The organism is Halomonas sp. MCCC 1A11062 (assembly GCF_021404355.1).
GTDB classification, from domain to species: domain Bacteria; phylum Pseudomonadota; class Gammaproteobacteria; order Pseudomonadales; family Halomonadaceae; genus Halomonas; species Halomonas aerodenitrificans.
Genome location: NZ_JABFTW010000026.1, coordinates 1 through 55,388, shown reverse-complemented (window position 1 = coordinate 55,388; position 55,388 = coordinate 1). Strand labels below are relative to the sequence as shown.

At 63.8% G+C, this 55,388-nt stretch carries 48 protein-coding genes and 1 tRNA gene; 24 read left to right on the top strand and 25 right to left on the bottom strand.

The window, feature by feature from the left end; all coding sequences use genetic code 11:
• Positions 1-441: 441 nt before the first annotated feature.
• The 7 genes from HOP58_RS19865 (at position 442) to dusA (ending at position 5,777) form a co-directional block, all read left to right on the top strand.
• Positions 442-515, top strand: a tRNA-Gly gene (locus HOP58_RS19865).
• A 951-nt stretch (positions 516-1,466) separates the two neighbouring features.
• Complete coding sequence (gene umuD, locus HOP58_RS19860) at positions 1,467-1,907, top strand: translesion error-prone DNA polymerase V autoproteolytic subunit (RefSeq protein WP_010629306.1); 441 nt, start codon at positions 1,467-1,469, stop codon at positions 1,905-1,907.
• A complete protein-coding gene (locus tag HOP58_RS19855) occupies positions 1,904-3,190 on the top strand; it encodes a Y-family DNA polymerase (protein WP_010629307.1) in 1,287 nt (428 codons plus the stop codon). The genes umuD and HOP58_RS19855 overlap by 4 nt, the downstream gene beginning before the upstream one ends.
• A gap of 312 nt (positions 3,191-3,502) precedes the next feature.
• Positions 3,503-3,700 carry a hypothetical protein gene (locus HOP58_RS19850; protein WP_026038227.1) on the top strand — a complete coding sequence of 66 codons (198 nt, stop codon included), beginning with the start codon at positions 3,503-3,505 and terminating at the stop codon, positions 3,698-3,700.
• Between the two features lie 105 nt (positions 3,701-3,805).
• Positions 3,806-4,147 (top strand): type II toxin-antitoxin system RelE/ParE family toxin, encoded by a 342-nt coding sequence (locus tag HOP58_RS19845; protein WP_010629309.1) that lies wholly within the window; start codon positions 3,806-3,808, stop codon positions 4,145-4,147.
• Between the two features lie 10 nt (positions 4,148-4,157).
• Positions 4,158-4,460 (top strand): helix-turn-helix domain-containing protein, encoded by a 303-nt coding sequence (locus HOP58_RS19840; RefSeq protein WP_010629310.1) that lies wholly within the window; start codon positions 4,158-4,160, stop codon positions 4,458-4,460.
• A 273-nt stretch (positions 4,461-4,733) separates the two neighbouring features.
• On the top strand, positions 4,734-5,777 hold the full coding sequence (dusA, locus tag HOP58_RS19835; protein ID WP_026038228.1) for a tRNA dihydrouridine(20/20a) synthase DusA: 1,044 nt from the start codon (positions 4,734-4,736) through the stop codon (positions 5,775-5,777).
• A 6-nt stretch (positions 5,778-5,783) separates the two neighbouring features.
• Here dusA and HOP58_RS19830 read toward each other — a convergent pair whose 3' ends face one another.
• On the bottom strand, positions 5,784-6,815 hold the full coding sequence (locus HOP58_RS19830; RefSeq protein WP_010629312.1) for a succinylglutamate desuccinylase/aspartoacylase family protein: 1,032 nt from the start codon (positions 6,813-6,815) through the stop codon (positions 5,784-5,786).
• A 157-nt stretch (positions 6,816-6,972) separates the two neighbouring features.
• Here HOP58_RS19830 and HOP58_RS19825 point away from each other — a divergent pair, with 157 nt between their 5' ends.
• Positions 6,973-7,599, top strand: a complete 627-nt coding sequence (locus HOP58_RS19825) for a TetR family transcriptional regulator (RefSeq protein WP_010629313.1) — start codon at positions 6,973-6,975, stop codon at positions 7,597-7,599.
• 21 nt (positions 7,600-7,620) lie between these two features.
• Here HOP58_RS19825 and HOP58_RS19820 read toward each other — a convergent pair whose 3' ends face one another.
• The 4 genes from HOP58_RS19820 to HOP58_RS19805 all read right to left on the bottom strand — a co-directional run bounded on the left by HOP58_RS19820 (position 7,621) and on the right by HOP58_RS19805 (position 14,609).
• Entirely contained in the window at positions 7,621-10,761 is a 3,141-nt protein-coding gene (locus HOP58_RS19820) for a multidrug efflux RND transporter permease subunit (protein WP_234261315.1), read from the bottom strand.
• A complete protein-coding gene (locus HOP58_RS19815; protein ID WP_234261314.1) occupies positions 10,761-11,990 on the bottom strand; it encodes an efflux RND transporter periplasmic adaptor subunit in 1,230 nt (409 codons plus the stop codon). Before HOP58_RS19815 ends, HOP58_RS19820 begins: the two co-directional genes overlap by 1 nt.
• A gap of 147 nt (positions 11,991-12,137) precedes the next feature.
• Positions 12,138-12,545: a hypothetical protein gene (locus HOP58_RS19810; RefSeq protein WP_234261313.1), complete on the bottom strand. Its 408-nt coding sequence runs from the start codon at positions 12,543-12,545 to the stop codon at positions 12,138-12,140.
• A gap of 129 nt (positions 12,546-12,674) precedes the next feature.
• Entirely contained in the window at positions 12,675-14,609 is a 1,935-nt protein-coding gene (locus tag HOP58_RS19805; RefSeq protein WP_234261312.1) for a sigma 54-interacting transcriptional regulator, read from the bottom strand.
• Between the two features lie 289 nt (positions 14,610-14,898).
• On the opposite strand from HOP58_RS19805, the gene HOP58_RS19800 reads away from it, so the two are divergent.
• From HOP58_RS19800 to cynS, 4 genes are read left to right on the top strand one after another with little or no spacing between them, the layout of a single operon-like run.
• Entirely contained in the window at positions 14,899-16,281 is a 1,383-nt protein-coding gene (locus HOP58_RS19800) for a CmpA/NrtA family ABC transporter substrate-binding protein (protein WP_234261311.1), read from the top strand.
• Between the two features lies 1 nt (position 16,282).
• Positions 16,283-17,140, top strand: coding sequence for a nitrate ABC transporter permease (gene ntrB / locus HOP58_RS19795; RefSeq protein ID WP_234261310.1), 858 nt, complete (start codon positions 16,283-16,285; stop codon positions 17,138-17,140).
• 5 nt (positions 17,141-17,145) lie between these two features.
• Positions 17,146-18,093, top strand: a complete 948-nt coding sequence (locus HOP58_RS19790) for an ABC transporter ATP-binding protein (protein ID WP_234261309.1) — start codon at positions 17,146-17,148, stop codon at positions 18,091-18,093.
• Positions 18,086-18,526, top strand: a complete 441-nt coding sequence (gene cynS, locus HOP58_RS19785) for a cyanase (RefSeq protein WP_010629321.1) — start codon at positions 18,086-18,088, stop codon at positions 18,524-18,526. The genes HOP58_RS19790 and cynS overlap by 8 nt, the downstream gene beginning before the upstream one ends.
• 60 nt (positions 18,527-18,586) lie before the next feature.
• On the opposite strand, the gene HOP58_RS19780 is transcribed toward cynS, so the two are convergent.
• Positions 18,587-19,579: a lipid A deacylase LpxR family protein gene (locus HOP58_RS19780; RefSeq protein WP_010629322.1), complete on the bottom strand. Its 993-nt coding sequence runs from the start codon at positions 19,577-19,579 to the stop codon at positions 18,587-18,589.
• Between the two features lie 102 nt (positions 19,580-19,681).
• A complete protein-coding gene (locus HOP58_RS19775; RefSeq protein ID WP_010629323.1) occupies positions 19,682-20,521 on the bottom strand; it encodes a fructosamine kinase family protein in 840 nt (279 codons plus the stop codon).
• Positions 20,522-20,631: 110 nt separating this feature from the next.
• On the opposite strand from HOP58_RS19775, the gene HOP58_RS19770 reads away from it, so the two are divergent.
• The gene (locus HOP58_RS19770) at positions 20,632-23,463 is read left to right on the top strand and encodes an AMP-binding protein (protein ID WP_234261308.1); all 2,832 of its coding nucleotides are present in this window, start codon (positions 20,632-20,634) and stop codon (positions 23,461-23,463) included.
• A 67-nt stretch (positions 23,464-23,530) separates the two neighbouring features.
• Here the strand turns inward: HOP58_RS19770 and HOP58_RS19765 are convergent, their stop codons facing one another.
• Positions 23,531-24,037: a fasciclin domain-containing protein gene (locus tag HOP58_RS19765; protein ID WP_010629325.1), complete on the bottom strand. Its 507-nt coding sequence runs from the start codon at positions 24,035-24,037 to the stop codon at positions 23,531-23,533.
• 205 nt (positions 24,038-24,242) lie between these two features.
• Here HOP58_RS19765 and HOP58_RS19760 point away from each other — a divergent pair, with 205 nt between their 5' ends.
• From HOP58_RS19760 to HOP58_RS19750, 3 genes are all read left to right on the top strand, one after another.
• Entirely contained in the window at positions 24,243-24,554 is a 312-nt protein-coding gene (locus tag HOP58_RS19760) for a YqfO family protein (RefSeq protein WP_010629326.1), read from the top strand.
• Between the two features lie 288 nt (positions 24,555-24,842).
• The gene (locus tag HOP58_RS19755) at positions 24,843-27,752 is read left to right on the top strand and encodes an EAL domain-containing protein (RefSeq protein WP_234261307.1); all 2,910 of its coding nucleotides are present in this window, start codon (positions 24,843-24,845) and stop codon (positions 27,750-27,752) included.
• On the top strand, positions 27,749-29,038 hold the full coding sequence (locus HOP58_RS19750) for an ABC transporter substrate-binding protein (protein ID WP_010629328.1): 1,290 nt from the start codon (positions 27,749-27,751) through the stop codon (positions 29,036-29,038). The genes HOP58_RS19755 and HOP58_RS19750 overlap by 4 nt, the downstream gene beginning before the upstream one ends.
• 21 nt (positions 29,039-29,059) lie before the next feature.
• On the opposite strand, the gene xylB is transcribed toward HOP58_RS19750, so the two are convergent.
• From xylB to HOP58_RS19695, 11 genes are all read right to left on the bottom strand, one after another.
• Complete coding sequence (xylB, locus tag HOP58_RS19745; protein ID WP_234261306.1) at positions 29,060-30,544, bottom strand: xylulokinase; 1,485 nt, start codon at positions 30,542-30,544, stop codon at positions 29,060-29,062.
• An 11-nt stretch (positions 30,545-30,555) separates the two neighbouring features.
• A complete protein-coding gene (locus tag HOP58_RS19740) occupies positions 30,556-32,031 on the bottom strand; it encodes a mannitol dehydrogenase family protein (protein ID WP_234261305.1) in 1,476 nt (491 codons plus the stop codon).
• Positions 32,032-32,096: 65 nt separating this feature from the next.
• Entirely contained in the window at positions 32,097-32,720 is a 624-nt protein-coding gene (locus tag HOP58_RS19735; protein ID WP_234261304.1) for a nucleoside triphosphate hydrolase, read from the bottom strand.
• Between the two features lie 79 nt (positions 32,721-32,799).
• The gene (locus HOP58_RS19730) at positions 32,800-33,582 is read right to left on the bottom strand and encodes an L-iditol 2-dehydrogenase (RefSeq protein ID WP_234261303.1); all 783 of its coding nucleotides are present in this window, start codon (positions 33,580-33,582) and stop codon (positions 32,800-32,802) included.
• Positions 33,579-34,298, bottom strand: a complete 720-nt coding sequence (locus HOP58_RS19725; RefSeq protein WP_234261302.1) for an HAD-IA family hydrolase — start codon at positions 34,296-34,298, stop codon at positions 33,579-33,581. Before HOP58_RS19725 ends, HOP58_RS19730 begins: the two co-directional genes overlap by 4 nt.
• Positions 34,299-34,309: 11 nt before the next feature.
• Positions 34,310-35,452 (bottom strand): sn-glycerol-3-phosphate ABC transporter ATP-binding protein UgpC, encoded by a 1,143-nt coding sequence (ugpC, locus tag HOP58_RS19720; protein WP_234261301.1) that lies wholly within the window; start codon positions 35,450-35,452, stop codon positions 34,310-34,312.
• 12 nt (positions 35,453-35,464) lie between these two features.
• Positions 35,465-36,283 carry a carbohydrate ABC transporter permease gene (locus HOP58_RS19715; RefSeq protein ID WP_051004670.1) on the bottom strand — a complete coding sequence of 273 codons (819 nt, stop codon included), beginning with the start codon at positions 36,281-36,283 and terminating at the stop codon, positions 35,465-35,467.
• Positions 36,284-36,385: 102 nt separating this feature from the next.
• On the bottom strand, positions 36,386-37,276 hold the full coding sequence (locus HOP58_RS19710; RefSeq protein ID WP_010629336.1) for a sugar ABC transporter permease: 891 nt from the start codon (positions 37,274-37,276) through the stop codon (positions 36,386-36,388).
• Positions 37,277-37,345: 69 nt separating this feature from the next.
• Positions 37,346-38,650, bottom strand: a complete 1,305-nt coding sequence (locus HOP58_RS19705; protein WP_010629337.1) for a sugar ABC transporter substrate-binding protein — start codon at positions 38,648-38,650, stop codon at positions 37,346-37,348.
• 200 nt (positions 38,651-38,850) lie between these two features.
• Positions 38,851-39,810, bottom strand: a complete 960-nt coding sequence (locus HOP58_RS19700; protein WP_010629338.1) for a sugar-binding transcriptional regulator — start codon at positions 39,808-39,810, stop codon at positions 38,851-38,853.
• A gap of 70 nt (positions 39,811-39,880) precedes the next feature.
• A complete protein-coding gene (locus tag HOP58_RS19695; RefSeq protein ID WP_010629339.1) occupies positions 39,881-40,438 on the bottom strand; it encodes an NUDIX hydrolase in 558 nt (185 codons plus the stop codon).
• A 70-nt stretch (positions 40,439-40,508) separates the two neighbouring features.
• On the opposite strand from HOP58_RS19695, the gene HOP58_RS19690 reads away from it, so the two are divergent.
• From HOP58_RS19690 to HOP58_RS23290, 4 genes are read left to right on the top strand one after another with little or no spacing between them, the layout of a single operon-like run.
• Positions 40,509-41,153 (top strand): CoA pyrophosphatase, encoded by a 645-nt coding sequence (locus HOP58_RS19690; protein ID WP_010629340.1) that lies wholly within the window; start codon positions 40,509-40,511, stop codon positions 41,151-41,153.
• Between the two features lie 41 nt (positions 41,154-41,194).
• A complete protein-coding gene (locus tag HOP58_RS19685) occupies positions 41,195-41,854 on the top strand; it encodes a 2OG-Fe(II) oxygenase (protein ID WP_234261300.1) in 660 nt (219 codons plus the stop codon).
• On the top strand, positions 41,854-43,455 hold the full coding sequence (locus tag HOP58_RS19680) for an ATP-binding protein (protein WP_234261299.1): 1,602 nt from the start codon (positions 41,854-41,856) through the stop codon (positions 43,453-43,455). The genes HOP58_RS19685 and HOP58_RS19680 overlap by 1 nt, the downstream gene beginning before the upstream one ends.
• Entirely contained in the window at positions 43,452-44,084 is a 633-nt protein-coding gene (locus HOP58_RS23290; RefSeq protein ID WP_234261298.1) for a response regulator, read from the top strand. The genes HOP58_RS19680 and HOP58_RS23290 overlap by 4 nt, the downstream gene beginning before the upstream one ends.
• A 77-nt stretch (positions 44,085-44,161) precedes the next feature.
• Here the strand turns inward: HOP58_RS23290 and HOP58_RS19670 are convergent, their stop codons facing one another.
• The 5 genes from HOP58_RS19670 to HOP58_RS19650 all read right to left on the bottom strand — a co-directional run bounded on the left by HOP58_RS19670 (position 44,162) and on the right by HOP58_RS19650 (position 50,945).
• Complete coding sequence (locus HOP58_RS19670) at positions 44,162-44,527, bottom strand: copper-binding protein (protein ID WP_086511137.1); 366 nt, start codon at positions 44,525-44,527, stop codon at positions 44,162-44,164.
• Between the two features lies 1 nt (position 44,528).
• Complete coding sequence (locus tag HOP58_RS19665) at positions 44,529-47,675, bottom strand: CusA/CzcA family heavy metal efflux RND transporter (RefSeq protein WP_103970128.1); 3,147 nt, start codon at positions 47,673-47,675, stop codon at positions 44,529-44,531.
• An 11-nt stretch (positions 47,676-47,686) separates the two neighbouring features.
• Complete coding sequence (locus HOP58_RS19660) at positions 47,687-49,147, bottom strand: efflux RND transporter periplasmic adaptor subunit (RefSeq protein ID WP_234261297.1); 1,461 nt, start codon at positions 49,145-49,147, stop codon at positions 47,687-47,689.
• Positions 49,144-50,364 (bottom strand): TolC family protein, encoded by a 1,221-nt coding sequence (locus HOP58_RS19655; protein ID WP_234245967.1) that lies wholly within the window; start codon positions 50,362-50,364, stop codon positions 49,144-49,146. The genes HOP58_RS19660 and HOP58_RS19655 overlap by 4 nt, the downstream gene beginning before the upstream one ends.
• Before the next feature lie 167 nt (positions 50,365-50,531).
• Entirely contained in the window at positions 50,532-50,945 is a 414-nt protein-coding gene (locus HOP58_RS19650; RefSeq protein ID WP_234261296.1) for a hypothetical protein, read from the bottom strand.
• A 215-nt stretch (positions 50,946-51,160) separates the two neighbouring features.
• On the opposite strand from HOP58_RS19650, the gene HOP58_RS19645 reads away from it, so the two are divergent.
• Together HOP58_RS19645 and HOP58_RS19640 are read left to right on the top strand one after the other, a co-directional pair.
• Complete coding sequence (locus HOP58_RS19645; RefSeq protein ID WP_086511142.1) at positions 51,161-51,838, top strand: heavy metal response regulator transcription factor; 678 nt, start codon at positions 51,161-51,163, stop codon at positions 51,836-51,838.
• On the top strand, positions 51,838-53,262 hold the full coding sequence (locus HOP58_RS19640; RefSeq protein WP_086511143.1) for a heavy metal sensor histidine kinase: 1,425 nt from the start codon (positions 51,838-51,840) through the stop codon (positions 53,260-53,262). The genes HOP58_RS19645 and HOP58_RS19640 overlap by 1 nt, the downstream gene beginning before the upstream one ends.
• A 22-nt stretch (positions 53,263-53,284) precedes the next feature.
• Here the strand turns inward: HOP58_RS19640 and HOP58_RS19635 are convergent, their stop codons facing one another.
• Positions 53,285-53,722, bottom strand: a complete 438-nt coding sequence (locus tag HOP58_RS19635) for a hypothetical protein (RefSeq protein WP_200825324.1) — start codon at positions 53,720-53,722, stop codon at positions 53,285-53,287.
• A gap of 362 nt (positions 53,723-54,084) precedes the next feature.
• Here HOP58_RS19635 and HOP58_RS19630 point away from each other — a divergent pair, with 362 nt between their 5' ends.
• Positions 54,085-54,543: an ATPase gene (locus tag HOP58_RS19630; protein ID WP_234261295.1), complete on the top strand. Its 459-nt coding sequence runs from the start codon at positions 54,085-54,087 to the stop codon at positions 54,541-54,543.
• Positions 54,544-54,675: 132 nt separating this feature from the next.
• Positions 54,676-55,284, top strand: a complete 609-nt coding sequence (locus tag HOP58_RS19625; protein WP_234261294.1) for a hypothetical protein — start codon at positions 54,676-54,678, stop codon at positions 55,282-55,284.
• Positions 55,285-55,388 lie beyond the last annotated feature (104 nt).

The following is a 55,388-nucleotide window of genomic DNA, read 5'->3' as shown; positions in this document are numbered from 1 at the left end:
TGTTCGGCTAACGGTTCCCGCTATCAGGGTCCGTAGGGGACTTTCACCCCCAAGTCATTCCGAGGCACCACCCTCGGAAACAGCGCCCGTCGGGCGCTGCGCGCCATGCCTGGCGCACCAAAAAAAACCGCCCATGGGGTCATGGGCGGCAAGATCGAAACTGCGAGCCAGAGCAACAGTGTTAGCGACTGCCATCGCGCTGTTGCCTGTATCAGATATGACAGCAGCAAGCAAAAAAGTTCGCCACTGTTCGATAATTTTTTTGTCCGTTTGTCACCACGATCTCTGGCGCGCGCCGCCCAAGACGCGCACAACCGCACCGTGCCGCCTATCACGACACGAAAAAGCTCAGTAAAAACAGTGGCATGAAAAAAAGCAGCAACTAGTCGACAGGATGGCTTGCAATGCTCAAGCCCTTGGTTTTACTATCGAAACCCCTCTGCGGGTGTAGCTCAATGGTAGAGCAGAAGCTTCCCAAGCTTAAGACGAGGGTTCGATTCCCTTCACCCGCTCCAGCGTCTCCCCAATCCATTGATTTCTCCAGCCTCCCTTCCTCAGCAAGGGTTGATGGCTACATGTGTGGCTATACCAATGGCTACGGTAACGGCAAGCTGGCGGCGCGGAACCCTGGACCGTGAATGCGAAAGCCCAGAACGCGAAAGCCCGGCCATGAGGCCGGGCTGGGTCTTCGCTTCCTTTCCACTTCCTCAAGCCTCCTGCTTGAGCCTCCTTGGTTCCTGAGTCTCCCTTGACGTGTCCTTCCCTGCAGGGCCTCCGTGCCCGATGCGCCTACTATGCCAGCCAAGACGTGCGCCATGTATTAGCTTTGACTTCAATTGTTGTAAGAGATTGCCGACTCGAGCTGTCAGCTTTGGCCCCTCACGATCAGGTACTGAGTCGTGAACCCGCTGTAGCTAGGTGAAAAAACGCCAATAAAAGAGCCCCGGCGGTGGCCAGGGCAGGCTCGATGAGACGCGATATTTTGGCGAACCCGTAAGAACGCGAAACCATAGCGTCTCTCGCATGGGAGACGGATACCGGGAACAGCTGACGAAGGAAGCCGTGTCGCCTGGCTGGTGTGCCAACAAAAAAAAGCCCGACCGCACGGGCCGGGCTTCTATCGATGCGTCCCTATCCAACCAAACCTTGGGCATCCTGCCCAAGCCTCCTTGGGGTAAGAGCATTCCGTCGCTCGGCCTTCCCTGTAGGGCTTTCCCTAGCCCGTTACCCACAGGGTAGTAGCTTCGCGCCAGCAGTGGTTTAACTCAGGATATCGAAAGGCGTAAGAAATTTGCTTCGTGTTTGTAGGCTATCTCCTACAAAGGAGTCTGATTACGCCGCCCTTCGCTCACCTTCGCCAGGCCGACACGCTCCCCAAGCTAACTTCCATTAGCACTTACCTGTTGCCTGACAGTGCCAGTGTCGCAAATACTGTACAAAAACACAGAAAACACCAAGGGACTCACATGACACTGGCAAACCTCATCCCAGCTCACCCCGAGCCACCACCGCTTGCGCTGCCTCACCCGCTGGCCCTGGGCCGCGCCGGCCTCAGCGGCTTTCCCAGCCCGGCGCAGGACTACGAAGGCCGTACGCTCGACCTCAACGAGCGCCTGGTCAAACGCCCCTCGTCGACGTTCTTCATGAGCGTGACCGGCGACAGCATGGAGCGCCTGGGGATCCACGAAGGCGATCTGCTGCTGGTCGATCGCTCACTCGAGCCCCGCCCCGGCCATATCCTGGTAGCTTTGGTCGAGGGTGAGATCACCGTCAAGCGATACGAGCTGCGCGGCAAGGTGCCGTGCCTCTGCTCGGGCAATCCACGCTATGCGCCGATCCCGCTCGTCGACATCGAGTGTCAGGTGTGGGGCGTGGTGCGTGCGGTCATCCACGAGTACCCGGTATGAGCATGATCGGTCTGGTCGATTGCAACAGCTTCTATGTCAGCTGCGAGCGCGTCTTCCAGCCCCGGCTGTGCGGTTTACCTGTTGGGGTAATGTCGAATAACGACGGCTGCGTCATCTCGCTCTCCGACGAGCTGAAGGCCCTCGGCATCAAGTTGGGAATGCCATCCTTCAAGCTTCAGCCTCTGGTACGCAGCGGGCAGATCCACCTGCTCTCCTCCAACTACGAGCTCTATGGCGACATGAGCCAGCGGGTGCAGGCAGTGCTTGAGGAGTTCAGTCCAGCCGTAGAGCCCTACTCCATCGATGAGATGTTCGTTCGCTTCGACGGCTTCGCCCACGAGCCACTGCTCGAACACGCCCGGCAGCTGCGCCGGAAGGTGCGCCAGTTCACCGGCATTCCGGTATGCGTAGGCGTGGCCCCCACGCGCACCCTGGCCAAGCTGGCGAACCGTGCCGCCAAGAAGATTCCGGCCTGCCAGGGCGTCTGCATACTTCACGCCGGCAGCGCGGAAACCCGCGACCTGCTGCAGAACACCCCCCTGGGCGATGTATGGGGCGTGGGCCGGCGGCTCGTCGAGCGTCTGGCCCTGATGGGCATCAAGAGCGCCTGGGACCTCGCCCAAGCCAACCCGAAGGAGATCCGGCGCCACTTCTCGGTCACCCTCGAACGCACCGCCCAGGAGCTGCGCGGTGTGTCCTGTATCGAAATGAGCGACCTCGATGAAGCCCGCCAGCACATCATGACCAGCCGCTCGTTCGGCAGGCTCACCGACAGCCTGGACGAGATTCGCGAGGCGATTCGACAGTACGGCCAACGTAGCGCCGAGAGACTGCGCCGCCAGAACGGTCTCGCCAAGGCGGTGCTGGTGTTCCTCAAGACCAACCCGCACCGGCAGGACCTGCTGCCACACTCACCGAGCCTGGTACTCGAACTGCCCCGCCCCACCGCCGACAGCCGCGAGATCCTGCATGCCGCCGGCCACGCCCTGGAGCGGATCTACCGCAAGGGCCACCTGTACCAGAAAGGCGGCGTGATGCTGCTCGACCTGATCGACGCCGACCGCCAGCAGCTCTCTTTACTGGATACGCCCCAGAGCGATGCCGAGCGGCAGCGCAGCCAGAAGCTGATGGACGTGCTGGATACCCTGAACCGCAGGATGGGGCGCGATACGGTGAAGCTAGGCATGCCCACCCCCGGGGCGGCGTGGCATTTGCGCTGCGCCCATCGCTCGGATAGGAGCACGACACGCTGGGATGAGCTGCCCAAGGCCAGGGCGCTATAACGCGAAACCCGGCCGTGAGGCCGGGCTGAATCTTCGCTTCCTTTCCACCTTCTCAAGCATCCTGCTCGAGCATCCTTGGTACCGAACAATCCTTTGCTCTGTCTTCCCTGAGGGGCTCTCCGTTGCCCCGTTATCCATAAGGTAGCCGCTCCAAGCGGAACGTGGTTTAACGCACGATATGAAGCGACGTAAGACATTGCCGCTTCGCTTTGTAGGAAATATCTTACAAACACTTCGAAATGGCGGCCCGCTGGGCCCTCATCCCGTCTCTGCACTACCCTTCACAGTGAACGGCGCGACATGGAGGACGACATGGACAAGGCCGTCATCGACGTGATCCGCGAGAAGGAGCAACTGCCCGACAGCATGAGCGACAGCGAAATCGCCCGGGAGTACAAGGGGACCTATACCGCCGCACGCGCTGCGGTGAGCCTGGAGCACAAACCGCTCGACCAGGTGCTCGCGGATGCCATGGCCAAGGTGCTCCCGTTCATGAGGAAGAAGAAGTAGCCCGTGGCGTACGCCCCCTGCCCGATCTCGACGACATGTGGAATCCGACTTGATTATAGGAAAAAACCTATATAGCCTTCTCCCTATAGGCGAAGGATGATTCCCATGTGGCAAATAGAGCAGACCAGGACGTTTGAGGAGTGGTACTTTTCGTTGGACGAGACCGACCGAGAGAACGTGCTGGCAGCGCTCTTGATGCTGAAGGAAAGGGGACCGATGTTGCCACGGCCCCACGCGGACACCGTGAACGGCTCACAGTATCGCAACATGAAAGAGCTGAGGATCCAGAGCCAGGGGCGACCGCTAAGGGCCTTCTTCGCCTTCGACCCTCGGCGAGCAGGTATCGTGCTGTGCGCTGGTGACAAGACCGGCAACAAACGTTTCTATGATGACATGATCCCAGTGGCAGACCGGGAATACGCGGCTCACCTGGAATCACTGAAGTGAGGTGTAAACCATGGCCCGCACACTAGACCAACTCATTGCCAACGAAAGCCCCGAGGTCGTCAACCGCGCCAAGGAAAAGGCCGATGCGATGCTGCTGGAGCTACGCCTTGCGGAAATTCGCCACTTGGTTGAAATGACTCAGGCCGAAATGGCTGAGGCTCTCGGAGTCAAGCAGCCGACCATCGCCGGCATGGAGAAAAGCGGCCAGGATCTTCGCTTGAGTTCTCTCAAGCGCTATGTTGAAGCTATTGGTGGGAAGGTTCGCCTGGATATCGAGTTGCCGGATGGTACCCATCACGGGTTTCCCGTGTGACCGGTACGCATTATCGTGTCCAGCTCTACGCAGGTAGACGTGAGAGTAAGCTTGCCCAATCCCTAGCCTCCCATGAACACTGCCTAGATTGTGGTCTGCTTACGCGCGATGCGTACGCACACGAGGTATGAGAAACTACTGCCCTGTTTCCGACGCTTCCTGATCGTCGCCACGCGCATCCACCGATGTGCCAAATCGCCAGTGCCCCGTGTGCCAAAAAAGTACCAACGCGTCGTGAAAAACGCAGCACAATCACTGTAAATATGAACAGTTATGACTGAGAAGGCAACCGCCACAACCCGCATGAATACTGGCACGACGCGCCCTGCGCTGGATAGAACGTTCTCCGTCGCGCCGATGATGGACTGGACGACCCGTGATTACCGGGCTTTCGCTCGCACCCTGACTCGCCAGGCGCTGCTGTATACCGAGATGGTGACCACCGGTGCCATTCTGCACGGCAGCCCGCGGGAACGTTTTCTCGGCTACGACGAGGTGGAGCACCCCATTGCGCTGCAGCTGGGCGGCAGCGACCCGGGCGAGCTGGCGGAGTGCGCGGCGATTGCCGAGGAATGGGGCTACGACGAGGTGAACCTCAACGTCGGCTGCCCCAGCGACCGGGTGCAGAACAACATGATCGGCGCCTGCCTGATGGGTCACCCGGATAAGGTGGCGGCAGCGGTGCGCGCCATGCGCGAGGCGGTGAAGATCCCGGTCACGGTGAAGTGCCGTATCGGTATCGACGACCAGGACGAGGATGCCGATCTGGAGCGCTTCATCGCTCAGGTGGCGGACGCCGGCTGCGAAGTGTTCATCGTGCATGCGCGCAAGGCGTGGCTGCAGGGTCTCTCGCCCAAGGAGAACCGCGACATCCCGCCGCTCAACTACTCCCGCGTACACCGCCTGAAGGCCAGCCGGCCGGAGCTGCACATCGGCATCAACGGCGGCATCAAGACGCTGGACGAGTGCCGTGAGCAGCTCGATAGCGTCGACAGCGTGATGGTGGGCCGCGAGGCCTATCAGAACCCCTGGCTGCTGGCCGGGGTGGATCGGGCCATCTACGGCGTCGAGGGGCCGGCCGAGAGCCGCCACGCCGCAGCCAGGGCGTTCCGCCCCTACATCGCCCGCCGGCTCGAGGAAGGTGCCAAGCTCAATCACGTGACCCGCCACCTGCTGGGCCTGTTCCAGGGCCAGCCGGGCGGGCGTCGTTTCCGTCGTCATCTCTCCGAAAACGGCCACCTGGACGGCGCCTGCCTGCGGGTGTTCGACGATGCGCTGAGCCTGGTACCGGAGCGGGAGACTGCCGAAACGGCCTGAGCGGCCTCAATAGAGCGGGTCGGGGGGCGGCTCGAGGCTGGAGTGGAAGGTCTCGATGGCGCTTTCGGCCTCTTCGATGGCGTCGAAGCGGGCAATGTGGAACAGCGCCTCGCCTTCGTTGGCCAGCGGTAGGCGGCTCACGCCGATCACGATGCCGTCGGCCATGGCCTTCACGCAGGCTTCGGCGTTGCCGAAGGGGTCCGCCACCTTGCCCAGCACGTCGCCCTTGCTCACCCGCGCGCCGAGACGCACCTTGGGCCGCAGGATGCCGTCGATGGGCGCCCGGGCCCAGCTCGAGCCATTGGCCAGTTCGGCAGCAGGGGGTGGCCGACGCCGATGTTCGCCCGCCAGCATGCCCAGCCGCCGCATGACCCTCAGTACACCCCGCACCCCAGGGGTAATCGCCCACTCGTCGAAACGCAGCGCTTCGCCGGCCTCGTAGGTGAGCACCGGGATGCCTCGATTCTGGGCGTAATGGCGCAAGCTGCCTTCGCGCAGTTCCGCATTGAGGATCACCGGCGCGCCGAAGGCGTTGGCCATGCGCTCGGTCTCACTGCCCGGGCTCAACTGGGCGCGGATCTGCGGCAGGTTGGTGCGGTGAATGGCCCCGGTGTGAAGGTCGATGATGTGGGTGGCGTGATCGACGATCTGCTCGCGAAAGAGAGCGGCCACCCGCGCCCCCAGCGAGCCCGTCTCGCTGCCGGGAAAGCAGCGGTTGAGGTCGCGCCGGTCGGGCAGGTAGCGGCTGTGCTGCATGAAGCCGAACACGTTGACGATGGGCACGGCGATCAAGGTGCCGTGCAGGCCCTGGATCTGCTTGGAGCGCATCAGCCGGCGCACGATCTCGACGCTGTTGATCTCGTCGCCATGAATGCCGCCGCACACCAGCATGACCGGCCCCTGGCGTCGGCCATGCACCACTTCCACAGGGATGTGCAGCGGAGCGTGGGTATAGAGCCGCGCCACCGGAACGTCGACTTGAAGGCGACTGCCGGGCTTGATGGTGACACCGGCAAGCACGAAGGGTGCGCGGGGCATGGCCTTGATTCCAATACGAACAGTGTTCGCTCTGTTATACCCTGCCCCACCGTGGAATACGAGCATAGCGGGGCAAGACCATACACAGGTGAAGGTAAGACGCGCGACGCTACGATAGAATGGCGCAAAAGCGAGGCCTGAGGAGACACCACACACCATGGCGCGACGTACCAAGGCGGAAGCCGCCGCCACCCGCGAAGCTCTGCTCGATGCTGCGGAAGAGGTGTTTCTCGAGCGCGGAGTGGCACGTACCTCGCTGGAGCAGATCGCCCGCGAGGCCGGCGTGACCCGCGGCGCCGTCTATTGGCACTTCAAGAACAAGGCCGACCTGTTCCGGGCCATGCTGCTGCGGGTGCGTATGCCGTTCGAGGAGTTGGTCGAGGAGATCGGCGATCCGGGACTGGCCGAGCGCCCGCTGGAAGCCATTCGTCAGGCCTGCCACCGCGGTTTCGCCCGCCTCGAACAGCCACGCTATCGGCGCGTGCACGCCATTCTGATTCACCACTGCGAAACCTTCGGTGAGATCGATCCGCTGGCCATGCAGAACGAGATTGCCCAGGAGGCGTGCGGCGCTCTCATCGAGTACTTCACCGCCGCTGCCGGCATGGGCCATTTGCGACACGATCTCTCGCCGGAAGTCGCCGCCCGGCTACTGCAGGCGACCCTCGGTGGGCTGTTTCACGACTGGCTGCGCAACCACGAGCACTTCTCGCTCATCGAACGCGGCACGCAGCTGGTCGATACGCAGCTCATGCTGCTGGCACAGGCGCCGGAGTCGCCCTGACCCCGGCGGCCTGGCCGGGCATCATGCCCGGCTTGCCTTGCCCTCTGCGTTGCGCTGGCTGCGCTCACGCCGCCAGGTAGCCAGATCTTCCATCACCTTGTAGGCCAACGGCACGAAGATCAGCGCCAGCGAACTGGCCATGATCATGCCGCCCACTACCACGGTACCGATCTCCTGACGGCTGTTGGCCCCCGCTCCGGTGGCGAATACCAGCGGCAAGGTGCCGATGATGAAGGTCAGTGCCGTCATCAGGATGGCGCGGAAACGCTGCTGGGCTGCGGCCAGTGCCGCATCGAAGGAGCTCATCCCGGTGCGTCGATTCTGCGCCGCGAACTCGACGATCAGGATGGCGTTCTTCGCCGCCAGGCCGATCAGCACCAGCAGCCCCACCTGGAAGTAGATGTCGTTGGGAAAACCGCGCAGCATAGCTGCCAGTGCCGCCCCCAGCACGCCGAAGGGTACCGCCGTGGCCACCGCTATCGGCAGGGTCCAGCGCTCGTACTGGGCGGCCAGGATGAGGAACACCATCACCATGGCCAGGCCGAAGGCGAGCCCACCCGCACCGGCAGCGGCGTCGAGCTGGTAGGCCTCACCGATCCAGCCCAGCGAACTGTTGGCATCGAGCACCTGGGCGGCGACTTCTTCCATCGCCTCCTTGGCCTGGCCGGTGGTGTAGCCCGGGGCCGCATCGGCCAGGAAGTTGACCGCACTGTTGACGTTGAAGCGGTTGATGATGTCCGGCCCGCTGGTGCGCTCCAGGCTCACCAGACTCGAGAGCGGCAGCATCTCGCCGTACTCCGAACGCACGAAGACCTTGTTGAGATCCTCAGGCTGGCTGCGGAACTCGCCCTCGGACTGCAGGTTGACCTGCCAGTTGCGCCCCGCCAGGGTGAAATCGTTGACGTAGAGCGAACCGAAGGTGCTCTGCATCGCCTCGAACACCTGGTTGATCGGCACGCCCATGGCCCGTGCCTTCTCACGGTCCACTGCGGCACGATAGCGGGGAATGCCACTGTCCAGGGTGATGCGCGCGTTGGTCAATTCCGGCCGCTCGTTGGCAGCTGCACTGAGCCGCTGACCGAGCGTTTCCAGCTCCTCGGTGGTCACGTCGCCACTCACCTCGAGGTAGCCCTCTACCCCGCCGGTGAGAGAAAGCCCCATGATCGGGGGCGGCGTGAAGGCGATCACCATCGCCTCGGGAATACCGGCTCCCATGCCGATGATGCGTCCGGCCACGGAAGCGGCGTCCTGCCCCGGCCCGGTGCGATCGCCCCAATCGGCGAGATTGGCAAAACCGATACCCGCATTGGTGCGCAGCGAGCCCGCGATCATGTCGAAGCCCGCCACCGTGGTGAACTGATCCACCTCGTCCATGCCCAGCAGCATCTGCGTGATCTGATCGCGCACCGCCTCGGTACGCGGCAGCGCCGAGGCCGGCGGCAGATTGTAGACCACCAGCGCCGTACCCTGGTCTTCCTGCGGCACCAGGCCGGAGGGTAGACGAGTCAGCGAGAACAGCGTCAGGGCGATCACACCGATGAACAGCACCATGCCCAGCAGCGCATGGCGCAGCAGCTTGCTCACCAGCCAGGCGAAGCCGTTGGTAAGCTTGTCGAAGGCGGCGTTGAACCACTGGAAGGGCTTGGCCACTTCGTGCTTCTGCTTGTCGAGCATCAACGCGCACATGGCCGGCGTGAGCGTGAGCGCCACCACGCCGGACACCACCACCGAAATGGCGATGGTCACGGCGAACTGCCGATAGAGCTCACCGGTGAGTCCACCCAGGAAGGTGACCGGCGCGAATACCGCCACCAGTACCAGGGTCGACGACACCACCGCTCCGGCGACCTGCTTCATCGTCTCCACGGCAGCATCCCGCGCCTTGAGCCCCTGCTCCTTGATCAGTCGGTCGACGTTCTCCAGCACGATGATGGCGTTGTCCACCACGATACCGATGGCAAGTACCAGCCCGAACAGGGTGAGCATGTTGATGGAGAAGCCCAGCGCCAGCATGCCGGCGAAGGTGCCGATCAGCGACACCGGAATCGCCACCACCGGGATCAGGGTCGCACGCAGGTGCTGGAGGAAGACGAAGGTCACCACCACCACCAGCGCCACCGCGATCAGCAGCGTGATGAACACCTCACGAATGGAGATCTCGACGAACTCCGTGGTGTCGTAGGGCACGACGTACCCGACCCCCTCGGGGAAGCGCGAGGACATGTTCTCCAGTGCCTCGTGCACCGCCGTGGCGGTATCCAGCGCGTTGGCGCCAGGCTGAAGGTACACCCCCATGGGCACCGCGCCCTGGCCGTTGTAGGTGGCAGAGAAAGCGTAGCTCTGTGAGCCCAGCTCGACACGTGCCACATCGCCCAGACGCAGGGTGCCACCCTGCTCGTCGGCGCGCAGGATGATGCGTTCGAACTCCTCCGGCTCGGACAGCTGGCCCGGGGTGGAAACGGCGAAGGTGAAGGCCACTTCCTCCGGGGCCGGCTGCGCGCCGATGCTCCCGGCGGCGAACTGGGCGTTCTGCTCGCGAATGGAGGCGGCTACGTCGGAAGGCGTCAGGTCGTACTGCGCCAGCTTGTCCGGCGAGAGCCACACGCGCATGGAGTAGTCCTGGGCGCCAAACAGCGAGGCATCGCCCACCCCGGGCAGACGCACCAGCTCGTCGAGCACGTTGAGCAGAGCATAGTTGGAGAGGAATAGCGGGTCGCGGGAGCCATCCGGCGAATACAGTACCGGCACCATGAGCATGTTGGTGGAGCGCGCCTCGACGCGCACGCCTAGCGTCTGTACCTGCTGCGGCAGGCGTGAGAGGGCGGCCTGCACCCGGTTGTTAACGTTGATCGCTGCCTGGTCCGGGTCGGTGCCCATCTCGAAGGAGACGGTGATCTGTAAACTGCCGGCATCGGTGGCCGTCGATTCCATGTAGAGCATGTCGTCGACGCCGTTGATCTCCTGTTCCAGCGGGGCGGCCACGGTCTCGGCGATCACCTGAGCGCTGGCACCGGGATACTGCGCCTGGACCACGACCTCGGGCGGCACCACGTTGGGGTATTGCTCCACCGCCAGCGCGCGCAGCGCCGCCGTACCCACCAGCACGATGATGATTGAGATGACCGAGGAGAAGATCGGCCGGTCGATGAAGAACCTGAGCATTACGCCTCCTCGTCGGTCTCGGCTTCGGCTTCCGCCGCTGAGGCCTCGGCCTCTTCGGCCGCCTGCTGAGCCTCTTCGGGGCTCAATTCATTGACCCGAACCGGCATGCCATCCTGCAAGCCCACCAGACCGTTGACCACGATGCGCTGATTGGCCTCGAGACCGGTCAGCACCACCTGGCGTCCGTCGACGACGGGGCCGAGCTCCACGCTCCGCGCGTGAACGGTGTCGTCTTCGACGATGAAGACACGCGCTCCCTGGGGCCCCTGTCCCACCGCCTGCTGGGGAATCAGAAAGACGTCTTCGAGCTCCTGTACCAGCACGCGAACACGCACGAACTGCCCCGGTACCACTTCTCCCTGGGGGTTGGGGAACACGGCACGGGCCGACACGCTGCCGGTACGCGGATCGATGGTGCTGTCGGTGAAGTCCACCACTCCACTCTCTTCGTAGGCGTGGCCGTCGGGCAGGGTCAGCAGCGCCTCACGCTGCTCGGACTGGCCGTTGGCGGACAGGGCGCGCCGGGCCGCTCGCTGCAGAGCGGCATCGCCCTCGGGCAGCGAGAAACGCACGTGCACCGGGTCCTGCTGGGTCACTGTGGTCAGCAGTGTGCCCCGCTCGATCAGGCTGCCCTCGGGGAAACTCTCGAGCCCGGTCATGCCGGCCAGCGGCGCGCGTACCTCGGTGTAGTCGAGGTTGAGCTCGGCAGTGGCCACGCCGGACTCGGCCAGAGCGTAGCGCGCCTCGGCCAGCTCGCGAGCGGAGAGCGCCGAGTCGCGCTCGCGCTCGCTGACGGCGTTCTGCTGGAACAGCGTCGAGATACGCCGCCACTCGCGCTGAGCCTGGTTCAGCTCGGCCTGGGCATTGGCCAGCTCCGCCCGAGCCCGCTGCAGCTCGATCTGGTACGGCTCAGGGTCGATACGGAACAGCGGCTCGCCCGCTTCCACGACCTGGCCTTCGGTATAGAGTCGTTCTTCCAGGATGCCCTGCACACGAGCGCGCACTTCCACTTCACGCGAGCCGCGCACGCGGGCGGCGTACTCCTCCACCACGTCGACCGAACGCGGCTCCACGCGCTGTACGTAGACGTCGGGCGGTGGACGTCCGCCAGCGCCAGCGGGGGCACCGTCGTTTCCATTCTGCTCGCACCCTGTCAGCAGGGAGACCAAGAGGCCGACAGCCAGTATCCATTTCACGGGAAGGCGCGCTCCCCAGGGCAACAAGGTCATGAGGCTCTCCGCTGCGATCGTATTTCGTCAGGAGCGGCACGTGATGCGTGCTCGCGGCAGGTCATTCGAGTGCGGGGAATTATATAGACACTCGTGTATGTATACTAGCGTGATGCTCCAAGCCTGCGCTGGCGGTACGTGGCCCGCTCAATCCGAGCGCGGCCGGCTGCGCAATATTCGCCCTTCGGGATGTACCTCCAGCCGCTCCCCACTGCCCGTTCCTACCACGTCGTCCCGCCAGATAGGCCGGCGCTCGCGCGGGGTGATGGTAGCGGGCCGTGCCGGTTCATCCGGCCGCGGGGCGTGGCCCCAACGCAGATAGGGGTCGAAGAGGAACCAGGGAAGTTCGATGGTGAACGTAGGGTCGAACTGACGGCGCTGACGCCAGTGCTCACGATGCCAGGCCAGCGGGTGCTGCACGGGCAGGAAGAGCGCTCCGTGGTTGGTAGCTCCGGCCTCGTCAGGCGCGGCCCAGGCGCTCGAGCCAAGCACGAAACAGCCTGTCAGCAGAAGCCCACCGACGACGCCCCACCGCAGCTTTTTCGATTCATGCATGACCTTTCCCCCCGGCATCATCGCCCTCGGCGCACCGGCCAAGCCTCCAGTATAGGCATAGCGGTGCTGCCGGCTAGGTGTGAGAGCCTTCAGCTAAATGTAAGAGCTTTCAGCTAAATGTAAGAGCCTTCAGCTAGATGTAAGAACCCCGCGCGGCTCGGCTCGATAGTCCCGCGGCTCGATACGCCATGCCCTGAGCCGTGAACGCAGGGTAGTCGGCGGCAGGCCCAATAGCTCTGCCGCACCGCCCGGCCCCGAAATCTTGCCGCCACAGGCGCGCAGCGCCGCTACCGCATTGGCACGCAGGTGCCGTGTCATCTCCTGTTCGGTCTGCGGTTCCCGCACCTCCGCGTGGCCTACCCGCCCGAGCGGCGCCGTCGAGCTCAGCAGCGCCAGGCTGTCGGCGCCCGTTGACGACAGCAGCTCCTCGAAGGCGAGGTCACGTCGCTGAGCGACGATGACCTGACGCTCGATCACGTTCTCCAGTTCGCGGATGTTGCCCGGCCAGGGATAGCGCTTCAACGCCTCCATCTGCGCCGGTGGGATGCGCATGCCAGGCTTGTTGAACTTCTGACAGGCACGGCGCAGGAAATGGTTGGCCAGCAGCGGCACGTCGCCGATTCGCTCGCGCAGAGGTACCGAGGTGATGGGAAAGACGTTGAGGCGGAAGTAGAGATCCTCGCGGAACTGGCCGGCGGCGATCATCTCGCCCAGCTCACGATTGGTCGCCGCGATCACACGCACGTTCACCTCGCGGGTACGATCGTCGCCCACTCGCTCGAACTGCTGATCCTGCAGTACCCGCAGCAGCTTGCTCTGCAGCTCCAGCGGTATCTCCCCCACCTCGTCGAGAAACAGGGTCCCGCCATCGGCCAGCTCGAAGCGTCCCGGTCGATCGCTCACCGCACCGGTGAAGGCTCCCTTCACATGGCCGAAGAACTCGCTTTCGAACAGGTCGCGGGGAATCGCCGCACAGTTGACCCGAATCAGCGGCCGGTCGCTGCGGCTGCTGCCGGCGTGGATCGCTCGGGCGATCAGCTCCTTGCCGGTGCCCGACTCGCCGGTGACCAGCACGTTGGCGTCGGTGGGCGCCACCAGCGCGATCTGGCGCACCAGGTGGGCCACTGCCGGACTCTCGCCGACGATCTCACGATGGTTGATCTCGGCGGTGATCTCTTCCTGCAGATACTGGTTCTCCAGCTCCAGGCGCTGCCTTAGCGATTCCACCTCGGCCAGGGCATCGCGCAGCTGCTGTTCGGCCCGCTTGCGCTCGCGAATGTCACGGAACAGCACCACGGCGCCCACCAGCCGCCCGGTCTCGAAGATCGGCGTGCTGGTGTACTCCACCGGGATCGCCTCGCCGTTCTTGTGCCAGAACACCTCGTTGTCGACCCGATGCACCTGACCATCGCTGAAGGAGGCGTGGATCGGACACTGCTGCACAGGAAAGTGGCTGCCGTCGGCATGGGTGTGGTGGAACATCAGGTGAGCGTCATGGCCGACCATGTCTTCGCTACTCCAGCCCAGGATGCGCTCGGCGGCCGGGTTGACGAAGGTGGTGCGGCCCTCGGCGTCGAGCCCGTAGATGCCCTCCCCGGCGGCGCCCAGGATCAACTGGTTTTGCCGCTCGATGCGCTCGAACACCTGCTCGACCCGCTCCCAGCCCACATGACCGCGACGGTGACGCCGCCACAGTTCGGCCCGCGCCCGGCGCTGCTCGGCCTTGTCGAGCTCGATCACGCCGAACATCAAGCAATGCTCGTCCAGCGCCTGCCCGTACACCTCCACCCGGCGCGGAGCGCGCTGCACATCGAACAGCAGCAGGTCGTCGGACCAGGCCGGTGAGCGCTGCTGGGTTTCGTCGCTGAACGCTACCCACATCGGCAACGAAGGTCCCAGGCAGTGGCTGAAGGGGCGTGAGGCGAGCCGCTCGAAGTCGGCACCCAGCAGGCGACACGCCTCGGCGTTGGCGGCCAGCAGCCGGTCGGCCCGGGGATCGGCCAGCAGCATGGCGATGGGGGCATGATCGAAGGCAAAGCGCTCCGGTACCTGGGGCAGAGACATGGTGGAACTCCAACAGGAAGTCTGCCCTGATCCATACAAGCAGCGTACCAGTGACGACATTTCGTCGTGAAAGCAACGAGATATCGTCAATGACGGAATTTCGTCGCATATCGTCGCCTTTTCCCGCCACTCTCTCTCATCCTGCAAGCCATTGTTTTTACGAAACTAGAAAGAAAAGCACGAGGAATGGCACGTGACTCGCTTGGCAGGAGAGAGTGCCGGCACGCCTTGTCCCCATGCACCAGGCGAGTGCAGGCAATCGATTACCTGCGTTCTCGAGGGGAACCACATGAACAACGATCACAACAGTCTGGGAAACCCGTTCGATCATCGTCAGTCACTGGTCCATGGCCGCCACTGCGGCTGTGGTGAGTGTTCGGCCAGCCGCGATGATGCCAGCGACGCCCCACGCGACAGCGAAGCGATGATGGATCGCGTCGTGGAGAGCGCTCTGGTGCGCGGCATCTTCGGCCACAGCGACATGCATCGCCGCCAGTTCATGAAGCTGGTCGGCGGCGGTACCGTGGCGGCAGCGCTGTCTACCATTCTGCCGCTGGGCGCGATCAAGGCCGCCGCCCAGGAGAGCCTGGGGCCGCTGGAGAAGAGCCAGCTGGATATCGGCTTCATCCCCATCACCTGCGCCACGCCGATCATCATGGCCCACCCCATGGGCTTCTACGAACGCTACGGGCTCGACGTGAACGTGATCAAGGCTGCGGGCTGGGCGCTGATCCGCGACAATTCGCTCAACGACCGCTTCGATGCCGCCCACATGCTGACGCCGATGCCGCTGGCCATGACCCTGGGCGCCGGCTCCAGTTCGCGGCACTTCGTTGCGCCGGCCATCGAGAACGTCAACGGCCAGGCGATCGTGCTGCACAACGACCATCAGGACAAGCGCGACCCCGAGCAGTGGCGCGGTTTCACCTTCGGCGTGCCCTTCGAGTACTCGATGCACAACTTCCTGCTGCGCTACTACGTGGCCGAACACGGTCTCGATCCGGATCGGGACATCCAGATTCGCGTCATCCCGCCGCCCGAGATGGTCGCCAACCTGCGCGCCGGCAACATCGACGGCTTTCTCTCTCCCGACCCGTTCAACCAGCGCGCGGTCTATGAGCGGATCGGCTTCATCCATCTACTGACCAAGGAGATCTGGGACGGCCACCCGTGCTGCGCCTTCGCCACCAGCGCGCGCTTCGCTCGCGAGAACCCCAACACCTATGGCGCCCTGCTGCGCGCCATCGTCGATGCCACCCAGTACTCCTCCGACCCGGCCAACCGCGCCGAGATCGCCGAGGCCATCGCCCCCGCCGCCTATCTCAACCAGCCGGTAACGGTGATCGAACAGGTGCTGACCGGGCGCTTCGCCGATGGCCTGGGCAACGTGCAGAACGTGCCCGACCGCATCGACTTCGATCCCTTCCCCTGGCACTCGATGGCGATATGGATCCTCACCCAGATGAAGCGCTGGGGCTACATCAACGGCGACATCGATTATCAGCAGATCGCCCGCGACGTCTATCTCGCCACCGATGCCCGCGAGGTGATGCGCGAACTGGGCTACGACGCCCCGGAAGAGAACGCCCGCCGGTTCGAGATCATGGGCAAGACCTTCGACTACACCGAGCCCGAGGCTTATGTCGAGAGTTTCGCGCTGAGGAGGAGCTGACATGGACCGCACCACCACCGAATGGAAACTTAGCCTGAACGCCCGAGCCACGCTGCTGGCCGTCCTGCTGCTGATCGTGGGCCTGGGGCTGTGGGAGGGCCTCGACCGCGCCCCCGTGCTGGGCGGAGGCGAGGAGCTCAGCGAGTACGAGCTGCTGATGGGCGGCGCCGACGAAACGGCACGGGTACCGCCACCCTCGGCGATTCTCGAGCGTGCCTGGGTCGAACTCTCCAATCCCTTCTACGACGCCGGCCCCAACGACAAGGGCATCGGCATTCAGCTCGGCTATTCGCTCTATCGGGTACTCACCGGCTATCTGATGGCGGCGGTGATTGCCATTCCCGTGGGCTTTCTGATCGGCATGTCGCCGCTGATGTACCGTGCGCTCAACCCCTATATCCAGGTGCTGCGGCCGATCTCGCCGCTGGCCTGGATGCCGCTGGCCCTGTTCATCATTCGCGACGCCGAGGCCTCGGCCATCTTCGTGATCTTCATCTGCTCGATCTGGCCGATGCTGCTCAACACTGCCTTCGGTGTGGCAGGTGTGCGCCGCGACTGGGTCAACGTGGCCCGTACCCACGAGCTGTCGCCGCTGAAGACGGCCTTCAAGGTCATCCTGCCCGCCGCGGCCCCCACCATCCTCACCGGCATGCGCATCTCCATCGGCATTGCCTGGCTGGTGATCGTGGCCGCCGAAATGCTCGTGGGTGGCACCGGCATCGGTTACTTCGTGTGGAACGAATGGAACAACCTCGACCTGACCAGCGTGATCTTCGCGATTCTGGTGATCGGCGTGGTGGGCATGCTGCTCGACCTCGCGCTCTCCTCCGTCGCCCGGCTGGTCACCTATCAGGAGTAAGCGCCATGAGTCATGCCTTCGTGGAAGTTCAACAGGCCGCCAAGCGCTTTCCCGGCAGCAAGGGCAGCGCGGATCTCACGGTCTTCGAGAAAGTCAGCTTCCAACTGCAGAAGGGCGAGTTCGTCTGCATCATCGGCCACTCCGGCTGCGGCAAGTCGACCATCATGAACGCCCTGGCCGGGCTCGACAGCCTGAGCGACGGGGCCATGATCATGGATGGCCGCGAGATCGACGGCCCCAGCCTGAAGCGCGGCGTGGTGTTCCAGAACTACAGCCTGCTGCCGTGGCTCACGGCACTGGAGAACGTGCGTTTCGGCGTGCGTGCCCGCTGGCCCGAGTGGAAGGAGAGCCAGGTCACCGAACACAGCCTGCACTACCTGGAGATGGTCGGGCTCAAGGAGGTGATCACACGCAAGCCGGCCCAGCTCTCGGGCGGCATGCGCCAGCGGGTCAGCATCGCCAGGGCCTTCGCCACCAAGCCGGAGCTGCTACTGCTCGACGAGCCCTTCGGTGCGCTGGACGCACTGACCCGTGGCGTGATCCAGGACGAGCTGCTCAAGATCTGGAGCCAGGACCGCCAGACGGTGTTCATGATCACCCACGACGTGGATGAGGCAATCCTGCTGGCCGATCGCATCTTCCTGATGACCAACGGCCCAGAGGCGCGTATCGCCGAAGCGGTTGAGATCGATCTGCCGCGGCCACGCTCCCGGGGCGAGATCGTCAAGCATCCACACTTCTACACCCTGCGCAATTACCTGGTCGATTTCCTCGTCAATCGCGCCAGCGACCTGCGCACGCTCTCCCAGGATTCACGCGGCCTGCACTACCCGCGGCCGGTCAACCCCGTCGCCGAGGCAAGCGCCCCGGCCACGTACCACAAGGCCGATGCGCCGGCATCCGCCTCACCCAAGCTGGTCAACCTCAGCGCCAAGGAGAAACATCATGGATAAGCTCGAAATGCGCCATACCCTGCTCGCCGCCAAGGCCCGCAAGAAGCTGAGCTGGGACGAGATCGGCAAGGCCATCGGCATGTCACCGGTGTGGACCGCCTCGGCCTGCTACGGCATGAACAGCGCCAGCCGAGAGGTAGCCCACAAGCTGTGCGACGTGCTCGAGGTCGACACCGAGGTCGCTGACGCTCTCACGGCTTTCCCCACCAAAGCCTGGGACGAGGCGATCCCCCAGGACCCATTCATCTATCGCCTTTACGAGGTGGTGGGGGTCTACGGCGAGACGCTGAAGGACGTGGTACAGGAGAAGTTCGGCGACGGCATCATGAGCGCCATCGACTTCACCATGGAAGTGGACAAGGTCGAGGACCCCAAGGGCGACCGGGTACTGCTAACTCTGAACGGCAAGTTCCTGCCCTACAAAGCCTGGTAAGCGGTCACGCCCCCGCCGCCAGGGCGGGGGCGATGCAGGTCAAGGCAAGGGATTTCCGGGTCAGAACCGATAGCTCAGCGACAGCGCACCGTGCACGGTGCTGTTCACCTGCTCCTCGAACTCCTTGCTACGCCACACGTGCGCCAGGCTCACCTCCCACTGCTGCAAGGTCAGCGCCACGCCGACGACGGCATCGCCGACCCACTCGCGACGGTCGACCGAGTGGCTGTCGCGCACGGTGTTGCCGTCCAGCAGCAGATTGTGCGCCACGTAGCGCCCCTGCAGCGCGGCAAAGAGATTCCAGCCGCTGCCTGGCGACGTCGCGACCTGACGATAGCCACCGCGCTCGATGCTCAGGGAGGGCCAGCCCATGCTGGCATCGAGCCCGCGGCCGAGCCGCAGGCCGTAGCCGCCGCCAGCCTGCACCAACAGGTTACCGAGAGAGGCCGACACGCCCGGGCCATGCTGCATCTCCAGCCACCCCAGCGAATGGCTTTGCCACCAATGGCGACGATAGCCCAGGTTGAGAATGGGCTCGTTGCCCAGCTGGTGAGACCAGCCACGGGGGCGCTGACTGTTGGTGAAGCGGTGTACCTCGCGCTGAACGCTGTCGGCGGAGGTAACGGGGCCGACCGCGCCGAGGTCGAGCTGGAATGCCTCTTCACGATGCCAGGCACCGCTCAGCGGCTCTCTGCCATATAGCGCCAGGCCGCCCAGGATCAGGCCGGCATAGGGGCGGTCGTCCTCGATCAGGTCGCGGCGCTCCACCTCAACCGGCGTGTACATGCGATAGCTCAGGTGATAGCTGATGGCATCCACCGAGCCGACCCACACGCCGGGCAAGCCATGGGTGACGCGCTGGCTCCAGTGCTGCGGCGAGACCGCCCGGGTCCAGTGCAGCTCTACCCCGGAGGTGTAATGGTCGTCGTCGCTGCTGACCATGCCGTCGTTGTCCACTTGCAGCGTCACGACGCCCGAGCCGGCTAAAGCCGGCGTGGCCAGCAAGCAGCCAACGACGACACGCCGAATGAAACCGCCGATGCCTCGATTCATAAGGTTCTCTTCCTTGAGCGAGCCTAACATACACGATTGTATGTACCGTTCATCACTCTCGGCAAGATGATTCAAACGTACCCTTGAATGAAACGATCCTCGCTACCCGGATTCGACGGCCGCTACCGCGCGTTCTACACCGCCCCGATAGCCGCCGCCGAACAGCAGCAGATGATTGAGCAGCGGGTAGAGCTGGAACAGGGCCTCGCGCCGCGACCAGTCGCCCGGCACATCACCGTCCCAGTAGGCCTCGAAGAAGACATCGCCGGGCGAGCCGAACAGCGTCAACATGGCCAGGTCCACCTCGGGATAGTGGCGATACACCGCGGGGTCGATGATTGCCGGGCCTTGAGGCGTATGCAGCACGTTGCCGGACCAGAGGTCGCCGTGCAGCAGACTCGCCGGCGCATCGGGCAGCCAGCTCTCCAGCGCTTGCGCCACGGTTTCGATACGTCGACGCAAGGGGGTGTCGAGCAGCCCGCGCGCGTGACAGGCCTGCACCAGCGGCAACAGGCGACGCTCGCGCTGGAATGCTCGCCCGTCGGCCATGGGCGCATTGGGCTGGGGCGTACGACCACAGGCGTTGTCACGCGGCCAGCCGTGTTCGCTCGCGGTGAGGGAATGCAGCTGACGCAGGCCCTCTCCCAGCGCCGAGGCAGAGCGCGGCGAGCGCGAACCGCTGACCAGCGCCTCCAGCACCAGCCAGCCGTCGCCCAGTGCCAGCACCTCGGGCACCCGCAGCGAACTCCCCGCCTCGCGCAGCGCCCGCAGCCCATCTGCCTCGCCGGCCAGGCGCTGCGCATCGTCCTGCTTGGCCACCACCGCCCCCTGGTCCGTTTCCAGCCAGTAAACGGCCGCCATGTCGCCCCCGCCAAGCGGGCGCAGCGCCCCTTGAGGCGAGAGCCCTCGTGTCTCCAGCAGAGTCGCAAGCCTTCGATCCATTGACTCCCTCCTTGATCGTCTGATCTGACAACCGCTCTAAACCACTACAGTAAGGGAGAAACCATGCCATGTCGGAGTCCACTACCCAAGGGCACCTACAGAGGTGAAGTATGGTGAACCACGACAGCCATGACATGGCCGACAGGGAGGTCGAGCGGCGCTTACTGGTACTGCTCGAAACGCTGGTGAAGGAGATTCGGCCCGACCGTGGCGACGACATGCGCATCTCGCTGGAGTCGCGCCTGGATCGAGACCTGGGGCTGGACAGTCTGGCCCGCTCCGAGCTGCTGCTGCGTATCGAGCAGGAGTTCGGTGCTCGCCTGCCTGAGTCGGCGCTGCTGGCCGAGACCCCCGCCACCCTATTGGAGCTGCTGCACTCTTCCACGGCGGAGTCGTCTCACCGGGTCGCGACGGAGCCCGTATCGCCGAGACGTGAAGCAGCCAGTGCCGATGAGGCCGATCCAGGCGGCGAACCGAGCGACGCAGAGACCCTCAATGCCGCCATGGACTGGCACTTGCAGCGACATCCGGATCGCTCTCACCTCTATGTCTATGGCGATGGGGATGAGCCGAAAGTTCTCAGCTACGGTGAACTTAACCGGGAGGCGCAAGCCATCGCCACCGCACTGGCGGCGCGCGGCATTCGGCATGGCGACCGCATCGCGCTGATGCTGCCGACCTCGCCCGACTACTTCGTCGCCTTCCTGGGCATACTGCGCGCGGGTGCCGTGCCGGTTCCCATCTACCCACCGGCCCGCCCGTCCCAGCTCGAGGAGCACCTTCGGCGCCACGGGCGCATCCTGAGCAATGCCGGCGCGGAGCTGCTGATCACCGTCGATGAGGCGCGTAAGGTGGCGCATCTGCTGCATGCCGAGGCGCCGCAGCTGCGCCATGTCGTCACCTTGGCAGAACTCGACGCACCCTCCGCATCGGTCGCTCCCCGCGCCCCCAGCGCCTCGAGCCTGGCGCTGCTGCAATACACCTCGGGCAGCACCGGCGATCCCAAGGGGGTACGGCTCACTCACGCCCAGTTACTGGCCAACATCCGCGCCATGGGCGAACGGCTGGAAGCCGCACCGGACGACGTCTTCGTCAGTTGGCTGCCGCTGTACCACGACATGGGGCTGATCGCGGCATGGCTGGCCAGTCTCTACTACGGCATCCCGCTGGTGGTGATGTCGCCGCTGGCCTTTCTGTCGCACCCGCTGCGCTGGCTGGAGCTGATCGATCGCCACCGCGGCACCATCTCCGGCGCCCCCAACTTCGGCTACGAACTGTGCCTGCGCGCCATTCCTGCAGAACAGGTTCAGACTCTCGACCTGAGCAGTTGGCGGGTCGCCTTCAACGGCGCCGAACCGGTCAGCGCCACTACCATGGAGCAGTTCGCCGAACGGCTGGCCCCCTGCGGCCTGAAGCGCGAGGCATTGATGCCGGTCTATGGCCTGGCCGAAGCAGCGGTAGGTCTCTGCGTGGCCAAGCCCGGCCGCGGACTGGTGATCGACAGGATCAACCGTGAGCGCTTCGCGTCCAGCGGCGAAGCACGCCCCGAGAGCGACCCGGCGGCGGCACAGCCCTTCGTCAACTGCGGCCCGCCGCTGCCCGGCTATGCCCTGCGCATCGTCGACGCCGAGGGTAGTGAGCTCGCCGAGCGCCAGGAGGGCGATCTCGAGTTCCGTGGCCCCTCCGCCACCGAAGGCTACTTCGACAATCCCGAGGAGAGCGAGAAATTGTGCCACGACGGCTGGCTGCGCACCGGCGACCGTGGCTACCTGGCCGAGGGCGATCTCCACATCAGCGGACGGCGCAAGGACATGCTGGTGCGCGGCGGGCGCAACATCTACCCCTACGACATCGAGACGGCGGTTGGCCGGTTGGAGGGCGTGCGCCGAGGCTGCGTGGCGGTGTTCGGCGACCCCGACCCGACGACCGGCGCCGAGTCGCTGGTCGTAGTGGCGGAGACCCGAATCGACGACCCGGTCAAGCGCCAGGAACTGTGCCGCACCATCGCCGATACGGTAGTGGATGTGGTCGACCTGCCGGCCGACGACATTCGCCTGGTGCCGCCCCACAGCGTACTCAAGACCTCCAGCGGCAAGATCCGCCGCGCCGCAACCCGCGACTTCTACCGCCAGGGCCGCTTGGGCGAGAAGCCACTTCCGGTCTGGCGTCAGGTGGTCAAGCTGACGCTGCGTGCGTGGGTCAGACGCGCACGCCAGGGGCTATCGGCGGCGGGCTATTGGGCTTATTACCTCTATGCCTGGTCGCTCTTCGGGGTCGGTTTCATGCTGTTCGCCCTGGTAGGCCTCCCGCTGCCGCGGCTCGCCTGGCGCTGGCGCGTCGCTCACTACGTCTGCCGGGCCATGGCTCGGCTGGCCGGCATCCGTGTCGAAGTGAGTGGTCTGGAGCACCTCCCGCACGGCCGCCCCTGCGTGATAGTCGCCAATCATGCCAGCTACCTGGATGTGCTGATTCTCACCGCGGCCCTGCCCTGCAGCGTGCGCTACCTGGCGAAGGAGGAACTGGAGAGCCGCCCGGCAACCCGTCTGCCACTGACCCGCATGGGAGCGCTGTTCGTCGAGCGCTTCGACCCGCGCCAGGCGGAACAGGACATGCAGCAGGCCGAGCGGGCAGTAGCCAACGGCGACACACTCGCCATCTTCCCGGAAGGCACCTTCACCACCGAGCCCGGACTCGGCGACTTCCACATGGGCGCCTTTCTCACCGCTGCCCATGCCAACGTGCCGGTGGTCCCGGTCGCCATCGCCGGCTCGCGGCACTTGCTGCGAGGCAAGGAGTGGCGGCCCCATCCGGGCAAGGTGGCGGTGCAGATCAGCGCCGCCCTCGAACCCCAGGGAAGCGATTGGGATGCGGCGCTGAAACTGAAACACGCCGCCTGCGAGGTCATACTGCATCATGCTGGCGAAGGTCGGCGCCGCTCATGAGCACGCCCGCCAATAAAAAGGCCACCCCGCAGGGTGGCAAGCTGGACACAGCAAGGGCTGGCTGTGATCACTCAGGCAGGAGCACGCTGTCGATGACGTGAATGACGCCGTTGCTTGCCTCGATATCGGCTTGAATCACGGTGGCGTCATTGATCATTACCGTGCCGTTGGCGGTGGTAATGGTGATGTCCTGTCCCTGCACCGTGGTGGCGCTGTCCAGGCCCATGGCATCTTCGGCCATGACTTTCCCTGCCACCACGTGGTAGGTCAGCACGGCCTGGAGCTGCTCGATGTTCTCGGGCTCCAGCAGACTCTCCACGGTACCCTCGGGCAAGGCGGCAAAGGCCTCATCGGTGGGAGCGAAGACGGTGAAGGGCCCCTCTCCCTTGAGGGTCTCGACCAGCCCAGCGGCTTCCAGCGCGGCAGCCAGGGTCTCGAACTGCCCGGCCGCCACGGCGGTGTCCACGATGTCCTGCTTGTCTCCATGACTGCCGGCCTGAACGGCGCCCGCCAGCATGAGGCCAACCAAACCTGCTCCCATCCACTTCGTGGCTACCACATGAATCGGTTTCATCGGGTCATTTCCTCAGTGTGTACGTATAGGGTGGAGCGCCATGAACAACCCAACCCTGTACAAACAATAGTTACTGTACAGCTATTGGACAAGTATTTTTTCGCTGCACTGCTGTGTGAACAGCCAAGGGGCTGACGCTGCCTGTCAGCTGTGGCAAAAAGGGGGGAGAACGGAAGCCACTCAAGATCGTGACAGGGAGATAGCGATGTACAAGCTTGCCTTCTTCGTACCGCTGGAGGATGCCGAGGCCGTCAAGGAAGCCGTATTCGTCACCGGCGCCGGGCGCATCGGCGACTACGAGGCGTGCTGCTTCGAGACCCGCGGCACCGGTCAGTTTCGCCCGCTGGATGGCGCTAGCCCGCATATCGGTCAGGTAGGAGACCTGGAAAAGGTCGAGGAGGTGAAAGTGGAGATGGTCTGCCAGGACGATCTGATCCACGACGCCGTCGAGGCCCTGCGCGCCGCACATCCCTATGAGGAACCGGCCTTCGACGTGTGGAAGCTGGAAACCTTCTGAGGCAATAACGCCTGCCTCGACCATCTCTCGCGGCAGGCACCGCCTCCCGGCTGGACTGCCCCCATGCTCGGCCCATCGCACGTTGATGCCCCGTCTGCATACGCGCCACGGCCACTGGCCGAGCAGTGACAACAGAGCCAATGGTCGTATAACGAATTTATTGCGTGTTTTTGCCACTGCGGCATTTTAAATTTACGTTACCTCTACACGTTGTGACATTTAAACAAAAGAGCACCCAATTAGACGGGATGTAGTTGGCGATCACAATAATATAAGAGGTAAGGAAGCTTGCCAGAGCACGCACGAAGGGTTTTCGGCCGGCTCCGCTTCAAGATGGTGGCAGCGGCGCTGTGTTCGGTGATTGTCGTCAGTGTCATTGGTTGGATCGGATTGTCTTATACCAACCAGGTCGCCACTGTCATTACCCGAACCACCGATACTCAATACCCCTTGTTGACCAACGCGATGAGCGCCTCCAACGCCATGCGGACGTTGACGAGGACGGCACGGGACATCAAAACGGCATGCGACCGGGCAGACGGTTCACACCGCGCCAGGTTGGAGGGCAGCCTCGCGCCCGAGTTCGCCGCCATCGACGCACTCGCCGACTTCCTGCGCCACACCGGTGCGCTCGACACCGAACGCACGGTCCGCACCGCGAAGGACGAACTGGAGCTGAGCATCAATAACCTCTCCTCCCTGTGCGATACCCGCGAAACCCTGCAAATCCGTTTCGAAGAACAGCGACAACAGGCCCTGGCGACCGTAGCGGAGCTGGACGAGCTGGCCCAGTCGATGCACGCCTATGCTGGGACCGTTTTCCGCTCGTTCCGACCTGAAACGAACGGGCAGGCCTCTTCTTCGCTGGAGGCCGCTCTGCATCTGGCCTACATCAATATCCACCTGGCCCGGCTGAACAATGATCTGAGCCGGGCCCACACCAGCCAGGCCCAGGGACACACCAGGGACAAGCAGGCACATCTGGATATTCTGGCGGCGCTTGAAAGCGAACGCGATGTCCTTAGGCCAGTCCTTCCGACCCAGGATATTGAAGCACTGATCGCCCGCCTCTCCGACATCCTGACCGCTCCGGGCGGCCTTCACGATGCCTGGCGTCGGGCACGGCTGTTCGACTCCGGCATGGCTGCCCAGCTGTTGATGGTCAGTCGGGCCGACAACGCTTTGGCTGCCGTGTTGCGGAATCTGGAAAACGATGCCCGGACCCAGTACCAGGAAGCGACCCAGACGATCGACGACACGATTCTGGAATCCCGCTTCGCGGTCTCCTTGGTGGCAGCGTCCGCCTCACTGATGCTGCTCATTGCCGGTTTGGTGTTCGCTTCGCGACTGACCCGGCCGGTGGAGCGATTGACCACCCACGTCGAACATCTGCGCCGGACCGATGACCTGAACCAGCCGACACCGCTGAGGCTGGTGACCCGTTCCGATGAAATTGGCAGCCTGGCGCAATCGTTCGAGCAGCTGATCCTGGAACTCTCCAGCGCGCGCCGTCGGCTGGTGGAGGAATCCCGCCAGAACATTCGCATCCAGTACGATCGTCTGACCGCGGCAATCGAGAGCACTCCTCAGGGCTTGTGCCTGACCGATGCCGATGGACGCCTGTTGATGATCAACACCCGCTTCCTGCAACTGTACGACCTAACACCTGAACAGGTGCATACAGGCATGACATTGCGGGAGCTGAGCAAGCTGTGCCGTGAGCAAGGCGCCCGATGGCTGGAACAACCGGAGAGCGAGCAAGAACCGACGCTCGGCGATGACTTCCTGGTGCCCCAGATGCTGGACTTTCGCAATGAACGGACCATTGTCGTGCAGGTGGCGGATACACCGGAAGGCGGGCTCGTTTCCGTGCATGAGGACATCACCGAGCGGCGCAAGCAAGAAGAGCAGATCACTCGCCTGGCACATCACGACACCTTGACCGGGCTAGCCAACCGCACCCTGTTCCGCAAAAAACTGGCGGCCGCTCAGGCAGATCAGAAAGGCGAACGAGACGTGGCCTTGCTGTGCCTCGACCTCGACGATTTCAAGTCGGTGAACGATTCGCTGGGGCATCCCGTCGGCGACCGGCTATTGATTCAAATCGGCGAGCGGTTGAGGCACTGCCTTGGCGATACCGACCGGGTGGCGCGGTTGGGCGGCGACGAATTCGCCGTGCTGTTGACGGAGAATGTGACGCCGGACCGGGTAACGCAAATGGCGAACAAGGTGATAGAACGGCTCGGCCGACCTTACCGCGTGGCAACACACACCATCGTTACCGGCGTGTCGATCGGCATCGCCATCGCCCCCCGAAACGCTTCCGACCCGGACGTGCTGCTGAAGCAGGCCGACATCGCCCTGTTTCGCGCCAAGCAGGACGGACGCAGCACCTACCGCTATTTCGAGCCGGAAATGGATGCTTACATCCAGGCACGACGCGCCCTGGAAATGGACCTACGTGACGCGATCGAACACGAGAAGATGGAGTTGTACTATCAACCTCAAGTCGACCTTGACGATGAGTCACCCCGAGGCTTCGAAGCGTTGCTGCGTTGGCAGCACCCGGAACGAGGATTCGTATCGCCAGCGGAGTTCGTCGTCATGGCCGAGGAGATCGGTCTGATCGATCGACTTGGAAACTGGGTCTTGAGGCGGGCCTGCCAGGATGCGTTGCATTGGCCGGAGGACATCTCCATTGCCATCAACCTGTCCCCGGTGCAGTTCCGCAACGAGGCCTTTCTGGATGAAGTACGTAATGCCCTTTCGGCATCCGGCCTGAGCCCGACACGCCTGGTGCTGGAAATCACCGAAGGGGTGCTGCTGGAAGACACCGATCACAACCTCTTTCTACTGGAAGCGCTGAGAAGCATTGGCGTGCAAATTGCCATGGACGACTTCGGCACGGGTTATTCCAGCCTGGGTTACCTGTGCAAGTTCCGGTTCGACAAGGTCAAGATCGACCGGTCCTTCGTGAACGGCATGCTCACCTCATGCGACAGTCACGCTGTGGTTCACGCCATCTGCGGTCTGTGCGCATCGCTGGGCATCGAAACCATTGCCGAAGGAGTCGAGTCCAGCCAGCAAGTCGATGCATTGCGACAGCTGGGTTGCAAACAGAGTCAGGGCTATTACTACGCGAAAGCCGTACCACTGGCCGAGACGCTCGACTTCGTGGAACGAGAGGGCCAGCAATGAACGCGAACACCATTCCTCGGCGCGACTTCATCAAGCACACGGTGGGTGCCTTCGCGCTCTTGCTGGTCAGCCCGGTGTGTCTTGGCGAGACGAAGCCGCTGCGTTTCAGCGGCTGGGGCTCGGCCGATCGGGCTCGGATAACGAATGAAGCCTTCGCCCTGTTCGAAGCCGTCCATCCCGATATCCGGGTGGAGGCGGTATTCACCGATTGGCTGGACTATTGGCTGCGCCTGTCGACGCTCGTGGCACTCGGCGATACGCCGGACCTGATCCAGATGGATTATCGCTACCTCGAGGAATATGCCCGCAGTAGGGTCATCGAACCGCTGGACCCTTTCTTGGACGGCCTGCTCGACATCGACTCCTTCGGCAAGCACAACATCGACTCCTGTCGAATCGACGGGCGCCTGTATGGCGTCAATCTGGGGATCAATGCTACCGCAGCCTTCACCGATCGGGAGCGGTGGCAGGAAGCCGGGGTCGAACCACCCGCCATCGGGGAAAGCTGGCAGACATTCCACGACAAGTGCACCCGGTTTACCGTCGGCACGCCTAGGGAGCACTACTACCCGACCATGGATGCCAGCGGCCTGGAATCGGCATTCGAAGCCTGGCTTCTCCAGCAGGGAAAGAGCCTGTACCAACCCCATGGCCAGCTCGGTTTCGAGGCGGCAGATGCAACCGCCTGGTTCGATTTTTGGGCGGAGTTACGTGCCAAACGGGCATGCGTACCGGTCGACATCCAGATTCTCTTCAGGAACTCTGTCGAGACGTCGCCGCTGACCTTGGGTTACTCCGCCATGGATTTTGCGCATTCGAACATGATGCTGAACTACCAGAAGCAGATCGACCGGCCGCTGGGTATCACCGCCTGCCCGGTAACCCCCGAAGGCCGGCCCGGCCACTACTACAAGCCGTCGCAGATGCTCTCCGTGGCGGCCGGGCTGGATGCGGACAGGCAACGCCGTACCGTCGAACTGGCAAATTTCATGGTCATGGATCCCGCCACGGTGAAGGTGTTGGGCGTGGATCGGGGTATACCGGCCTCCTCGGACATGCGCATGCAGTTGGCCCCGACATTGGACGATGTAGGTCGAGCAACGCTGACCTACATCGATGACCTGGAACCCTACGTCGGGCCCCTACCCCCCGTTCCTCCTTCCGGTGCAGGCGAAATCGCTATCGTTCTGCAACGGATCAGCCACGAAATCGGCTATGGGGTTTCGTCCACGCTACAAGGCGGTCGGCAGTTGGTCGAAGAGGCCGAGGCCATCCTGGCTCGATAAAGAGGGCGCACCATGGATGTTTCAGGTCGCAATGCCATGCTGGGCGGATAGCGCCTCGCGGTAACGGCCGTAGATCGTCTCGTAGGCCCAGACACTGGCCGCCTTCGGCTCGGCCAGCGAGGCATCGTCGAGGTGCACCAGACGCTCGCACAGTTCGCTCAGCGAGATATCCTGCCGCTCACACCAGGCCGCCTGTAGCGCCGCACCCAGCGCTGCGGCATCGGTCACCTGGGGGCAGATCACCGGGGTTGCGGCCACGTCGGCCACCATCTGGCGCCACACCGGGCTTTTCGCCCCGCCACCGATCAGACGGATCTGGCTCGCGCCGGCGGCCAGCGGGCCGAGCAGCTCGAGGCCATAACGCAGACCGAAGGTGGCACTCTCCACCACCGCCCGGCACAGGTTGGCCTGGGTCAGATTACGGCTGTCGAGCCCCAGGAAGCTGGCCGTGGCGTGGGGCAGCGCCGGCACCCGCTCGCCGTTGAAGAACGGCAGTACCGTCACCCCCTCGGCACCGATCGGCGCCGCGGCCAGCCGCTCGCCGAAAGCGACCAGATCGAGGTCGAACAGCTCGCGCACCAGGGTGCTGGCCGAGGTCACGTTCATGGTGCAGACCAGCGGCAGCCAGCCGCCGTGGCTGGCGCAGAAGTTGGCCACCATGTCGCTCTCGGCTTGCACCGGGTCGGGCGAATAGGCGCACACCGTGCCCGAAGTACCAAGGCTCAGGGTGACGATACCGGGGGCGATGTTGCCGGTACCGATGGCGCCGAGCATGTTGTCGCCGCCCCCACTCGCCACCAGCACGCCCTCGCCCAGCCCCAGTTCACGGGCCAGCTCCGGACGCAGCGTGCCGGCGGGCTCGCGGGATTCGATCAGCCGTGGCAGTACGCGCGCCGGATCGAGTTCCGGGGCGATCTCGGCGAAGACGTCATGACGCCAGCAACGGGTGCGGGTATCGAAATAGCCGGAGCCCGAGGCATCGCCCGCCTCCGCCACCTTTTCACCGGTGAGCCAGAAATTGAGGTAGTCGTGAGGCAGCAGCACGGTGTCGATACGGCGGTAGGCATCGGGATGCGTATCGCGTAGCCAGGCGATCTTCGAAGCGGTGTAGCCGGTCTGCAGCACCAGGCCAAGCCGTTCGAGACAACCCGCCGCCCCACCCAGCCGCTCCACCAGCGAAGCATTGTGCGCCGCCGTCTCGGTGTCGCACCACAGCTTGGCGGGATGCACCGGCAGGCCCTCGGCGTCGAGTGCCACCATGCCATGCTGCTGGCCGGAAACGCCGATGGCACGTATCGCACGGCGCTCGATGCCGGCCTTGGTCACGGCCTCCTCGTAGGCGCCGAGGAAGGCTTCGAGCCACTCCTGGGGCGCCTGCTCACGACGCCCGTTCACCCCCTCGGCCAGGCGATGGGGACGGCTCGCCTCGCCGAGGATCGCCTCGCTCTCGACGTCGACCACCACCACCTTGGTGCTCTGGGTGCCGCAATCCACCCCGATGTACATGCCACCACTCCTCACTCCTCGACCAGCGTTTCAAGCGTAGCGCGTGCGCCGCGTTCGTGCAGGCTTGCCAGCGTCGTGAGGTAGGCCTCGCGAAAGCGCTCATGCTCGGCCAGGTCGCCGAACAGCTCGCGGTTCTCGATGAAGGCGCCGGGCCGCGTGCGGTTCTCGCCAGCCAGGGCCATCAGCTCATGCTTGAGGCGGTCGACCACCGTAATCGGCTCACCCCGCTCGTCCAGGCCCTCGGCGTAGCGTGCCCAGCTGGCCACCACCGCCGCGCTGCGGTGGATCTCGCCGCCCCTTGCCAGTTGCTCGCGAATCACCGGTACCAGCCACTTGGGAATACGGTCGGAGCTCTCGGCGCACAGCCGCGCCAGGGTGTCCTTGATCTCGGGGTTGGCGAAGCGCTCGATCAGGGTCAGGCGGTACTGCTCGAGATCCACCCCGGGCACCGGGGCCAGGGTCGGGCTGCCCTCGTGGCGCATGTATCCGAGCAGGAAGTCGACGAACAGCGGGTCGCGGCACACCTCATGGGCATAGCGGTAACCGGCCAGGGTGCCGAAGTAGCACAGCGCCTGGTGGCTGGCGTTGAGCAGACGCAACTTCATCAGCTCATAGGGTTCCACGTTCTCGACCACCTGCACGCCGACCCGCTCGAACGCCGGCCGGCCGCAGATGAAATGATCCTCCAGTACCCATTGGGTAAAGGGTTCGCACACCACCGGCCAGGCGTCCTCGACGCCGAACTCGCCGGCCAGCTCCTCGATGTCGACCGGCTGGGTGACGGGCGTGATGCGGTCGACCATGGCATTGGGGAACGGCACCTCGGCTTCGATCCATTCGGCCAGCGCCGGGTCGCGGGCCCGGGCGAAGGCAACGAACATGCGCTTGGCGACCTCGCCGTTGCCTTGGATGTTGTCGCAGGACATCAGCGTGAACGGCGCCAGACCTCGTTCTCGACGGCGGGCCAGCGCTTCCACCACCAGACCGAAGGTGGTGCGCGGCGCTTCGCGCAAGTCGAGGTCGTGGCGCACGTCTGGGTTGCCGAGATCGAACTCTCCGGTTACCGGGTGGAAGTTGTAGCCGCCTTCGGTGACGGTCAGCGAGACGATGCGAATGGCGGGGTCGGCCATGTGCTCGATCACTGACTCGGGGTCATCGGGAGCGAACAGGTAATCGAGCATGGCGCCTATCACCCGCGGTTCACGCTCGCCGCTGGGGTGCTTCACCACCAGGGTGTAGAGATGATCCTGGGCTGCCAGCACCTCCTGCATGCGGCGATCGCCGGGCATCACGCCGACGCCGACGATGCCCCAGTCCAGGGCCTCGCCGCGGTTCATCAGCGCATCGAGATACATGGCCTGGTGGGCGCGATGAAAACCGCCAACGCCGATATGCACGATACCCGGCGTCACCTTCCGGCGGTCGTAGCGCGGCACGGCCACCCGCGAATCGAGGTGGGAGAGCGTGGCGTTGCTAAGAGCAGGCATAGGGGCACTCCTTGCCGCAGGCGGCAATGAACGAAAATGGATCGGCGGTCCGGACGAGTCGCGGGTCAGCGCCAGTAGAGGTCCGGTGCGACGGACTCGCGCTTGATCAGTCGGGCATTGAGCATGTCCTTGTGGCGCGCCTTGTCTATGGCACCCTCGTGGTCCTGGCCCATGCCCAGCCAGCGCTGGATCAGGCGCGCTTCGAGCACCTCGTCGGCCACCTCGAGCAGCAGCGTCATGTCGAACAGCGGGCGCAGCTCGCGCCAGGGGTCGCGGTCGAGCAGCAGGTAGTTGCCCTCGACGATGACGATGCGGTGCTCGAGGGTGACCAACCGCCCTCCGGCCCGGGCCAGATCCAGCGGACGGTCGAACACCGGCACCGCCACGGTTCTGTCGGCGCGGCGAATGCGCTCCAGGTCGTGCTTGAGGCCATCGGGGTCGAAGGTCTCCGGGGCGCCCTTGATCGGCAGCTGGCCCAGCGGTTCGAGAATGGCGTTGTCGAGGTGATAGCCGTCCATCGGCACCACGGCGGCAATGCCGGCCTGGCGCTCGTTGAGTTCGCGGCACAGCCACTCGGAGAGGAACGACTTGCCCGCCCCCGGCGGCCCGGCCAGGGCGACGATGAAGCGCTGCCGGTTCTCCGCAGCCTCCAGCAATCGCACCGCCATATCGTGAATGTTTGGATTCATTGTTGTTTCCTACTCAAAGCGCAGGCATCAGGCGTGTTCGAAAAGGCAGCGAGCAAGCGCAGCCATTTTTCGAATACGCCTAGCTCATCCAGTTGCCTCCATCGACATTGATTGTCTGAGCGACCACATACTCACTATCGTCGCTGGCCAGAAATACCGCCGCTCCGGCGTGATCCTCCGGCTTGCCCATGCGCCCGAAAGGCACCGCCTCGCCGACCAGGCGCTTCTTCTCGCCCAGCGGGCGGCCCTCATAGCGGGCAAACAGCGCATCGACCTCGTCCCACATGGGGGTGTCGACCACCCCCGGGGCGATGCCGTTGACGCGGATGCCGTGCTTGATCAGATCGAGCGCACAGGACTGGGTCAGGCTGATCACCGCCGCCTTGGTGGCACAGTAGGTGCTCACCAGCGCCTCGCCGCGCCGCCCCGCCTGGGATGACATGTTGATGATCGCCCCGCCCTCGCCGCGGGCCACCATCTGCCGCGCCACCGCCTGCAGGGTGAAGAACAGCCCCTTGGTGTTGACCGCGAACTGACGGTCGAAGCTTGCCTCGCTCACCTCCAGCACCGGCGCCATGTCGAACACCGCGGCGTTGTTGACCAGAATATCGATGGCGCCGAGATGTTGAGTGACCGCCTGGACCATGGCCTGGATGGAATCGACGTCGCAGACGTCGAGCCGTACCCCCATGACGCGGTCGGCGGCCACGGTACGCAGCCCCACCAACGCCTCGTCGATGGCGCCGCTGTCGATGTCGGCAATCGCCACCCGGGCCCCTTCGGCGAGATAGCGCTCGGCAATGGCCAGGCCGATGCCCCGCGCGCCACCCGTTATCACGGCGACCTTATCTTGGAGTTTCATCTTGGGCCTTCCTCGTTGGTTTCATTCGTGGCCGCCTTTGCACCGGCACGGCGCCGTTCACGCCACAGCTGAATCAAGGTCTCGAGGCCATGCATGGCCGGCAGCACCCGCCACGCTCCGGCCTCCAGCAGTCGTGCGACATGGCCCTCCTCGATGTGACTGGCACCGGTGAAGCCAATCACCGTCATGCCGGCGGCGTGGGCCGCGGTCACACCGGAAACGCTGTCCTCCACCACCAGGCAGTCGCCCGGCGCCCGCCCCATGCGGCGTGCCGCCAGCAGGTAGAGATCGGGCGCCGGCTTGGGCCGTTCGACCTCGTCGGCAGTGAACAGCGGCACCTCACCCAACCGGGCGTCGAGCCCGGTGACGGCCAGCGAAGCCAGCACCCGCCGACGCCGGCTGTTGGAGACGATGGCCAGCGGCAGCTCGATGCCGGCCAGCGTATCCGCCACGCCTTCGACGGCGCGTAGCTCCTTGGCCAGGCGTGCCTCGATGGCACCGTCGATACGCTCCAGTGCATCGGCGGGCAGACGGTGGGCGCTCTGCCGCTCCAGCCGCGCGAGAATCGCCCCGGTGGTCATGCCCAGCGCCTGGCGCAGGGCGACATCCTCGGGAATGTCCGGTAGCAGCTGACGGAGCTGCTGCACCAGCGTCGCTTCGGCAATCACTTCGCTGTCCACCAGCACGCCATCGCAGTCGAAGATCAGCGTTTCCATGCCTGCCCCGCTCATAGGCGGCCCGCCGCGGCCGGAGCACGATTGTCCTGGCGGTTGAGCCCGGCCAGAGGGTGCCGAGTAAGACTGGGCAGTGCCAGCCCCTCGCCGTCGAAAAGATGCGCGCAGTCGCGCTCGAAGCCGAAGCGCAGAGTATCGCCGACCCGGCTGGCGACGTTGCCGTCGGCGCTCACGGTAACCAGGGTGTCCTGCATGCGCACGTAGAGCGAGGTCACCCCGCCCAGACGCTCGATCACCTCGATGCGTCCTGAGAGCGGCCCCGCCGGGTCGAGCTGCAGATGCTCAGGGCGAACGCCCAGGGTCAGGGCGTCATCCTTGAGGCCGCTGCCGTCCACCGGCACCGTGCAGGCGTCGCCGCCAGGCAGGCGCACCTCGACGCCGGTAGCCGCCGCGCTCACCCGCTGCACCTCCAGGAAGTTCATCTTCGGCGAGCCGATGAAGCCGGCCACGAAGCGGTTGCGCGGGTGGTGGTAGAGCTCCATGGGCGAGCCCACCTGCTCGACCATGCCGCTCTGCAGCACGACGATCTTGTCGGCCATGGTCATGGCCTCGATCTGGTCGTGGGTGACGTAGATCATGGTGGCGTCGAGTTCCTCGTGCAGGCGCGCCAGCTCGATGCGCATCTGCACCCGCAGCGCCGCGTCGAGGTTGGAGAGCGGCTCGTCGAACAGAAAGATGCTGGGGTTGCGCACGATGGCGCGGCCGATGGCCACCCGCTGACGCTGCCCACCGGAGAGCGCCTTGGGCTTGCGTTCGAGCAGCGGCTCGAGCTGCAGGATCGATGCCGCCTCACGCACCTTGCGCCGCCGTTCCTCCTTGGATACCCCGGCGAGTTTGAGGCTAAAGCCCATGTTGTCCTCGACGGTCATGTGCGGGTAGAGCGCGTAGCTCTGGAACACCATCGCCAAGCCGCGCTCGGCGGGGCCGACCTCGTTCATGCGTACGCCGTCGATCAGGATGTCGCCGCTGGTGGCGCTCTCGAGGCCGGCGATCATGCGCAGCAGGGTCGACTTGCCGCAGCCGGAGGGGCCGACGAAGACCACGAACTCACGGTCGTTGACCTCCAGGTCGACGCCCTTGATCACCTCGGTGTCATCGAAGCGCTTGACGATGTCGTGCAGTTGTAGCGTTGCCATGGGGAAACCTCGTTACTTGACGGCGCCGAAGGTGAGACCGCGTACCATCTGCTTCTGGGTCAACCAACCGAAGATCAGGATCGGCGCGATGGCCATGGTCGAAGCGGCCGAGAGCTTGGCCCAGAACAGCCCCTCGGGACTCGAGAACGATGCGATGTAGGCGGTGAGCGGTGCGGCGTTGGACGAAGTGAGATTGAGACTCCAGAACGCCTCGTTCCAGCTCAGGATCACCGACAGCAGCCCGGTGGAGGCGATGCCGGGAAGGGTCAGCGGCAACAACAGGTAGACCACTTCCTGGAAGGTGTTCGCGCCGTCCATGCGCCCCGCTTCGAGGATGTCCCGCGGCAGGTCCTTGAAGAAGGTGTAGAGCATCCATACCACGATCGGCAGGTTCATCAGGGTGTAGACGATGATCAGCCCGGAGCGGGTGTCGAGCAGGCCCAGATCGCGGAAGATCAGATAGATAGGCACCAGCACGCCCACCGGCGGCAGCATCTTGGTGGAGAGCATCCACAGCAGCGTGGCCTTGGTGCGCCGCGTGGGCAGAAAGGCCATGGCGTAGGCAGCGGGGATGGCGATGAGTAGCGCCAGCAGGGTCGAGCCGAAGGCCACCACCACGCTGTTCATGGCGAACTTGAAGTAGTCGGCCCGGGCCTGAACGGCCACGTAGCTCTCCAGCGTCGGAGTGAAGATCAGGCTGGGGTCGGCAATCGCCTCGGCCTCGGTCTTGAAGCCGGTCAGCACCATCCACAGGATGGGAAAGAAAATGATCAGCGCAATGCCCCAGCCCAGCAGCGTGAGCCATAGCCGCCGCATCCCGGCGCTTGGCATCAGCGGCGTATGCCGGGCCCGCGCTCCGCTGGACGTGGCGGCCAGGTGGCCCTCGGCCGGCAGCACCTTGGTCTTGAGTGTGGTCATGAGCGGCTCCTCGCCTCAGTTTTCCAGGTTCCTGGCCACCAGCCGGACCAAGAAGATGGCGACGATGTTGGCCAGGATAATGGCGACCACCCCACCCGCGGAGGCCAGGCCGACGTCGAAGTCGAGCAGCGCCTGCATGTAGATCAGGAACGCCAGGTTGGTGGTGGCGAGCCCCGGGCCACCCGAGGTGGTGACGTAGATCTCGGCGAAGATCGTCAGCAGGAAGATCATCTGGATCATGATCACCACGCTGATGGCACGCTTGAGGTGCGGCAGAGTGATGTGGAAGAACACCGCGATGGGGCCGGCCCCGTCCATGCGTGCCGCCTCGACCTGATCCTCGTCGAGAGACTGCATGGCAGTGAGCAGGATCAGCAGCGCGAACGGCAGCCACTGCCAGGCCACGATGATGATGATCGAGGTCATCGGCAGCGACGAGAACCAGTCCACCGCCGGCAGCCCGAACACCCCGGCGAGCCACGCCAGCACCCCGTTGCTCGGGTGCATCATCATGTTCTTCCACACCAGCGCACTGACCGTGGGCATGACGAAGAACGGCGAGATGGCCAGCACCCGAGCGATGCCGCGACCGGGAAACTCCTGCTGGAACAGCACCGCCAGCAGCACGCCGCCGACCACGGTGATGGTCAGCACCGAGCCCACCAGCACCAGGGTGTTGCCCATGGCGCGCCACAGCGCCGGGTCGGTGAACAGGAATTCGTAGTTCTCCAGGCCGGCGAAGCCGACCATCTCCGGCATCAGCAGGTTGTAGCGCTGCAGAGAGAACCATACGGTCATGCCCAGCGGCACCAGCATCCACAGCAGCAGCAGCGTGACCGCGGGCGCCTGCAGCGACAGCGAGCGCAGACCGCCGACGGTACGCCCGGAGGCGCGTGTCTTGCTCATAGCATCACCACGGAAGGTCGAGAGGTTGGCCGCCGGGCACTACCCCGGCGGCAGGGCGGGTGGCGCGGTTCAGTAACCGGCGCGCTGCATGGTGCGCGCGGTGGCGCGCTGGGCGTTCTGCAGCGCCTGCTCGACGCCGGTATCGCCGGTCAGCGCCGCGGCGATGGTCTGACCCACCTGGGTACCGATCGACTGGAACTCGGGAATGCCCACGAACTGCACACCGATGTAGGGGCTCGGCTCCAGCGTCGAGTCGGTGGGGTCGGCGCTGTTGATGGCATCGAGTACGAAGCTGGCGAAGGGCGCCTCGCGCTGGTAGTTCTCGTTGGCGTAGGTGGATTCACGAGTACCCGGCGGCACGCTGGTCCAGCCCTGGGTCTCGCCGACCAGCTCGATGTACTCCTGCGACGTGGCCCAGATCAGGAAGGTCTGGGCGGCCTCCTGCTTGTCAGAAGAGGCGGGAATCGCCAGCGCCCAGGACCACAGCCAGTGCGCGCCCTTGGGCGTCTCTGCCACCGGCGCCGGGGCGAAGCCGAGACGATCGGCGACCTGGGATTCGTCCGGGTTGTAGAGCTTGCCCGCCGCCGAGGTGGCGTCGACCCACATGGCGCAGTTGCCGCGGGAGAACAGCGCCAGGTTCTCGTTGAAGCCGTTGGAGCTGGCCCCCGGCGGGCCATAGTTGCCGAGCAGGTCGACATAGAAGCCGATGGCCTCCTGCCAGGCCGGCGAATCGAGTTCGGGATTCCACTCCTCGTCGAACCAGCGCCCGCCGAAGGTGTTCACCAGGGTGGAGACGAAGGCCATGTTCTCGCCCCAGCCTGGCTTGCCGCGCAGGCAGATACCGGCCAGTTGATTGGCGGGGTCGTGCAGCTCGGCGGCCCATTCACGCACCTCTTCCCAGCTCGGTTGCTCGGGCATCTCGATGCCGGCCTCCTCGAACAGGTCGGTGCGGTAGTAGAGCATCGAGCTCTCGGCGTAGAACGGCAGCGCGTAGAGAGAGCCATTATGGGAGAGGCCGTCGCGCACCGGCTTGAGCAGGTCATCCTCCTGATACGCCTCGGGCAGATCGTCGAGAGCGACCAGCCAGCCTCGCTCGGCCCAGATCGGCGCCTCGTAGGTACCGATGGTCATGACGTCGAACTGGCCGCCGTCGGTAGCGATGTCGGTGGTCAGGCGCTGACGCAGCACGTTCTCCTCGAGCACCACCCAGTTGACCCGAATGCCGGGATGCGCCTCCTCGAAGGCACTGGTCAGGCTCTGCATGATCACCATGTCGTTGTTGTTGACCGTGGCCACGGTGATGGTCTCGGCTTGGGCGGCGGTAGCGAAGGCGGCCGCCAGGCCGGCCAGGGGAAAGGCGTAGGCGAACTTCATGTCGGGCTCCTGTGTGCTGGGCGTGCCCGCTGGGGGCGTTATTGTTGGTGGAAATTGTTGTTGGGTGCCAGGAATTGTCGTTGGTGCCGGGAGTCGCTGTTTTGATCATTTAATCATCTGACGATCAAATGATCGGACAGCACGCAGCAAAAGGCAAAGGCAAGGCCCTTAGACTTTAGGTTAAGCCAGGTCGAATCGGGTCAGGAAAGCGCTTCGTTCTCGAGAATGAAGCGCGCGGCGCTCTCGTCGGTGATGAGTCCCTTGAGCCAGCCGCCGCGCAGCGCGGCGAGAATCGCTGGCCCCTTTTCGCGACCGCCGGCCAGTGCCACCAGGCTCTGGTCGCGAAACATCTCCAGCGGCAGGCTGGTGACGCGGCGGGTGATCGAGCACTCGATGACCGCACCGTTGCGGTCGAGCGGCCAGCCGAGCAGCTCGCCCACGGCGTTACGGCTGAGCAGTTCGTCGAGCTCGGCCTCGCTGATGAAGTGGTCCTGGAACAGGGTGGCCTGACGGTCGATGCGCCCCACCCCGATGTAGGCCGCCTCGGCATCCTTGGCGACCTCGACGATGGCCTGGAACAGACGCTGGCCGAGCATCGCCTCCTTCTCCCCCACCGAGCCAGCCACCACCGGCGCCGGCAGCAGGAAGCGCTCGCCGCCGGTCTTGTCGGCCAGCACCATCACCCCGTCGTAGCGGTTGGCGGAGCCGTCGCGGGCGACGTTGCCCACTAGCGAGACGAAGCGGTGCTGGGGGCGCTCGATACGGCTGAGCGCCTCCACCGTGGCACGCACGGAACGGCCCGTACCCAGCGACAGGGTCAGCGGCTCGGTGCGCTCGATCAGCCTGGCCAGGCGCTCCGCCCCGGCCACCGCCAGGTAGTGGGCACTGCTCTCGGGGGCTTCCGGATCGGCCGGCACCACGTCGCAGAACTCGAGCCCGAAGCGCTGGAGGATGGCATCCGACATCACCATGCAGTTGGCCAGCGGGTGGTCGATGTGCACCTTGACCAGCCCCTCCTGACGCGCCAGGGCCAGCAGCCGCTGCACGCCGGGGCGCGACACCCCCAGTTGGCTGGCGATCTCGTCCTGGGTTCGCCCGCCCACGTAGGAGAGCCAGGCCGCACGGGCCGCCTGGTCCAGCTTCAGCTCGAACTTGTCCACGTTACCCGTTCCTCATCGAATGCCCATCAAGCCGAACCCCAGTCATGCCGCCCCCTTACGCGGAGCCTCGTCATGCAGAGCCAAAGTAGCGTTCGCGGTCCTCGGCGGTGATGTCGCTGATGTGCAGCGGGTAGTGGCCTTCGCCGCGGTCGGCGTAAAAATGGCGCAGGGTGCGCTCGATGGTGGGAAAGGCCAGCTCGTCCCAGGGAATCTCGTGCTCCTCGAACAGGGCCACCTCGAGGCTCTCCGGCCCTGCGCAGAAGCTGCCGGTGAGCTCGGCGCGGAAGATCATGTAGACCTGATTGATATGAGGCAGGTTGATCAGCGTGTAGAGCCCGTGGATGTCGACCTCAGCGCAGGCCTCCTCCCAGGTCTCCCGAGCCGCCGCCTGCACGGTGGTCTCGGCGTTCTCCATGAAGCCCGCCGGTAGGGTCCAGAAGCCCTTTCGCGGCGAGATGGCACGGCGGCAGAGCAGGATGCGCGAACCGCTCACCGGCAGCGTGCCGGCCACGATGCGTGGGTTCTGATAGTGGATCGAACCGCAGGCGTCGCACAGGTATCTGGGCCGATCGTCTCCTGCCGGAATCGCGAAACGCACGGTTTGGCCACAATGGCTGCAGAAGTTCATGAGTCTCCCTGGCAGGCTTGACGTCGGCAAAGGCCCCCGGGTAGAAGGAATCAAACCCGACGGAAACCCCATGTTAGAGAAACTTCGCAAGCGCCTGCAAGCGCACGAGCCCCGCCATCTGCGCCTCGACATGCCGCGTGCCGCGGTGCTCATGCCCATCGTCGAGCGCCCCGAGCCGACGCTGCTGTTCACCCAGCGCGCGGGGCACCTGAACACCCATAGCGGCCAAGTGGCGTTTCCCGGCGGCAAGCGCGAGGAGGCCGACCGCGACCTGCTGTTCACCGCCCTGCGCGAATCCCATGAGGAGATCGCCCTGCCGCCGGAGCGGGTCGAGCTGCTCGGCCGCCTGTCGGACGTGGTTTCGCTGCACGGCATTCTGGTGACGCCCTATGTGGGGCTGATTCCGCCGGACCTGCCGCTCACGCCCGACCCTTCCGAGCTGGATGCGATCTTCGAGGTGCCTCTGTCGCTCTTCCTCGAGGACCGCCGTCACCACACCGACGTGATCACGGTCGACGGACGCCCCCACTACGTTCCCAGCTATCACACCCAGGGCCAGGTGATCTGGGGGCTCTCGGCGATGATGCTGGTAGAACTGCTGGCGGAGGGCTTCGAGCGTCCCATCAGCCTGTTCGATGAGCCGCCACAGGGTCGGCTATGCTATTTTCCCGAGCGCCTGCTGCGCAGTCCGAATACCGCCACGCGCCGCTCCTGATATTGTCCCTGCCCCTTGCCTCCCGGAGGTTCGCCGCATCCATGTCGCTGCTCACCCAACCGGCCTTTGCGGCCAGCGCCCTGCCTCAGTTGGTCGATGCCCTGGTCGAACAGGGCTGGTTCATCGGCGAGGGCTTTCTCGACGCCGAGCTGTGCCATGACCTGCATCGTGAGCTGATGGAGATGGCCGAGCGCGACGCCCTGGCTGCCGCCGGCATCGGCCGCGGCGACGAGCATCAGCTGCGCCGCGACATCCGCGGCGACGCCATTCGCTGGCTCGACCGCGAGAGCCTGGCCCAGCGCCGCTACCTGGAAGCCATGGGCGAGCTGCAGCGCGAGCTGAACCAGGCGTTGTTCCTGGGACTGTTCGAGTACGAGGCGCACTTTGCCCACTACCCGTCCGGGGCCTTCTACAAGAAGCATCTGGACAGCTTTCGCGGACGCGCCAACCGGGTGGTCTCCACGGTGGGCTACCTCAACCCCGACTGGCCGGCGGATGGCGGCGGGGAGATGGCGATCTTCGCCGCCGACGATCACGAGCGAGAAGTGGCCCGGGTGCGCCCCGAAGCCGGCAACTTCGCCTGCTTTCTCGCCGAAACCGTGCCCCACGAGGTGCTGCCCACCCGCCTGCCGCGAGCCAGTATCGCCGGCTGGTTCCGGCGCAATGCCTCGCTGGACGGCCTGGTGGATCCGGCGCGCTGATGGCCGACGAACTCGAGGCGCTGCGCGCACGGCTGGCCGAACTCGAGGCCCGCAATGCCGCGCTCGAACTGAGCCAACAAGAGCTCGAAGCGAGAGTCGCCGCGCTCGACGAGGAGAAGCGCCACTATCGCTGGCTGGCGGAGAGCACCACCGACCTGATTTCTCGTCACGCCCGCGACGGCACCTTCCTCTACGCCTCCCAGGCCGCCCGCGACCTGCTCGGCTACGAGCCCGAGGAGCTGATCGGCGTCTCGGCCTACGACCTGTTCCACCCTGCCGATCTCGCCGACCTGCTCAACAAGTCGCCGCGGGTCTACTACCACGACGGCTTCTACCAGCAGACCTACCGCTTCCGCGCCAAGGACGGACACTACGTCTGGTTCGAGACCACCAGCCGCACCCGCCGCGACCCGGCCACCGGCGAGCTGATCGACGTGCTCTGCGTCTCCCGTGACGTGGGCCGGCGCATTCGCGCCGAGGCCAATCGCGAGCGCCTGGCCCGGGTGGTGGAATCGACCACCGACTACGTGCTGTTCTGCGACGGCGACGAGCGGCTGTTCTACTCCAACGAGGCGGCGCGACGCTTGCTGGGCCTGCCGCGCGAAGGGCTCGATGCCCGGCTCGAACGGGCCTACACCCCGAGCTCGCTTGCCATCCTGCGTGAAATCGTGCTGCCCGCCGTGGCCCGCTACGGCTCCTGGAGCGGCGAGCTGGAGATGCCGGGCCCCAAGGGGCCGGTGCCGGTACTCAGCGTGGTGCTGGCCCACCGCGGCCCCGGCGCCGAGCCCGACCACCTCTCGCTGCTCAATCGTGACATCGGTCTGCGCAAGGCCGCCGAGGCCCAGGCACGACGCCACCAGGAACAGATCGCCCACGCCAACCGTCTGGCCACCACCGGCGAGCTCGCCTCCAACATCGCCCATGAGCTGAACCAGCCGCTGGGCGCCATCGCCAATTACATCAGCGGCGCGCTGCTGCAGCTGCGTGCCGATCCGAATCGCCCGGCCAGCGACCTCGCCCTGCCGCTGGAGCGGATCGATACCCAGGTACAGCGACTGGCGCAGCGGCTGCGCCACATTCGCACCTTCGTGCGCAAGGGGCAGACCCGCCCGCGCCCGGTCGCGCTGTTCGAGGTGGTGGATGCCGCCTGCCGACTGTGCGAGTGGCAGTATCAGCAGGCAGGCATCGCGCTTGAGTACCAGTTGCCGGAAACGCTGCCCCGCGTGATGGCCGACCCCATCGCCCTGGAGCAGGTGCTGGTCAATCTGCTGCTCAACGCCTTGGAAGCGAGCCACGAACGGCCTGCCGCCGTACGGGTCGAAATCCGCGCACGGCGCAGTGGCCAGCGTGAAGTGACCTTCAGCGTCAGCGACCAGGGCCCCGGCATCGCCGTCGAACAGGCCCAGGCGATTTTTACGCCGTTTCACTCCAGCCGCCCGGAAGGGCTCGGCATGGGCCTAGCCATCAGCCGTTCGCTGATGGAAGCCATGGGCGGCAGCCTGGACCTCACCGACGGTTCCGAGGGCGCCACCTTTACCGGTACACTGCTGGCCGAAGCGAACCCCATTCACCGCAGCAAGCCGCCCCGGAGCCAGCCGTGACCCAGCCCAGCGCCGCCCCCTGTATCGCCGTGGTCGACGACGACGAGGCGCTGCGCGACTCGCTGGCCTGGCTGCTCGACTCCGTAGGCCTGGCCACCCGCGCCTTTGCCGACGGCGAGGCGTTTCTCGCCGCCGACCCGGCAAGCTTCGATGCGGTACTGCTCGACGTACGCATGCCCGGTCTCTCCGGCCTGCAGGTACAGCAGCGCCTGCTGGAGCGTGGCGACAGCGCCCCGGTGATCTTCATGACCGGCCACGGCGACGTGCCCATGGCGGTGGCCGCCCTCAAGGCCGGCGCCTTCGACTTCATCGAGAAACCCTTCAACCAGCAGCAGCTGATCGACGCCGTGCAGCAGGCGCTCGCCGAGTATCGGCGCCAGCGCGCCGTGAGCGAGCGCATCGACACCCTGCGCGCGCGCTACGACGCCCTGCGCCCCAAGGAGCGCCAAATCCTGGTGCTGGTGGCCGAGGGCCTGACCAGCCGTGAGATCGCCGAGCGCCTCGACGTCAGCGCCAAGACGGTGGAGATCTACCGCCTGCGAGGCATGAAGGCGCTGGGTGCCGGCAACCTGGCCGAGCTGGTGCGCTTCTGCGTGGCGCTGGGGCTGGTGGAGCCCTTGCCGAAGTAAGAACGGCCGCCTCCGAAGAGAGCGGCCGCCTCCGAAGAGAGCGGCCGTCCGGCTTCTTGCAGGAAGCGCACCCAATCTCAGTCGATGGTCTCGAGAGAGACGATTTCGTAGTCGGTCTCGCCGGTTTGACGCAGTACGAAGATGATCTGGTCTTCCGTATTCACCAGCTCGGCCAGCGCCGGATCTGCCAGCGCCAGCTCCATGGTCATGGCTGGCCAGCGAAGCTCGGCGATAGGTTCATGTGCTACCAGCACACTGCTGCCATCCTGCGCTATCGACCGTACGATCCCGACACCTTCCGCCGTGCGCATTTCCTGATGTTCATGACCAGTCTGGGCACCATGAGCCGCGTGCTTGCCATGTCCATGATCACTGCTCGCCACTGCCGGAGCTGCCATAATGAGTCCCATCACGACCACCAACTGAAGCATACTGTTTTTCATATCAAAGGTTTCCTTCGGTTTTGGAGTTGCTGAGCGCAGCCTCGGATGAGACGGACTCGGGGAAGTGTCGTCGCTGCCATAGCCAATAAAGAACGGGAATGAGCAGCAGCGATACCAGGGGGGCAGAAATCATGCCGCCGACCACGGGCGTGGCAATACGCTGCATGGCCTCGGATCCTGGGCCGGAATCCAGCAGCAGCGGACTCAGACCCAGCACCACCGTGAGCGAGGTCATGGCCTTGGGACGTACCCGCATGACCGCGCCGTCGATGATCGCTTCACGCAGTTCACCTCGGGTACGGGGCCGCCGCTGCTCCACTGCCCCGCGGACATACATCAGCATCACCACGGCGAACTCTGCTGCCAGGCCTATCAACAGGATGAAACCCGCCGCCACGGCCACCGAGACGTCATAGGTGAGCCAGTAGAGCAGCCACACGCCACCGACGGCGGCGAATGGCAGCGAACCCATGAGCATGAAAGTCTCGGCAGCGTTACGGAAGCATAGGTATAGCAGCAGGAAGATCAGCACGATGGTCACCGGGACCACCCACTGCAGGCGCTCCTTGGCCCGTTCCATGTACTCGTACTGGCCTGACCAGGTCACCGAGTACCCGGCAGGCAACGTGACCTGTTCCATCACCCGTTGCCGCGCCTCGGCCACATAGGAGCCGATATCGCGCCCGCGGATGTCGACCACCACCCAGCCGTTGAGACGTGCGTTCTCGGTACGAATCATGGCCGGACCGTCCACGATGTCCACCTGTGCCAGCGCCTGCAGGGGAAGGTAGGCCCCCGCCGAGGTGATCACCGGTAGATCCCGCAGGCTCTCCAGCGAGTCGCGCCAGTCCTGGGGATAGCGCAGGTTGATGGGGTAGCGCTCCAGCCCCTCGACGGTTTCGCTCACATTCATCCCCCCGACGGCGGTTTGAATGATGGCCTGAAGGTCGCTGACATTGACGCCATGGCGCGCGGCGGCTCGCCGGTCGATATCCACTTCGACGTAACGCCCGGCGGCGGTGCGATCGGCATACGCCGACGCTGTACCCGGCACATCTTGGAGCACGCGTTCGATCTCCCGCCCAACACGCTCGATCTCTGCCAGGTCGGATCCAGCCACCTTGATGCCCACCGGCGAGCGAATGCCGGTCGAGAGCATGTCGATGCGCGTCTTGATCGGCGGCACCCAGACATTGGCCACCCCCGGGAAACTGACTGCCTCATCGAGTTCGCGAATGATATCGGCCTTGGTCATGCCATCGCGCCACTGGTCGCGTGGCTTGAAGCGAATGACGGTTTCCAGCATGCCGATGGGGGCCGGGTCGGTGGCCGTATCGGCCCGCCCTGCCTTGCCAAAGACCCCTTCCACTTCCGGCACCGACATGATCAACCGGTTGGTTTGCTGCACGAATTCACGCACCTTGCCAATCGAGGCGCCAGGTTCCAGCGACGGCATATACATGAGATCGCCTTCGTCGAGCTGAGGCATGAACTCGCTGCCAAGCTTGCTGGCCGGGTAGGCCACGCTGGCGGCAACCAACACTGCTGCTGCAATGGTTGCCCAAGGGTAGCGCAGCAGAGCATCGAGCCCGGGACGGTAGATGGCGATCAACATGCGGCTCAGCGGATGGGCAGACTCAGGGCGTATGCGCCCGCGCACCAGATAGCCCATGAGCACCGGGACCAGGGTGATACCCAGCCCGGCCGCCGCTGCCATGGCATAGGTACCGGTAAAGGCCAAGGGCTGGAACATGCGGCCTTCTTGCCCTTGGAGAGTGAAGAGCGGCAGAAAGCTCACCACGATGATCAACAGCGCAAAGAAGATCGGCCGCCCTGTTTCCTTGGCCGCCTCCGCCACGGTATGCCAGCGATCCTCCCCTGGCGGCGCCTTCTCCAGTCGCTTGTGCAGGTTCTCCACCATGACGATGGCGGCATCCACCATGGCGCCGATGGTCACGGCAATGCCGCCCAGCGACATGATGTTGGCGTTGATGCCCTTGGCCTGCATGATCATCAGTGCCGCCAGGATGCCGATCGGCAGTGCAACGATCGCCACCAGAGCGGAGCGGAAGTGGAGCAGAAAGACGACACAGACCAGCGCAATGATGAGGAATTCCTGCAACAGCTTGACCGTCAGGTTGTCCACCGACTCCTGAATCAGTACTGAGCGGTCGTAAGTCTCCACGATTTCGACGCCTTCCGGCAGGCTCGGCCGCAGCTCTTCGAGGCGGGCCTTGACACGCTCGATGGTGGCAAGCGCATTCTCGCCATGGCGCATGACCACCAGGGCTCCCACAGCCTCGCCCTCGCCATCCAGCTCAGCGATGCCGCGGCGGGCAGCGGGGCCGATGCGGATCTCGGCCACATCCTCGAGCAGCACTGGAGTGCCGTCACCGCCAAGGCCAACCGGCACCAGGCGAAGCTCCTCGATGCCGGTCAGATAACCACGGGAGCGAACCATGTATTCCGCTTCACCCATCTCGATAACCGAACCGCCCGCCTCCCGGTTGGCGCCCTCGATGGCCGAACGGATGCCGGCAAGTGTCAGGCCATAAGCGCGCGCCCGATGCGGATCGAGCACCACCTGGTACTGCTTGACCATGCCGCCTAGCGTAGCGACCTCGGAAACGCCTACCACGGACTGCAATTCGAACTTCAAAAACCAGTCTTGCAGTGAGCGCAGGTCCGCCAGATCGAGCTTACCGCTGCGGTCCACCAAGGCGTACTGATAGACCCAGCCCACCCCGGTAGCATCTGGCCCCAGCGCCGGCGTGGCGCCAGCCGGCAGGCGGGGTGCCACCTGGCTCAGGTATTCCAGCACGCGAGAGCGTGCCCAGTAGGGGTCGGTGCCATCCTCGAACAGCACGTAGACGTAGGAATCACCGAACATGGAGAAACCTCGCACATCCCGCGCCTGGGGCACGGCCAGCATGGCCGTCGACAGCGGGTAGGTGACCTGATCCTCTACCACCTGAGGTGCCTGGCCGGGATAGCTGGTGTGCACGATCACCTGGACGTCGGAGAGGTCGGGGATGGCATCCAGCGGCATTTGCCTGGCTGTGAAGAGCCCCCAGACGACGAAAATAGCCGTCACCAAGAGCACCAGCAGGCGGTTATGCAACGACCACGTGATGATCCTTTCGATCATGAAACGACTCCTCAGTGGTCGTGAGCCAGCGGCTCGATAGCGGTGATTTCGAAGACGAACTCCTCGCGCTCACGCATGCGGAAGCGCATCGGCATGTCGTCGTGCAGCCCATCGAGCTCGAGCCCATCAGCCATGGCAAAGTCCATGACCATTGCCGGCCAGCCCAATAGCGGGATCGGTTCATGGTCGACGTTCAACATGCGGGCGTCGCGATCGATACCAAGCAGACGACCATCGGCCCAGATGTCGTCGTCGACGCTCTCCTCCTCGGCTTCGGTCATGCGCGCCAGCTCAGCGCTGGCTGCCGCTTCGGAGTCGAGCAGGAAGTGGCCGGAGAGAACCACGCGCTCTCCTTCCTTGAGGCCTTCGATGATCTCCAGGTCGCCGTTGGCACGACGCCCTACCTGAACTTCACGCGCCTGGAAACGCCCTTCACCCAGCGCCAGGATGACGCGGTCCTGCCTGCCGGTACGGATCACGGCCTCGGCCGGCAGGTACAGGACGCCCTGCAGCGGTCGAGTGGTCAGTTGGACATCGGCATACATTCCCGGCTTGAGTCGCTCACCGGGATTGTCAAAGGCCAGGCGAACCTGAACGGTTCGCGTCGGACTGTTCAGGCTCGGATAGATATAGTCGATCTTGCCCTCGAGACGCTCGCCCGGGCGGAATGGCAGCTTCACATGGGCGGCGTCACCTCGAGCCACGGCATCCACCTGATGCTCGAACAGGTCGGCAATCACCCATACCTGCGAGAGGTCGGCAATGGTCATCACCTCGGTGCCCGGTGTGACATACATGCCTTCACGCACGTTCAGCGACTCCACTACCCCACTCTGCCCCGCCCGTACGGAGATCAGTCGGCGCGGTTGGCCGGCCCGTTCGATCTCGGCAATTTCGGCGGCACTAATCCCCAGCGCCCTGAGGCGCTCCCGTGCCGGAGCTGGGCTACCACCACGCCGCATGACATGCAGCAGCTCTTCCTGGGCATTGACCAGTTCCGGCGAATAAAGGCGGAACAAGAGCTGCCCCTCCTCTACCCGCTCGCCGGTGGTTCTTACGCTGAGATCCTCTATCCAGCCTTGGGTACGCAGGTGAATGTGGCTGAGTCTCGATTCGTCGTAGTCGACGAAGCCGACTGTCTCGACCAGGCGCGCCAGATCGCCACGAGCCACCGAGCCGATACGTACGTTCATGTTCTGCTGAACGACAGGGCTGATGCTCACGGTGCCGGGCGTCGCGTCGCCATCACCCGCGTAGATTGGAATGAAATCCATGCCCATCTCATCCTTACGCGGTTCAGGAGAGGTCACGGAGGGGTTATGTGGGTGACGGTAATAGAGGACCTGCCTCTCACCATTGGCCGCGCCCGCCGCTTGCGCGACATGGGCATGTGAATCCGGCCAATAGATCACCGCGGCGGCGCCTGCCGCCGCCCCTGCCCCCAGCAGGACGATAACAGCCAATGCCTTCATGCGTTTTCTCCCAACAGATAGAGCAGATCCACCTGCTCGAGGCGGCGCTGGGTGCCGATACGCACGGCCTCGATGCGTGTTTCCAGTTCGGTCAGGCGGGCGCGCACGAGCGAATTGAAATCCGTCGTACGGTTGCGATACCCATGCTCGGCGGCTTCGGCGTTCTCCCTGGCCTGGGGCAGCAGAAGCTGCTGATAACGGCGTTCACGCTCGCTCATCAGCTGCCATCTGGCTTGGCTCTCTCCCAGTTGGCGCTGCAACTCGCGGGCCTGTTCATCCCAGGCATACTGGGCGGCTTCACGTCGATGCACGCTGGCCGATAGGTCGCGATCCTGGCGCTGACGAGTGAAAAGCGGCAGGTCGACCATGACCATCGCCGACATGCGATCCGGCATGCCCATGCCCCGTTGCGTCGGCGTACCGTAGGTCAGCTCGACCGACCACTGCGGTTTGTATCCTTGACGAGCCAGTTCCACGCCATGGTTGCCGGCATCGATAACGGCCTGCTCGGCATCCAGCAGTGGATGCGCCAGCAAGGTTCCCGCGGGCTCGGCCAGCTCGGGAAGGTCGAGAGACAAGGGGCGCGAGAGGGCTTCATTACCCACCCAGCGCGCTAGCTGAGCCTGTGCTACTGCCTCCTGCGCCTGGACATTCAACAAGCGGTCATGCAATCGGCTCAGCTCCAGCTCGGCGCGCAGCAGATCCTGCTGGTCGGCAAAGCCGGAAGCGAACTCGCGCTCAGTGATTTCACGCAGGTCCTCGAACAAAGGCTGGCTCTGCTCCAGCACGCCGAGGATGGCGCGCTGCTCGGCAAGCACCAGGTAAGAGCGCCGTACGGCGCGCACTGCAGCCAGTTCTGCATTGCTGCTTCGCGCCGCTTCCGCCTGGGCCATGGCCGATTCCCGCTCGCTGGCCAACCGACGGCTGTCACCTCGAGGGAAGGTCTGGCGCACGCCCACACGGAGCTGGGTCATGGAATCGTCATCGATGGAAATACCATCTCTTGCAACATCCATGACCTCCATGATCAGCATGGGGTCAGGGAGCTGTCTGACTGAGATGGCGGCCTCGCGGCGAGCCTCCGCCAGCTCTCGATAACGCAGCGTGGCTGGGTCGTCGATTAGAGCAAGTCGTTCCGCTTCACTGAGCGATAACACTTGCTCTGAAAGTGCCGAGAGAGGTAATAGAAATGCTGTGCTCAGCAACACTGCGAGCATCGTTGGTAATCGAAATGCCATGAGCCACCCTCCACGCTCGCCAGAGTGCTGCTAAAAAACGGCACCCCGTTATATTCTTTATAAATGATCAACCAAACCGTCTGACATCACTTACCAAACTGGCCGGCTCAAGCCGGCCAGTTTTATCTCCAAGATATGGAAGTGTGTTATTGGAAAGCGACGTGCAAGCTGTAGCGATGAGCATCCCAACCATCGCCACCCGGTGCCGAACTTCCTGATACTACCAGGCGATACTGCCCCGCCTGCAAAGCTTCGCGAATTTCGAAGTCTCCACCTGAAGAACGGACTTCCTTCACGGTGTTACCCTGAGCATCGATCAGCTGAGCACTCATGGGAAGCATGGAATGAGCCCCCGGGAGATGGCTGCTGGCAATTCTGACCGTTGTAGCCTGGTCCAAGTCGAGCTGGTAAGTATGCGGCTGCCCTGTATTAATGATCGAGCTGGACGTGCTACCTTCTTGCAGCACATTCCCGTTTGATGCCGCAGTGCCGAAACTGGCAAATGCAGGAGCGGAAAACATACTGAGAACGGCAGTAGCAAAAGCAATCTTCTTGATCATGACACACCTCTTTTTCCAATGAAATTTCCTGTTAACAACTTGCAAACGCCAGGACTGTCAATTTCAACTTCGGGCGTGATAGAGTAACCACTCAGCCTACTCATCCCCCTTGTTGCTTGTTCATGTAGGCATAGTACGATGCAGTAGCGGACAGGAAACTGACTCGAAAATGACATTTTTGTCATTTTCGATCGGAGCAGGTTGACGGAGGCTTTGTGAAGATATTGATCGTTGAAGATGAGCCAAAAACCGGTGACTACCTGGCTCAAGGCCTTAGAGAAGCCGGTTTCGTCGTCGACCTCGCCCGCGATGGGCTGGATGGCCTGCACCTGGCCCAGAACGAAGCATATGATCTGTTGCTTCTAGACGTCATGCTGCCCGGGATGGATGGCTGGACCATCCTGCAGATGGTGCGCCGCGCAGGGCAGGACGTACCCGTGCTGTTTCTGACGGCACGAGACGAAGTGGACGACCGAGTGCGGGGGCTCGAGCTCGGCGCAGACGACTACTTGGTCAAACCATTTGCCTTCTCCGAACTACTGGCGCGGATTCGCTCCCTGCTCAGGCGCGGCAAGGCACGTGAGCCGGAAGTGTTCCGCGCTGCCGATCTGGAACTCGACCTGCTGCGACGGCGTGTGACTCGAGCCGGCGAACGTATCGACCTCACCGCCAAGGAGTTTGCCCTGCTAGAGCTCTTGATTCGCCGCCAGGGAGAGGTTCTGCCACGTTCACTGATAGCCTCGCAGGTGTGGGACATGAACTTCGATAGCGATACCAACGTCATCGACGTAGCCGTCAGACGGCTACGCGCCAAGGTCGATGGTCCCTTCCCCGAGAAGTTGATCCGGACCGTACGCGGCATGGGTTATGTGCTGGAGCCGGGAAATAGCTAATGAGCCTTTACCCACGTTCCTTGACGGCCCGCCTGGCCACACTCTACTCCTTGCTGGTGGCAATCCTGCTGCTGCTGCTTGGCCTGTGGCTCGAGTACCTGATTCGGGATCACTTCGACGAAATCGACCATATGGAGTTGACAGCAAAGCTGAACATGATCGAGAACCTGCTTGATCGAGTCGATAGCCCTGCCGCGCTGAATACACTGCCCAGATATCTCGACGACCTATTGACGAGCCATGCCACACTCTCCGTTTCCATCCGCGATGAAGCGGGACAAATACTCTACGCCTACCAACCGGACTTTCTCGAGCCAGTAAAGAATGGAGAGGTCAGCTCACCCAGCGCTCGCTGGAGCGTGGCCGGCCACGAATTCATTGGCCATGAAGTTCAGCAGCTCCTTCCTCTTGCACAGCCCATACCGGTACGCGTCCTGCTGGGCCTGGATATCACCCATCATGCCCACTTTCTCCAGGACATTCGACGTTATCTTTGGACGGGCATTGCACTTGCCGCCCTGCTGACGGCATTGCTCGGCTGGCTGGTCGCACGTCAAGGTCTGGCCCCCCTCAAGCGGATCACGGCAACGGCCAAGCGGCTTTCAGCTGAGCGCCTGGGTGAGCGCCTCGACCTGCAAGCCACCCCACCGGAAATGCTCGAACTGGCCAATGCGTTCAATGGCATGCTGAACAGGCTCGAGGCCGACTTTCAGCGCCTCAGCGAGTTCTCAGCGGATATCGCCCATGAACTGCGTACCCCGGTGTCCAACCTGCTTACCGAAACCCAGGTTGCCCTGTCACGACCACGTAGCACAGGGGAATACCAGGACACACTGCACTCCAACCTGGAGGAGTTGGAAAGGCTGGCGCGAATGATCGCCGACATGTTGTTCCTGGCCAAGGCCGATCATGGTTTGCTGCCCAATCCCGCCGAGCCGGTGCATCTGGAGCGGGAAGTAGACGCTTTGCTGGAATTCTACGAGGCTCTTGCCGAGGAGAAGCAGGTTACGATGCAGCTCAGTGGCGCCGCCACAGTTACCGGCGACCACCTGATGCTACGCCGTGCGATTGCCAATCTGGTGTCCAATGCAGTGCGGCACACCTCCCCTGGCGGCATGATCGAGATCACGATTACCCAAGCTAAGGAGATGGCACGTCTGAGTGTCAGCAATCCTGGTGAGACCATTCCCACCGATCAGTTAGCCAAACTGTTCGAGCGCTTCCACCGCGCCGACAACATCCGCAGCCACCATGGCGAGGGAGCAGGACTGGGGCTCGCCATCACACGATCCATCGTCAAGGCTCATGGTGGAGATGTTGCGGTCAGTTCGCAGAATGGCATTACGAGCTTCTGCCTCTCCCTGCCCCTCTCCGGCAGGCAAAGTACATCATACCATCGTGGCGCCGACGCTGATGGCGAGTGACAGGCAGAAATCCGTTGCCGGCTCATTTGCGATCAATTTGTTGTAGATAGCGCTCTCCGAGCATCTGGCGGCGTGCCAACCACACGATTATCGGCGGTAGCACGAGCCACTGCAGCAGAGGTGTCAGCCCGGTGCCCACAAGAGGCAGTGTCGGCATCCGCTCGGCGTACTGCCAACGCTGCTGAAGCTCAGTGGCATGCCACTCGAGACCGACTGTAATCACGATACCAGTGGCAATGAAGGCGAAGATCGCTCGCGCATCGGGCCGGAGCAGCCAAGAGCGCTGGCGCCGAAACATCGCTACGACCCAGAAAGCCACCAGGGCAATAAGCACATCGCCCATGGTTGCCCGGGTGCAAAAGATGACCGCATCCCAGTGAGCCATCTCAGGCATTGCGACGAAGTAGGGAACTTGCAGGAATTCCCACGGATAGTTCAACAGAAACGCAAATAGCGCCACGTTGAACTCCGGGATGGCCAATAGCCGGCTAGACCTGCTGTATCCGGCTCGTGCTCCCGCCATTATCAGGGCTCCAGAACAGAGAGAAGGCGATGCTGGGCAACAGCTTGAGACAGTGTTTCACGCCATTCGAAGCCAGGCAACCGCTGCCATGCTTACAGCTCGAGCAGCCATCGTTCCTTGATACCGGTCAAGCGATCTCCTTGGACAGTGAGCTATGGTGAAAAGACCAATCGGCGTCAGACACCCATACGCCGTGCCAATCAATGGCGGGTTGAACCTGATGCTGCGAATCAGCTCGCCTACAGCTGGCCTTTGCACAGGCCAGATTTCAGAATCCATCAATACAGCGAGAATGAATCATGTACGTCTCAACCTTCCAAGACGTGGTGGAGTGGACACGCACCCTGCATGAACATATGGCGCACTGCCTGAAACACTGCTCAACGCAGCAGGATGAAGAGCGCGCCAAGTGGCTGCTGACCTATCTGGCAGACCATGAGGCGGCCTTGGAAAAGGTCGTCGCCGGCTTCGAGAAACAGGCCGATCCCAAGGCGTTGAATACCTGGCTCTACGACTACATTTCCTACCAGCCCATCAAGCCGCACCAGTCATGCAATGCACCCTATGCGGAAATGAGCTTCGACGAGATCTGCCAGGAAATCTTCGATCTTCACAATCAAATCATCGACTTCTATCGCTACCTCGAGGGACGTACAGAGATTCCCGAAACACGTGAGCTGATCGGCGAGCTACTCAAGCTGGAACATCATGAAGCAATGCGCCTGGCCCACCAGACCAGCCGCACACGGGATCTATGAAGGACAATGCTTCCACCACGCCAACGGCACCGTTGACGCAAGCATCGCCGAGCGATATCCCGCTCGGCGGTTCGTCACAGGGCTGCTGGGCGTTAGAGGCCGATCTATATCATGCAGAGGCAAAGCAAGGCCATGAATGATGATCGAAGGTCACCTCATATCACCGCCCTTGGCTTGATTGCGATAATACTCTTTGCAGCTTCGCTATATTGGCTTCGAGTTCTTGTCGCACCCATGGCTTTTTCCCTCTTTCTTATGGCACTGGTGTGGCCGGTATATCAGCACCGTATATTCAAGGGGAAGCGAGCGCTGCGTGTACTCGCCCTTGTCATTGCAGTGCTCCTTGTGCTCATTGCAACCTCAGCCATTCTCCTGCTTATGGGCTACGGCGTCCGCGTCGTTGTGGACGGTCTATCGCAGTACGGTCCGCGTGCGCAGGAGACTTACTACAGCATCGGCATGTGGGTCGAAGAGCGGGGTATTGCCTTTTGGCCCACCGCCGGCGACCCATTCAGTCTCAGCCAGGTGTTTCATCTGCTCCATGAGACAGTGATGCGCATCAATGCAATCATTGGATTTATGGCGTTATCCCTGATCTTTCTTATTTTGGGGTTACTGGAAGCCAATGACATGCAGCGGCGTCTTCCGCATGCCCTGGGAGAAGACGTAGCCGGGCGGTTGTTGAGTGCATGCCATGCTCTCGGATGGAAATTCCGCCGCTATATGTCACCGCCGATGTAAAACTGACCCCCTGACGCCGAGGTAAATCTGACCCCCTTGGGCGAAGATGGTGGCTTTTGAGCCGCCGCGATGTTGATCCAGGAGCAGTCAGTGGAAATCAGAGT

Coding starts and splice junctions, on each gene's coding strand:
- umuD (WP_010629306.1), top strand. CDS start 1,467: ATGACACTGGCAAACCTCATCCCAGCTCACCCCGAGCCACCACCGCTT.
- HOP58_RS19855 (WP_010629307.1), top strand. CDS start 1,904: ATGAGCATGATCGGTCTGGTCGATTGCAACAGCTTCTATGTCAGCTGC.
- HOP58_RS19850 (WP_026038227.1), top strand. CDS start 3,503: ATGGACAAGGCCGTCATCGACGTGATCCGCGAGAAGGAGCAACTGCCC.
- HOP58_RS19845 (WP_010629309.1), top strand. CDS start 3,806: ATGTGGCAAATAGAGCAGACCAGGACGTTTGAGGAGTGGTACTTTTCG.
- HOP58_RS19840 (WP_010629310.1), top strand. CDS start 4,158: ATGGCCCGCACACTAGACCAACTCATTGCCAACGAAAGCCCCGAGGTC.
- dusA (WP_026038228.1), top strand. CDS start 4,734: ATGACTGAGAAGGCAACCGCCACAACCCGCATGAATACTGGCACGACG.
- HOP58_RS19830 (WP_010629312.1), bottom strand. CDS start 6,815: ATGCCCCGCGCACCCTTCGTGCTTGCCGGTGTCACCATCAAGCCCGGC.
- HOP58_RS19825 (WP_010629313.1), top strand. CDS start 6,973: ATGGCGCGACGTACCAAGGCGGAAGCCGCCGCCACCCGCGAAGCTCTG.
- HOP58_RS19820 (WP_234261315.1), bottom strand. CDS start 10,761: ATGCTCAGGTTCTTCATCGACCGGCCGATCTTCTCCTCGGTCATCTCA.
- HOP58_RS19815 (WP_234261314.1), bottom strand. CDS start 11,990: ATGACCTTGTTGCCCTGGGGAGCGCGCCTTCCCGTGAAATGGATACTG.
- HOP58_RS19810 (WP_234261313.1), bottom strand. CDS start 12,545: ATGCATGAATCGAAAAAGCTGCGGTGGGGCGTCGTCGGTGGGCTTCTG.
- HOP58_RS19805 (WP_234261312.1), bottom strand. CDS start 14,609: ATGTCTCTGCCCCAGGTACCGGAGCGCTTTGCCTTCGATCATGCCCCC.
- HOP58_RS19800 (WP_234261311.1), top strand. CDS start 14,899: ATGAACAACGATCACAACAGTCTGGGAAACCCGTTCGATCATCGTCAG.
- ntrB (WP_234261310.1), top strand. CDS start 16,283: ATGGACCGCACCACCACCGAATGGAAACTTAGCCTGAACGCCCGAGCC.
- HOP58_RS19790 (WP_234261309.1), top strand. CDS start 17,146: ATGAGTCATGCCTTCGTGGAAGTTCAACAGGCCGCCAAGCGCTTTCCC.
- cynS (WP_010629321.1), top strand. CDS start 18,086: ATGGATAAGCTCGAAATGCGCCATACCCTGCTCGCCGCCAAGGCCCGC.
- HOP58_RS19780 (WP_010629322.1), bottom strand. CDS start 19,579: ATGAATCGAGGCATCGGCGGTTTCATTCGGCGTGTCGTCGTTGGCTGC.
- HOP58_RS19775 (WP_010629323.1), bottom strand. CDS start 20,521: ATGGATCGAAGGCTTGCGACTCTGCTGGAGACACGAGGGCTCTCGCCT.
- HOP58_RS19770 (WP_234261308.1), top strand. CDS start 20,632: ATGGTGAACCACGACAGCCATGACATGGCCGACAGGGAGGTCGAGCGG.
- HOP58_RS19765 (WP_010629325.1), bottom strand. CDS start 24,037: ATGAAACCGATTCATGTGGTAGCCACGAAGTGGATGGGAGCAGGTTTG.
- HOP58_RS19760 (WP_010629326.1), top strand. CDS start 24,243: ATGTACAAGCTTGCCTTCTTCGTACCGCTGGAGGATGCCGAGGCCGTC.
- HOP58_RS19750 (WP_010629328.1), top strand. CDS start 27,749: ATGAACGCGAACACCATTCCTCGGCGCGACTTCATCAAGCACACGGTG.
- xylB (WP_234261306.1), bottom strand. CDS start 30,544: ATGTACATCGGGGTGGATTGCGGCACCCAGAGCACCAAGGTGGTGGTG.
- HOP58_RS19740 (WP_234261305.1), bottom strand. CDS start 32,031: ATGCCTGCTCTTAGCAACGCCACGCTCTCCCACCTCGATTCGCGGGTG.
- HOP58_RS19735 (WP_234261304.1), bottom strand. CDS start 32,720: ATGAATCCAAACATTCACGATATGGCGGTGCGATTGCTGGAGGCTGCG.
- HOP58_RS19730 (WP_234261303.1), bottom strand. CDS start 33,582: ATGAAACTCCAAGATAAGGTCGCCGTGATAACGGGTGGCGCGCGGGGC.
- HOP58_RS19725 (WP_234261302.1), bottom strand. CDS start 34,298: ATGGAAACGCTGATCTTCGACTGCGATGGCGTGCTGGTGGACAGCGAA.
- ugpC (WP_234261301.1), bottom strand. CDS start 35,452: ATGGCAACGCTACAACTGCACGACATCGTCAAGCGCTTCGATGACACC.
- HOP58_RS19715 (WP_051004670.1), bottom strand. CDS start 36,283: ATGCCAAGCGCCGGGATGCGGCGGCTATGGCTCACGCTGCTGGGCTGG.
- HOP58_RS19710 (WP_010629336.1), bottom strand. CDS start 37,276: ATGAGCAAGACACGCGCCTCCGGGCGTACCGTCGGCGGTCTGCGCTCG.
- HOP58_RS19705 (WP_010629337.1), bottom strand. CDS start 38,650: ATGAAGTTCGCCTACGCCTTTCCCCTGGCCGGCCTGGCGGCCGCCTTC.
- HOP58_RS19695 (WP_010629339.1), bottom strand. CDS start 40,438: ATGAACTTCTGCAGCCATTGTGGCCAAACCGTGCGTTTCGCGATTCCG.
- HOP58_RS19690 (WP_010629340.1), top strand. CDS start 40,509: ATGTTAGAGAAACTTCGCAAGCGCCTGCAAGCGCACGAGCCCCGCCAT.
- HOP58_RS19685 (WP_234261300.1), top strand. CDS start 41,195: ATGTCGCTGCTCACCCAACCGGCCTTTGCGGCCAGCGCCCTGCCTCAG.
- HOP58_RS19680 (WP_234261299.1), top strand. CDS start 41,854: ATGGCCGACGAACTCGAGGCGCTGCGCGCACGGCTGGCCGAACTCGAG.
- HOP58_RS19670 (WP_086511137.1), bottom strand. CDS start 44,527: ATGAAAAACAGTATGCTTCAGTTGGTGGTCGTGATGGGACTCATTATG.
- HOP58_RS19665 (WP_103970128.1), bottom strand. CDS start 47,675: ATGATCGAAAGGATCATCACGTGGTCGTTGCATAACCGCCTGCTGGTG.
- HOP58_RS19660 (WP_234261297.1), bottom strand. CDS start 49,147: ATGAAGGCATTGGCTGTTATCGTCCTGCTGGGGGCAGGGGCGGCGGCA.
- HOP58_RS19655 (WP_234245967.1), bottom strand. CDS start 50,364: ATGCTCGCAGTGTTGCTGAGCACAGCATTTCTATTACCTCTCTCGGCA.
- HOP58_RS19650 (WP_234261296.1), bottom strand. CDS start 50,945: ATGATCAAGAAGATTGCTTTTGCTACTGCCGTTCTCAGTATGTTTTCC.
- HOP58_RS19640 (WP_086511143.1), top strand. CDS start 51,838: ATGAGCCTTTACCCACGTTCCTTGACGGCCCGCCTGGCCACACTCTAC.
- HOP58_RS19630 (WP_234261295.1), top strand. CDS start 54,085: ATGTACGTCTCAACCTTCCAAGACGTGGTGGAGTGGACACGCACCCTG.
- HOP58_RS19625 (WP_234261294.1), top strand. CDS start 54,676: ATGAATGATGATCGAAGGTCACCTCATATCACCGCCCTTGGCTTGATT.